The sequence below is a fragment of the Bacillus cereus group sp. N14 genome, from assembly GCF_016483555.1.
Taxonomy (GTDB): Bacteria; Bacillota; Bacilli; order Bacillales; family Bacillaceae_G; genus Bacillus_A; species Bacillus_A wiedmannii.
In genome coordinates this window covers 1-57,671 of sequence record NZ_JAEHBQ010000010.1, presented here as the reverse complement: position 1 = coordinate 57,671, position 57,671 = coordinate 1, and the positions used below count along the sequence as shown (strand labels likewise).

Below are 57,671 nucleotides of genomic sequence, written 5' to 3'. Positions count from 1 at the left end.
AAACATTTATATTAATGTTCATACAGTACAACATCCTAATGGTGAAATTCGTGGACAATTGAAGTATTGCTAATGAATTATAGTATTGTAAAAAATAAAGCATCCGTTGAGGGTGCTTTTATTTGGAAGAGGATGTATTAATAAGTCATATACCTTTAATAATCTTGAAAATTCATTTTCATAGTTTCAAAAGTAAATGAATTTAATTAGACGTAGTTAATTCACTATCTCTTTAGTTTGTGAATCGATTAACAGAAAATTCGAAATAAAACGCCCCTCTAAAATTAAATTAGTATTAGTAGATGAACCTTGTAAATGAAATATGAAAATGTAACAGATAATAAAAATCTTTAAACCTAATCAAAGCTAATAGATTAATTCTCCACACCCACTGAAATAAAAAATCATAACATAAATTGTAATTACTTTTACGGAAGTGAGATGAAAATAGTGTATTATTCATATTTTACTACCCAAGCAGGTATGCGACCAGCGTATGGTACATCAATAACGTTTAGCGGAGCACAAAGTACAGTTCAAGCTGTTCAACAAGCGTTACAAATGCAACAACAAATGCAAATGCAGCAACAAGGTATCCAGCCGTATTATTCATCTATGGAGTATTTTTACCCAGTGCATCAAATCACACCGTATGGAAGTTCTTTTCTTACTATCCCGTATGGAACTGTATTTAATCTATAAATTGAAAGTTTAATCAGTAGGGGGCAGGTATCCCAAACCGATTATTAGTCCTCACCAATTGGACATATACGGACGATCCGGCTCCTACCTATCTTTCTTGCATGTTCCGAAATTTTTTGGGAGTCTTATTACCCGCAAATGGAGAGGGGGATATGTAAGCGTCAAATAGTTCTCAACTACAATTTGTAAATAGTCGATGAGATAATCTCCGTACATATTACAAGTGTTTTTTGATGAGATGATACCGATTAAAGAAAAAATAGGGATTATTTTATCATGAAAAATGATGGTTAGTGGCTCTGTATGAAAGGATACATGAACATTTATTTACGTGGATTAGATCGAGATGTAGCAATGAAGTCCTATTTGTGGTTATATCGAATAGGACGATTGTCTTATAACTATTAACCTACAAAGAAGATTCGACCCGTTTTTTCTAATCTTGAAAGATATTTACAGCCATAACATCACGTATTTTATTTATAATTGTAAATAGTTATTAAAATGTATAAATGATATTTCTTTTATATAATAAAAAAGAAAAAAGGGAAAATAATGCAACTTTTTAATTTGTTTATTCGTGTTATATATGAAAGGAGGAGGGGGATGGAGATTGAAGAAATATATAAGGTTTATATAAACGATGTGTACCGGTATTTATTTTCCCTTTCTCGTAGCCATCACGTAGCGGAGGACTTGATGCAGGAGACTTTTTATCGGGCGTATCTTTATCTAGAAGACTATGAAAACCAAAAGGTAAAATCATGGCTATTTAAAGTGGCATATCATACGTTTATTGATTTTGTTAGGAAAGAGAAAAAAGTAACTTTTGTAGGAACGGAAGAATTAGAGACAATACAAGCAGGGGAATCTACAGAAGAGTATGTAGTCGCAAAAAATAGTTATGAAAAATTAATTCAGATTATTCATACTTTACCAGTGGTAGAGGCACAATCTATTTTATTATGTGACGTACATCAATTAACGTACGAAGAGGGTGCTACTGTATTAGATTTAAAGGTAAACACGTATAAAAGTCAAATATTTCGCGGGAGAAAGAGATTAAAAGAATTGTTAAAGGAGGAAAAGAGTCAAAATGACAAATGATAAACCTCATTCTGAACAAGATGATTATAAAGAATTGTTACAAGAAGCTCTTCATCAAAGACCGGCTTCACTTCCTGATGGAAAACAGGAGCAAGTGTTGAAAATAGGTAAAAAAAGAGCGCGTATTACGAATGTTTTGATTGTATTTACTTTTTTACTACTTATTCAACCTATTATATATATATCTACACTCTTATATTATACAGTGGCACCTACAAACGCAATGGAGATACGGAATGTAGTAAATCAAACGTTAAGTGTAACAGAACCAAATGTATTTTTGAAAGATAGGGACATGGAGCAAACATTGCTGCCGCTTAGTTTGCAATTGCATTTTGATTTGTATAAAAGGGTAGGAAAGAAAGATATTCGAATAGGAGAAGAGAAAACAGATTATGTATTAAGTAGAGCAACGAAAGTAAGCCGTGAATATACAACAGATGAAAAAATTCCAGAAGTCCCATATATAGATAACGAGGTGTTGTCTCATCCTAATAATTATAATGCGTCCTATAATAGTAGCGAAGAAGCGCAAGTATTAAAGGGTCTTCCGCAAGAATCTGTTGTAGAAGCATTTGTATCTTTTAGAGAATTATTAAGTGTACAAGAGGTAACGAATATGTTTCCTACTATTGATATTGTGTGGTATGCCGTTAATACAGGATTAGAGGAGAAGCAAACGAATGAAGAGGGTATGTATGTAGCCCCGATTGGCTTTCCAGCAGATATGATTTCAAGGCCAAGTGGTGCTTTTGAAAGTGATTCACCTCATGAGGAACAATTTATTGATGTGTTAAAGTCATTACAGAAGCATGAAGATTTAGCAGTGAAGCTATCTAGAGCGAAAGTATTAGAGTTGTCAAAGCGTATTTCTTTCCTTGAAAAAAATGGGGTGAAAACATACGGGGCAGTTGTAACTGGGCCTAAAGTAGAAGTTGAAAAATTGATGAGCCACGAAAAAGTTAGAAAATTGAAAGTAGGTGAAGCGAGGTTATGGAATTGGCATTCTTAAAAAAAAGAAAGAATCATATTTATAAACAGGAATCGTGGATGGGGACTATTTCATTCATTATTGCTTTACTAGCGTTATTGTATTTGAACATTATATTGCTTATTCAAGAAACATTTATAGGTAAAGGTTTTTTGCAAATAGTTGGTATTGGAGTGGTGTGCTCAGTCATAGGCATGATCACAAAAAGCAAAAGTCGAAAATATGCATTGTGGGCATGTAGTTTATTTGTTTTTATGCTGTTGTTTGCTTTATTTGGATTTATGTTAGGTTGGATGATAAGTTTTGGGCCGTAAATATGTGGGAAAGAGCGAATGTAGATTCGCTCTTTTTTGTATGGAACGTAAAATAGATGTATCGTGCAATCCATTAAATTTGAATGGATTGCACGATACATCTAGGTTGTGTTTTTATTAATATGTTTTCCTCTCAAGTGTATATAAATAGGCGACAAGTATAGTGCTAAAACAATAGCTCGTCCAAACATTACGAATCCCTCTTACATAATATGTAGTAATAAGCATGAAAGGGGAACTAGTATGTCTTGCTATTACTACTGTAAGTATTGTAAAGAGTATAAAAAGAAACAGCATGATTGTTGTAAGAGCACGAGTAAGTGTAATGACAACGAGGAGAAGCTTGTTAGGGCATCTGCATTTAGAGCTAGAAATACGGTGAATCAAACGGTTCCTGCCAATACTTTTGTAAAGGTATTGTTCCAAAATGAACAATTTGATTTAGCAAATGAGTATAATCCAGTAACGTCTATTTTTATTCCGAAGACTAGGGGAGTTTACTCTATTATTGGAACGATTGGTTTCTTTCCAAACGATCCTAGCTTAAATTATAGAGCTCGTGTAGAAATTCGTGTAAATGGAAACGCAGCAATAGCTATAGATAATGACTTTTTCGGTCCAATAGGTTTTGGAAATGTAGTAAGTGTTTCGACGATTATTCAATTGAATGAAGGAGATCAAGTTGAGGTTTATGCACAAAGTAGCATAGACGGAGTTTTAAGTCCTTCAGAAGACGGCTCACATTTTGAAGCTGCAAGATTCCCTTCTCCAATTAAATAAAGTCGAGTAAACAAAAGAGAAAGAATAATCCTCACCGAAATGGTGGGGATATTTTATTCTATTGAAAATAGTAACAGTTTGTCCAAACTATTCTAATCTATATTGCATAGTATGTAATAATAAATTTAAAGGGGGACTTACTACGTCTTATTATTACTGTAAGTATTGTAAAGATTACACAAAGAAAAGTCATGATTGCTTTAGAAAAAATAGTCAATGTGATAGAAAGTATGTAAAAGTGAATTGTTGTGATGATAAGAAAGAAAAGCTTGTAAGGGCGTCTGCATTTAGAGCTGTTAATACAATGAATCAATCTGTTCCGGAAAATACTTCAGTTAAAGTATTATTTCAAAATGAACAGTTTGATTTAGCGAATGAATATAATGCAGCAACATCTATTTTTATTCCGAAGACTAAAGGGGTATATAGTGTATTAGGGAATATAACATTCTCTCCAAATGATTTTAATGTAAATTACAGAGCTAGAGTTGAGATTCGTGTGAATGGAAACCCAGCAATAGCAATTGATAATGATTTCTTTGGGACCGGTGTATTTTTTAACAATGATGTTTCAGTAACGTCTATTCTTCAATTAGAAGCAGGGGATTCAGTTGAAGTTTTTGCTGAGAGTAGTGTTGCTGGAGTAATTGTACAAAATGTTAATGGTTTGAATACGGTTCACTTTGAAGCGGCAAGATTCCCTTCACCAACTGAATAACGAAGACAATACAACACTTTTCAGTAGGTTTAGTTAATCCCCTTCACCAAATGGTGGGGGATTATTATTGTTTTTCTAAAATATATAAGTAAATCGGTTAAATATAGTTTGTTTCATGAGAATTTCACATGCTAGGAAGTAAGGTTGAAAGTGCTAGCTTATTATGAGTATTAGATATTCTGCAGGTAATAAAAAGCGTACAACGAAACGAGTAACATGGTTGTAAAAGTTCTTTGGTATTACATTTGCTAGCTGTCTAACGTAATAGAAAAGATATCTTGATTTATGTCCGTATAATTACGTTTTTTCTTTACTATATAGAAATTACATATTTAACAAAGGTTTGTGTAGGTATTGCTATTGTATGGAAAGGAATAACATTAAGGCGATTACACTATATAAAAATAAAATAAATCCTAAGATGAGAAGTATTGGATGCAATTTGAACATATTTGACCTCCTTGAGTATATAAAGATTTTAATACATCTATGGTCAATTTAGAAGGGATATATATTAGATGAATATAATGTTTGAGTGAATACAATAATGTAACAGAGGAGTGAAAGTATAATAAATAAAGGAGTATTATTGAGTTCACATTGATTAAATTGTTTATAAGTAAGCAGGATGGGGGATAAATAAAAAAAGAGCATACATAAACAGTACGCTCTAAAGAAAGATAGGTTTTATGAGTGGATAATCTCCATACGATAATATATGCTCGGTTAACAAAAATGTGTGAAAAATCAATAGATTATCAATAGAATATCATGAAATGAGTAATTTTAGTCTTTTACTGAAGTCGTTTAGCTAATCAGAATATGATTAACAATTGGATAATGATCGTACTTCAGTTTCGTATTTCTTATAGTTTGGATATTGCGTAATAGTTTGACACTTAGGTGTGGAAAGTTGATTAATTATAGAAACATTTGTAATTACCTCGTTACAAGGACCGAAAAATGTGATTTTTAGTTTTGAGTTTGGTGGAACTTTGACCACGATAGGTTTTTTTTTCATAAAATCAGCTCCTAAGACGCAGTATTGTATACTGCGTTTTTTGTTTAGATTAATATATAATATGAAATTTTTAGTTGAGTTGATAATGATATGGAGTTTAATGGTGTGATTAGATTATGAAAAATTAGTAGAAACTTAATTAAAAGATCGTATATTTTGAAAAAAATATAGATTTTCTTTATTTATAGTATAGATAGCTAGTATTAGGCATAAGGGGCTTTTAATAAGACAAGCTTTGAATATGATATTAAAAAGGGGATGAATTGTATTGGGGTATATTATGGATATTTCAAAATGGAATGGCACTATTGATTGGGATATTGCAGCATCTCAGCTAGATTTAGTTATTGCTAGAGTTCAAGATGGTTCGAATACGGTAGATTTTATGTATCAAAATTATGTGAATGAAATGAAGAAACGCAGTATTCCATTTGGTAATTATGCATTTTGTCGTTTTATATCTATTGCTGATGCAAGGAAAGAGGCACAAGATTTTTGGAGTCGTGGCGATAAATCTGCTAAGTTTTGGGTGGTGGACGTAGAAATTCAAACGATGATGGATATGCAAGGGGGGACACAAGCGTTTATAGATGAATTACGCCGTTTAGGTGCGAAAAAAGTAGGGCTATACGTGGGGCATCACACGTATGTATCATTTGGAGCACGTAATATTGAAGTTGATTTTGTATGGATTCCTCGTTATGGAGGAAATAAGCCAGCATATCCGTGTGATATTTGGCAATATACTGATTCGGGAAATGTTCCTGGTATTGGGAAATGTGATTTAAATCAATTAATAGGAAAAAAGTCGCTTTCTTGGTTTATAGGATCGGATCAAGTAAATCAATCTGTTCAATCCGGCAAAGAGGATACACAACAATCAACTGGTATTGGTATTGCGGTTTCGAAATATTCTGATGGATATGGCATAAATCTATATGAAAATCCTGCGAATCCTCAGTTTACAGGTACAATCACTCAAAAAACTCCATATTTAGTCTTACATGGTTATTGGGGAGGCGCAAATAAAGATATGATTTGCTTAGGCAATGATAAACAGTGGGTATATGTAAAACATTTTGATGTGAAATGGTTTTATGCATCTTCAAAATATCCCGTTGGGTATGGAGTTAATTACTATGCAGAGCCTGAATGTATAAATTATAAAGGAAATATTGATGGATCAAAATCTTTTCGTGTGTGGGGCAGAGCCAAAAATGCGGTAGATATCGGGCAAAATAATTGGATACTGGAAGAACATGTAACTATTAAGAATCTATAGGAATACGTAAAGGGTCATTTTACTGATACATAGTAAGATGACCTTTAATATTTGAACAAAAAAGAACAAGATACATAGTTTATTCAAATGAAATGAATTACATGTGGAAAACACATTGTTAACACAAGTACATTGTATAGTTATTCTTATATAATAATAAAAGTGAGGTATTTTGAATTGAAAAAGAAAAAGCTATTTTTAGGAACAATTATTTCATGCGTAGTACTGGCATTATCGGCATGTGGTTCCTCAGACAACGTAGTAACATCAAAAGTAGGCAATGTTACAGAAAAAGAGTTAAGTAAAGAATTAAGACAAAAATATGGGGAAAGTACTTTATACCAAATGGTGTTAAGTAAGGCGTTGTTAGATAAATATAAAGTTTCAGATGAGGAAGCAAAAAAACAAGTAGAAGAAGCAAAAGAAAAGATGGGTGATAACTTCAAATCGACTTTAGAGCAAGTTGGCTTGAAGAATGAAGATGAATTAAAAGAAAAAATGAAGCCAGAAATTGCATTTGAGAAAGCGATTAAAGCGACTGTCACAGAAAAAGATGTAAAAGATAACTATAAACCAGAAATGAAGGTAAGTCATATTTTAGTGAAAGATGAAAAGACTGCTAAAGAAGTGAAAGAGAAAGTAAATAATGGTGAAGATTTTACAGCTTTAGCCAAGCAATACTCAGAGGATACTGGTTCAAAAGAACAAGGCGGAGAAATAACTGGTTTTGCTCCAGGACAAACGGTGAAAGAATTTGAGGAAGCTGCATATAAATTAAATGCAGGACAAGTAAGTGAGCCGGTAAAAACAACTTACGGGTACCACATTATTAAAGTGACAGATAAAAAAGAATTGAAGCCATTTGATGAAGTAAAAGATCAAATTCGTAAAGATTTAGAACAGCAAAGACTACAAGATACGACTGGAAAATGGAAACAACAAGTAGTCAATGATTTACTGAAAGATGCTGATATTAAAGTGAACGATAAAGACTTTAAAAATACATTTGAATTTCTAGAAAAGAAATAATGACTGTAATTAGAAAAGGGAACCTTTATAGGTTCCCTTTTCTAGTTAGTGTGTGAGTTATAAATAGATAGTAAGACAATATAATATTACATTTAAATATTAAGAATTACAATGGGAATTTATGTAATTGTTTTAAATTGGAATGATCAATGCTTCATAGAATATTGATATTATAATGTTTCGTTTGCTTAATTTCATTAAATATAAAGTGGATTTATTAATTTCATCCCACTATTTGCATGTAGTCTGATTGGCGTGGGCTAATTAAAACCTGAATTGATTTAAGTTTTTCTTTATTGAAGTGGATAAACATAATTTGCAGAATGAAACATACAATAGTATTGAAAAAATATTGATGTGAAATGAAGTGAAAAGCAGAGCATTCTACTAAAAAGGATGTTCTTTTTAGTATGAAACTTTTAGGATAAAGAAAGAATGCTTTTAAACAAATTATTTAATAGATAAATATATTACGTAGGAGGAGAAAATATGAAAGTAATTTTTCAAAGAGAAGATGGAGGGAAGGTTTTTGAATCGTATGATGAAGATATAAGTAACTTATTAGCTATTTTAAAGGAAACGAAAGGGATTAAGATTGGGATGGTTGAGTATGAAGTATTAAAATACGAATTAGAGTATTTTCGTAACCCAAAAAAAGCAGTAACGGAGAGGGAATTACATATAATAGTACAACCAAAATATATGTAGTAAGGGGAGAATATGTATTCTTAAACAGTATGTATGAAAAGAGAGTGTTTACATTGCTCTCTTTTCTATAGAAATTTTGTGAGTTCGTTCTTTATAATATATGCTTTCATTTATAGTTGGTTAATAAACTTGAAAAATTAAAACTTTTATATAAGAAGTGAAAAGCTCATTTGATGAAGAAAAAATAAATGATGGATAAAAATATAATTTAAATCATTCCAAAAGAACGTAGGTTCGTGTATAATTAGAACGAATGTTCTTGTGTGTGCAGATAGTATACGAATAAGAAATAAAGTGAAACTTTAATTAGCGGGGGTGTTCATCGTCCGTTATTTATTAGCTTTCACCAATTAAGCGTTTACGGGCAGTTGATTTTCGTCTTACCTCCCCGCATATAGCGGATTTTAAGGTAGGAGCTTCACTACCTGTTAATGCGGGATAAATATGAGCCTAGCAATTATTAACGAATAATCGAGGAACAATATGTGTGAAATAAAATGGATAAATGATCAAGGAGATAAATAAATGAATGATGTAAAGGTGCAGAAAATAGAAAGAGAATGGGTTCCATTTACAGTAATGTCGGAACAGTTATTAAGTATGCGAAAGATTGTTGGAGAGAAGTTTAAAGTACAAAAACCGTTCTTAACAAACGAAGCAAAAGAGAGAATTTCTGATAAATTATTAACGTCATTATTGTCTGAGAAAGAAATATTGGTGACATATTTTGAAGATGGTTACATCCTTACAAGTTATATGACAGTAGTGCATATAAACCCGCTAAAGTGCATTGTAATATGTACTGACGCATTTTATAAAACTTACGTATTTAATACTTCTGATATTATTGAAATAACGTAAAGGAAGCTGGAATTTCAATTTTAGCTTCCTTTACGTTATGTTAGATGAGGGATATAAATAATGAAAAGAAAAAGCAGCTAGCTTCATACTAGCTGCTAAGCCCCAGGGAAAGGGAGAAAAAGATAGGGTACTCCAAAAATCAATAATAGCTGTGTAACAGCCTGATTATAGTATAGACAAATTTATTATTCCTAAACAGTACGATGAAAAAATAGGACTAAGCTGTACCTACTTGGTTTTGATCTGCAAGGTCAGAATCAAAAGTATTAGTCGCGCTCACACCATTAAAAGTATTAACAACAAAACCAACATTTGAAGCACCAGATCCATTATAAGCCTTCGTATTTTCTTTCGGAGAAACATTGTAGAAATCGCCTAAATTAAATGAACCGTTACTATTTTGTACAACTAAATTCCCTACAACTGAGGGCATAGTTTTCACCCGCTTTACAATCATTTGTTAATACTACTATATGGTGTTATAGTCCAAATGGTTCATGTAACAAAAATTGTGGAATAGTAAAACGTTTGAAGTGTAGCTTAATCCTACAATAAAAGTATGTTAAAATTAATGTAAGGTCGATTAATTTTAAAAAACAATTGTATAATTGATATATATAAAATCAAAGGAGGCAAAATGTAATGAATAATGTTATAAAAAAAGTAGATTTAACAGATGCAAAATCAAGTAATCTTGTTGCACTTATTTATAGCAATGAAGTTATATTGGTTGAAGAAGCATTTTGTCCAAATGAAATAAAATTAAAGTTTAATGAAATTGCAATTTTATCGGCTATTAAAACAGCACATATAATGAAAGTATCCATCAGAAAAGAACTGGAAGCAATTTTTCATGACACTGGTGTTTTATTTGTAAAGCATAGTGTTGATTATGGAAATAGTCAATCTATCACTATGCATTTTGAACAATTCAAAAAGTTGCAAAATGAGATTGAGAATTTAAATAAAAATAGGTAATCAGACTAGATGAAGATTCTTTCATAGAGGTGAACTGTTCTATGATGAAAAATTAGTTTGAAATTTTTTCAGATGAATCTCACTGTAAGCATAAACATGGTTTTATTAAGATGCAGGATAATGAAGATTTGAAAAGAAGTAATCTTGGTGTAGCTTTTATGTATCGGTGTGAGAAATGCGGGAAAGAGAAGCTGAAATATAAAAGCAATAACGAAATAAATAATGACTTTTTTGATATATAAGCAAGAGTAACTGTTATGGTTACTCTTTTTGCTTACATAAAAACTCCTACTAAAGTATGAAATGAGTTGATACTTTAGTAAATGGCTGAATGAAAAGGGAGAGTGTAAAATTTTATAAAGGAGGAGAGGTATATGCAGCGAAACGAAACTGGAAAAATTGTAATGATTACAGGAGTGACGCAAGGATTAGGTCGTGCAATGGTTGATCGATTTCATGAATTGGGATGGAATATATATGGCTGTGGACGTTCAAAAGATAAAATTGAAGAATTGAAAAAATATTACGGTAATATACATGATTTTCAAATAATCGATGTTTCAGACTCCCAGCAAGTAAGTAATTGGGCGAATTATATACTTCATAGATATAGAGCACCTGATTTGTTAATAAATAATGCATCGATTGTTAATAAAAATGCGCCACTGTGGAAAGTAACAGCTCAAGAATTCGAAAATGTAATGAATGTAAACGTAAATGGTGTAGTAAATGTAATTAGGGCATTTGTCCCAGCGATGGTAGCTAGGAAAGAAGGAATGATTATTAATATGAGTTCTAGTTGGGGCCGAGAGGGAGAAGCTGAGCTGGCGCCATATTGTGCCTCAAAGTTTGCAATTGAAGGTATCACGAAATCTATGGCACTTGAATTACCCTATGGTATGGCTGTTGTTGCTTTAGATCCGGGCGGAAGTATCAGGACCCCAATGCTGTATTCATGTGCACCAGAGTATGTAAATGAATCACCCACACCTGAAATGTGGTCACATCACGCGATTCAATATATATTAAATATAACAATAGATAAAAATGGAGCTTCATTGACATGCCCAGAATGTATGTAAATATATTTTGAATTGTATACGTATCTTTTAATTAGCATATTTTCAGTGATATACGCTTTTTTGTATGATTAACACGTTTTAGAATGCACAAAATTACATATAGAAAATAAATATGAGATAAAGGATGCCGTTTGTGTATGGCGAAAAAAGCACTAGAAAATTTCTAAATAGGTGATAAAAATGAATCCAAGCGGTTTAAAAGTGACAGGAGCATGGTTTCAAGTAGGAGGAAATCTTACTGCGGCTATTGGGGCGACAAGAGAATTTCTTGGAGAAGAGAAAGTTGAATCGAAGATTGTAATTGTAGGAAGCTCATTACAAGCCCTCGGTTATATATTACAAATAATAGCGAGTAATGATACCGGAGATGAAGCTGAAAGAGAAAATCAAAATATGTGTTTGGAGAATAAAAGTGAAATGCTTGATAAAATGGGCATTGAATTATTAGCATTAGGGAATATATCAAATGTAATAGGAACATATTTTAATATAAATAAACAATTGAAAGAGAATGATTATCTCATAATTGTCGGGAACAGTTTACAATCGATTGGTGCTTTTTTAGGAGTAGAAGCAGCTTTGCTTCAGATGAAAGCAATACAGAGAATTATAATACTAGGTAATTCTTTGCAAAGTTTAGGTGCGGGACTTCAAGCGTATCAAGGTATTATTAATGTATCAAAGAATGAAATAGAAAATGAGGGCAGTATGGTTGATAAGAAAGATGAGAAGATAATAGCACTCATTGGTATTTGGATACAAGCAATAGGAACTATTATTTCTGCGATTGGATTAACTATAATAGAGAAAGAAGAAAGATTAGAAAAAATAAAAATATGAAAATACACATTTGATAAAGGAAGGGGGATTTCAATTTTACATACGTGGTAAGATTAAAGTAGTAGGTTTTTAGGCATTGGAATAGAATATATAAGAGTAGAAAAGTTTTTTATGCTTAATTGGAATGTATGAAATATAAAAATAATTGGTTTTGTGAGCGTATGATAAGAAGAGAGATAAAAAATACAAAACAAGGAGTTTTCAAGAGATGATGTATTTACTGGCAATTCTACTACCACCAGTAGCCGTATTATTTTGCGGAAAACCATTTCAAGCGATAATTAACTTCCTATTAACATTAATATTTTGGGTTCCAGGAGTTATACATGCGATATTAGTTGTACATGATAAAAAAGCAGACCGGAGATTAAAAAAACAAATTCAAGCATATGATGAAATGAATAAGAGGAATAGAAGATAGCTAAGTCGTGAAATGATTGTAAAAAGAAAGGGGGGACTACCTCCTTTCTTTTTTTCATTCTGTCTAAGTTTAAATTTTAGTATAGCGGTAAGAATTTTTAATATAAGTATTGTGATAATTCGTTTTAGACTGTGCGCTTAATAAACCGGTGTAAATGTTTTCAGGCACGTTAAAGAAATCATACATTCCATTCTTTAATTGAATGCGTAAAATCATAGAAAAAGGATTATAGCCAACAGCAACAATATTTTTGGAACTCACGGGAGATAGCTTCATCATTATGCAACTCCTCACTTTTCATTTTTAATAATTTCTTGTAGATGTTGTGGTTGTGGTGTTGAAATCCTTATAATTAAAGGGGTATTATACTTATATACAATATATTAAATGTTCGTTATACGTAATGATAAGGAAGTTCACACGAAGTACATATCATTGTGCTATTTTTATTTCACCTTTGATTTATAAATAAGAAAATATTGACCATTTGAAAAAAAGGTATATTATTTATACGAGGTATGAAAAATTCACTTTTTACATTCTATGCTTCAAGGGGCAGCATTATTAGGAAAATAGAAGTGAAAATAGTTTGTATAAGAAGAATTCTAAAATTTATAATCTGTGAATTAGGAAAATATTGAATGCTCCAGGTCAATATACTTTCTTAATTAAATTCATTTTAGAAAGTGACCTCAATATTTTTAAGTAAATCAACGGGAGAATTGAAAGGCAGGAGAAAGTAACATGTCAGAAAATTATCGTTCTCGAGAGGAGCGACGACAAGTTAAAAAGAAAAAACAGCCAGCGTCTAAAACACAAAAACCAAAAGGTAAAACATCATTCTTTCGTAAGTTTTTGATTACTTGTTTATTACTTGGTATTGTTGGTTTAGTGGCGGGGGTTGCTACCTTCTTCGTAATGATTAAGGATGCACCAAAACTTGAGAAAGCAAAACTTGTTAATCCGTTATCCTCAAAAATTTATGATAAAAATGGCGATTTGGTATATGAATACGGGAAAGAAAAACGGACGAATGTTACGTATGATCAAATTCCTAAATTAGTAGAAAATGCATTTTTAGCAACTGAAGATGCACGTTTTTATGAGCATAGTGGAGTAGACTTTAAAGGTACTGCCCGTGCTGTTTTGGTGAGTCTTAAAGGAGATTACGGTTCACAAGGTGGAAGTACAATAACGCAGCAGGTTATTAAAAACTACTTCTTATCGATGGAAAAAACATCAAAACGTAAAGTTCAGGAAATATATTTAGCGTATAAGCTAGAACAACAGTATTCAAAACATGAAATTTTAGAAATGTATTTAAATAAAATTAATTTAGGAAACCGTTCATATGGTATCGCAACAGCAGCACGAAACTATTATGATAAAGATTTAAAGGAGTTAACATTACCAGAAGTTGCGATGCTTGCAGGTTTACCAAAAGCGCCGAATAACTATGATCCAACGAAAACAGAAAATGTTCAAAGGGCAACAGAAAGAAGAAATGTTGTACTAGGATTAATGAATCGACATGGTTATATTACAAAAGCAGAAATGGAAGAAGCATCGAAAGTTTCAGTAACGGATGGTCTTAAACCTGCAACTGAACTTCAAGCAATGCCATATCCTGCATTTATGGATGCAGTTGTGAAAGAAGTAGAAAAAGAATTGCCCGATGCTAATATTGGCTCAGATGGTTTAGAAATTCATACAACTTTGGATCCAAAAGCACAGAAATTAGCTGATAATATTTTAAATACAAATATTATTAATTATCCAAATGATAAATTCCAAGGTGCTTTCACATTTATGGATACGAAAACAGGTGAGGTTCGTGCTATAGGTAGTGGACGCGGTGAAAATAAAGCAGTATTTAAAGGGCATAATATGGCAATTGAATTAGATCGTGCAGCTGGTTCGACGATGAAGCCAATCTTTGATTACGGTCCTGCAATTGAATACTTAAAATGGGCTACGTATCATCAAATTGATGATTCTCCATTTAAATATTCAACTGGACAAGAACTTCGAAATGCGGACAGAAGTCATTTAGGCCCAATTACTATGCGTGAAGCGTTAAAAATGTCACGTAACGTTCCAGCAGTTAAAACTGCGAAAGAAGTAGGACTTAATAAATCAAAGGAATTCTCTGAGAAATTAGGTATTACATTTAATAAAGCGCCGGCAGAATCTACAGCTATTGGTACAAACGAAGTATCGCCAACTGAAATAGCGGGTGCTTATGCGACATTTGGTAATAGTGGAAAGTATACGAAACCGCATTTTGTTAAGAAAGTAGTTTATCCAGACGGCAAGTCACAAAGTTTTGGACAAAAACCAAAACAAGTTATAGCTGACTCTACAGCATATATGATTACTGATATGCTTCGCTCAGTGGTGACATCAGGTACTGGTACAGCGGCAAATATTAGTTCTTTAGATGTAGCTGGTAAAACGGGTACAACAAACTATGATTCAAAACAATTAGCGAAATTTAATATTCCAGAAAGTGCAACTCGTGATAGTTGGTTTGCAGGTTATACGCCGCAATATACGATGGCAGTATGGACTGGGTATATGAAAGATGGTAAAGACGAGTATATTAGTAGTAAAAATACGAAAATTGCACAATTGATCTTTAAAGAAATGATGAGTGAAATGGCTACAGATAAATCACGCTTTAAAATGCCAAGTACTGTTATTCAAGAAGGTAGTGAGTTACGTATAAAAGGTGAAAAACGTGATTCTTCTCCAAATACGAGCGTACCGGATACAACGGAACAACCAAAACAAGATCAACAGCAAAAAACTGAAGAAGAGAAAAAGCAAGAAGAATTAAAGAAACAAGAAGAACTGAAAAAACAAGAAGAACAAAAGCAACAAGATGAACTTAAGAAGCAAGAAGAACAAAAGAAACTAGAAGAGCAAAAGAAACAAGAAGAAGAAAAGAAACAAAATGAACAAAATAATGGAAATGGCCAAGGAACGACACCTCCAGCGAATAACGGAGGAGGCCAAGGAACGACACCTCCAGCGAATAATGGAGGAGGCCAAGGAAATACGACACCTCCAGCGAATAACGGAGGAGGTCAAGGAAATACAACACCTCCAGCGAATAATGGAGGAGGCCAAGGAAATACGACACCTCCAGCAAATAATGGAGGGGGGCAAGGTAATACAACTCCACCAGCGACGACACAACCAGATACTGGCGGGAATGCAGGAGAGGTCCCTGCTAATAATGGGCAATAAGAAAACTTTATAAAAAGTACAAAAAAGCACTTAAGATTTGTAAACATTACAAATCTTAAGTGCTTTTTTCGTTTAAATGTTAAAAGTACCATAGAAATTTTGGAAATAAACGGAAGGGAAATGATAAAAAACTTGAGCCTGAGGTAATGGAGGATAACTTTGGCTTTGAAAGGTAGTACTACTTGGATGTGCGCCATGATGCCAAAATGAGGGGGTAACTTGACCGGGAATTTGATATTGTTGCCAAGTTGCGGGAAGTTCAATACCGACATCGGAACTAGCTGTATGAGTGGCGGGAACGTGTATCCCAGGAGTCGAAGGAACTACGGCAGTTACTCTTGAAGATACCCACATAACATAATCACTCCTAAGTTGTGATAATAAAGTAGTATATTCTTTTCACGCGTATAAAGGTACATATAGATAGGACTTTAGGCTAATGTATACTTATAAAGTTGTAAGACCAATTTATATTGATGGTGGACCATTTATTATAAAAAGTTACGTCTATTTACGGAGGGAAAAGGGACTAAGAAAATGTAAAATGGAGGTGTTAATTGCAAGAATATACGTGTTTATGGAGGAATTTTAATGGAACGATTATGGACGAAATCATTTATTCAAATGACTTTCGCAATGTTATTTTTATTTACAGGATTTTATTTACTTGTACCAACGCTCCCGCTCTTTATTAAAGAGATAGGCGGCAATGAATCACAAGTTGGACTTATGATGGGAATGTTTACAATAGCAGCAGTTGTAATACGACCGATTATCGGAGGAATGTTAGATCAATATGGGAGAAGATCTTTTATTATTTTCGGACTCGTCTTTTTTGGGATAACGATGTATTCTTATAATTTAGCATCGACTATTGTTCTTTTAGCTGTTTTACGTGTTATTCATGGGGTGACATGGGCTGTTTCTACAACAGCTGTTGGAACAGCGATAACTGATATTATTCCAGATTCACGCCGTGGTGAAGGTATGGGTTGGTACGGGATGGCTATGACAATTGCAATGGCAATCGGCCCAATGATTGGATTATCGGTTGTACAACATTATTCATTTCACGGCCTATTCTTGTTGGCAACTCTTTTATCCTTTATGGCAGTCCTATTATCGTTCATGACGAAAATGCCATTCACACCACAAAAAGAAAAAGGGAAAATGCAGTTGTTTGAAAAATCGGTTCTATCCATTACAATTGTAGTTTTCTTTTTATCATTTGCATATGGAGGAATTACGACGTTTTTACCGCTATTTGCATCTTCAATCGATGTGAATCCTGGGACATTCTTTCTTGTATATGCAGTTACTTTAACGATTGTAAGACCAATTTCAGGAAAACTATTAGATAAGTATGGAGAAGTATTTATTATACTCCCGGCACTATGTATTACGATTATCGCGATAGTTGTATTAACGATTTCAAATAGTTTAATAGGGGTAGTTATCGCAGCTGCATTATACGGTGTTGGATTCGGTTCAGCACAGCCCGCATTACAAGCAGCGATGCTTACAATTGTTGATCCGAGTAAAAGAGGAGTTGCTAACGCTTCATTCTTTACTGCATTTGATTTAGGGATTGGACTTGGTGCGATTTTACTTGGAGTTGTTTCGCAAATGTTTGGTTACCGTATTTTATTTGCAGGTAGTGCAATTTCAGGACTAATCGCTTTCATTATTTTTGTCATTTTTGTAAAACAGCGATTAGGTAAAAAAGAATTTGCGTAAACGGGAGTAACAAAGATGAAAATTTCAATTGAACTTAACGATTTACAATGGTTAAAGGATAACATAATAATAGTTCAATTCAGCCGGACTATTCTTTAGGGATAGTTTCTGAGAAATCAGATGGGGAAATCGTGTCAGTTGAGAAAGAAGTCATTCTATTTGGGGAGATGTTTATAATCTTTGGTACTTTAAAAACTATCATTTAGTTAAATGTTACTATGAGGAAACGGAAGAAATTCAATTTAATTATGTGAAATAATAACTTTTTTAAAAATAAATAAATTTTATATAAGAATTATATTGATGAGATAGTGAAATAAATATCATGTAGAAACGAGTTGTATATGTGTACAGCTCGTTTTTTTTATTTTCTTAAAAAATTGGTTGAATGATATATTCTGTGGGATTTTCTGAGTCATCCTTATATTTTGTTTTAATAAGACACATAAAGAAGTCAGTCCTTTCTTTATAAAATGTGAAAATTATTTTTGAAAAATTGTATTGTTACATCGGTAAAAGTATAGGAAACTTATCATTATAAAATAAATTGAAATCTTCTAAAAACTCTGATACATTGAAATAGAAATGTAGTTTCACGATTTTGTAAAGGCTTACAGTTATGTGCACGAAGATCTATTAGGATTGGAGGAAATAATGATGAAAGCTGAAGAAAAATTTTCCCCGGGATTAGATGGTATAGTGGCAGCGGAGACGAAAATTTCGTTTCTTGACACAGTGAAAGGTGAAATTGTAATTCAAGGGTATGATTTAATCGAACTCTCAAAAACAAAAGAGTATTTAGACATTGTGCACCTTTTATTGGAAGAACATCTACCGAATGAGGATGAAAAAGCACGACTTGAAAAGAAATTAAAAGAAGAATACGCGGTACCAGAAGGTGTATTCAACGTATTAAAGGCATTACCGAAAGAAACGCACCCGATGGATGGATTGCGTACAGGTGTGTCCGCATTAGCTGGTTACGATAATGATATCGAAAACCGCTCGTTAGAAGTAAACAAAAGCCGCGGGTACAAATTATTGAGCAAGGTACCAAACATTGTAGCGAATAGCTATCATATTTTAAATAATGAAGAGCCAATCCAGCCTCTTCAAGAATTATCATATAGCGCGAATTTCTTCTATATGTTAACAGGTAAAAAACCAACTGAACTTGAGGAGAAGATCTTTGATCGTTCCCTTGTTTTATATAGTGAACATGAAATGCCAAACTCTACATTTACAGCGCGCGTTATTGCATCAACGCAATCGGACTTATATGGCGCTTTAACAGGTGCAGTTGCATCTTTAAAAGGTAGCTTACACGGTGGTGCGAACGAAGCGGTTATGTACATGTTGTTAGAAGCTGGTAATGTTGAGAAGTTTGAAGAGTTGTTACAGAAGAAATTATATAACAAAGAAAAAATTATGGGCTTTGGACATCGTGTGTACATGAAGAAGATGGATCCAAGAGCACTGATGATGAAGGAAGCTTTAAAGCAGTTATGTGATGTAAAAGGTGATTATACACTATATGAAATGTGTGAAGCTGGAGAAAAGATTATGGAGAAGGAAAAAGGAATTTATCCGAACCTTGATTATTATGCAGCTCCAGTATATTGGATGCTTGGTATCCCAATTCAACTTTACACACCAATCTTCTTTAGCTCTAGAACAGTGGGACTATGTGCGCACGTAATTGAGCAACATGCGAACAATCGATTGTTCCGTCCACGTGTAAATTATATTGGCGAGCGACATGTGCTTAGTAAATAAGAACAACTGGGGAGTTGTTAGCGCCGCCCGCCAGATGGGTGTTTGACCGACACCCATCATTAATAATAACGAATTTTCGACAGAAAGGGAAGAATAGCATGATTAAAACAAATGAAATTAAACAAAAAGATGCATTATTAGAAGAAATTACGGATTATGTATTAAATAAAGAGGTAACAAGTGCAGAAGCATTCAGTACTGCTCGTTACGTATTACTTGATACTCTTGGATGCGGTATTTTAGCACTTCAATATCCAGAGTGTACGAAATTACTAGGACCAGTTGTACCAGGAACAATCGTGCCAAATGGTACACGTGTACCAGGTACGTCATATGTACTTGATCCAGTGAAAGGTGCATTTAATATCGGATGTATGATCCGTTGGTTAGACTATAACGATACTTGGCTTGCAGCAGAGTGGGGACATCCATCTGATAACTTAGGCGGAATTTTAGCTGTTGCAGATTATATTAGCCGTGTTCGTATTTCAGAAGGAAAAGAACCATTAAAAGTACGTGAAGTATTAGAAATGATGATTAAAGCACACGAAATTCAAGGTGTACTTGCTTTAGAAAATAGTTTGAACCGTGTTGGTCTTGATCACGTATTATACGTAAAAGTAGCAACAACTGCTGTAGTTGCAAAAATGCTTGGTGGAACACGTGAAGAAATCTTTAATGCATTATCACATGCGTGGATTGATAATTCTAGTCTTCGTACATATCGTCATGCTCCAAATACTGGGTCACGTAAATCATGGGCAGCAGGTGATGCAACAAGCCGCGGTGTTCATCTTGCAATGACTGCTCTAAAAGGTGAAATGGGTTATCCAACAGCATTATCTGCACCAGGCTGGGGATTCCAAGATGTATTATTCAATAAACAAGAATTAAAGTTAGCAAGACCGTTAGAGTCTTATGTAATGGAAAATGTATTATTTAAAGTTTCATATCCAGCAGAATTCCATGCGCAAACAGCTGCAGAATGTGCTGTGAAATTACATCCGGAAATTAAAGAAAGATTAGATGAAATTGATCGTATTACAATTACAACTCATGAATCAGCAATTCGTATTATTGATAAAGAAGGTCCATTAAATAACCCAGCTGATCGTGATCATTGCTTACAATATATTACGGCAATTGGTTTATTAAAAGGAGATATCGTTGCGGATGATTATGAGGATACAGTAGCAAATGATCCACGTGTAGATGAATTACGTAATAAGATGGTTGTTGTTGAAAACAAACAGTACAGTTTAGATTACCTTGACCCGAACAAGCGCTCAATCGCCAACGCTGTTCAAGTTCATTTCAAAGATGGCACTGTAACAGAAAACGTGGAATGTGAATATCCACTTGGTCACCGTTTCCGTAGAGACGAAGCAATTCCAAAAGTTGTTCAAAAGTTCACTGCAAATATGGCAGGTCATTATTCTAGTAAGCAACAAGAACAAATTCATGAAGTTTGTCTAAATGAAGAAAAACTAGAAAATATGAATGTAAACGAATTTGTAGATCTATTCTTAAATTAATAATAGGGGGAATTTAGAATGGCTTGGGTTGTGAATAAACAGTCAACACAAGAGGAGCTTGCGAATCGCTTCCGAGCTTTAGTAGAAGCAAATGGGATTTTGCAAATTCCAGGTGCTCATGATGCAATGGCTGCTCTTGTTGCGAAAAATACAGGTTTTTCAGCTTTATATTTATCGGGAGCTGCTTATACTGCAAGTAAAGGGCTACCAGATTTAGGAATCGTGACGTCTACTGAAGTAGCAGAAAGAGCAAGAGATCTAGTAAGAGCTACAGATTTACCAGTTCTTGTTGATATTGATACGGGATTTGGCGGTGTACTAAACGTAGCGAGAACTGCAGTAGAAATGATGGAAGCGAAAGTAGCAGCTGTTCAAATTGAAGATCAGCAATTACCAAAGAAATGTGGACATTTAAATGGTAAGAAACTTGTTACTACAGAAGAATTAGTTCAAAAGATTAAAGCGATTAAAGAAGTTGCACCAAGCTTATATATTGTGGCACGTACAGATGCTCGCGGTGTAGAAGGCTTAGATGAAGCGATCGAAAGAGCAAACGCCTATGTAAACGCAGGTGCAGATGCGATATTCCCTGAAGCGCTTCAATCAGAAGAAGAGTTCCGTCTATTTAATAGTAAAGTAAATGCGCCTTTACTTGCGAATATGACTGAGTTTGGGAAAACGCCGTATTATAGTGCAGAGGAATTTGCAAATATGGGCTTCCAAATGGTTATTTATCCTGTAACTTCACTTCGTGTTGCAGCGAAAGCATATGAGAATGTGTTTACTTTAATTAAGGAAACAGGTTCTCAAAAAGATGCACTTTCAAGTATGCAAACGAGAAGTGAGTTATATGAAACAATTTCATATCATGACTTTGAAGAACTAGATACTGGAATTGCAAAAACAGTATTATCAGAGGATCAATAGATAAAACAACTAAGGCGATGAGAATACATCTTTGGCAAAACGAACTGCTTGATGTGACAATTCATCGCCTTCTGTTTTCAAAAATAAGAAATTCCACTCATCGTAGACGAGCATACGTAGTAGCAAGTAAGGCTGAAATGATAGGGGGATTCAGATGGAGAAAACAAAGTTACCGTGGGATGAATTTTTTTCACTTAATAAAGATGTGAATTATACTTTCTTTACGCCCGAAGATTTTTCAGGAGATGAAGATTTAATCGCAAAAACGACAGAACAATTCGTTAAACAAGAAATTGTTCCACAAATGGAGAATATAGAACAACATAACTATAAAATTTCTCGTCAATTATTTGAGAAAGCTGGAGAACTTGGATTATTAAGTATCGAAGTCCCAGAAGAGTACGGCGGATTTGAGTTAGGAAAGGCAGTTTCAGGGCTTGTAGCAGAAAAAATGGGATACGCTGGTGCATTTAGTGTTTCCTTTAATATACACGCTGGTGTAGGTACATTGCCTTACATATATTACGGAACGAAAGAACAAAAAGAAAAATATTTGCCGAAAATTGCGTCTGGAGAATGGATTGGGGCCTATGCTTTAACTGAGCCAAATGCTGGTTCTGATGCTTTAAGTGCAAAAACAAGTGCAGTATTAAATGAAGATGGTACTGCTTGGAAGTTAAATGGTGAGAAGCAGTGGATTACAAATGCTCATATGGCAGATGTATACGTTGTTTTTGCGAAGACAAATAAAGGAATGACAGCGTTTATTGTCGAAAGAACATGTGAAGGTGTATCCATTGGATTAGAAGAAAAGAAAATGGGGATTAAAGGTTCTTCAACGGCTACCCTAATTTTAGAAGATGTTGTCATCCCTGCTCAAAATGTTTTAGGGGAAGTTGGAAAAGGGCATCACGTAGCTCTTAATATTCTTAACTTCGCTAGACTAAAGCTGGCTTTTGGAAATATTGGAACAGCAAAACAAGCAATTGGTTTGTCGGTTCAATATGGAAAAGAGCGAAAACAGTTCCAAACGGAATTAGTAGATTTTACGATGATTCAAGAGAAAATTGCAAATATGATCATTGCTACATATGGAGCAGAAAGTGCAGCCTACCGTACAGCAGGTGTCATTGATGAAGCAATTCATGAGAGTGATGAAGATCTTATGAAGAAAATGTCTCAATTTGCAATTGAATGTGCACTTAATAAAGTAAATGCTTCTGAAACACTTGGTCATATCGTAGATGAAGCTGTACAAATTCATGGTGGTTACGGTTATATGCAAGAGTACGAGGTAGAACGATTATATCGTGATGCTAGAATTAGTCGTATTTTTGAAGGAACGAACGAAATTAATAGATTAACAGTTGCTAAAATGTTAATGAAGCAAATGGAACAAATTGAAGATACTGTAGTAGAAGTTGATGTAGCAAATGTTGAAAGAAACCATCGTTACATTTTATTATCGAAAAAATTGTTGAAACAATCTTTGAAAACGCTCTCTAAAACTCCAGGGTTAAAAATTGACCAAGAACAAGAATATTCACGTGTATTATCAAATATGTTAACGGACGTGTACGTCATGGAATCAGCATTTTTACGTACGAGGAAAGCAATTAGTAAAAATGGTGAAGAGAAAGAGCGTACGAAACAAATGATAACTGATGTTATTTGTGAAGAAGGCTATCGTAAAATAGAAGAAGCAGCGATTTCTATACTTTCAGCGGCTGTCACAGAAGAACAAGATAGACACGTAATTTTAGCTGAAATTCGTCAATTATTAGTGCCTTTATACACGAACGTGTTTACGAAAAAGAGAGAAATTGCGAAAGCTATTATAAATCGCGGAAAGTATATTGTGTAAATAGGAGGAAAGCGATATGAAAAAGATTGGCTTTATCGGTTTAGGTAACATGGGTCTTCCAATGTCTAAAAATTTAGTTAAATTAAGTTACACAGTATACGGTGTGGATTTAAATAAAGAGGCCGAAGCTTCCTTTGAAAATGAAGGAGGAATTATTGGCTTATCAATCTCGAAACTAGCAGAAACATGCGATGTGATTTTTACAAGTTTACCTTCACCTCGCGCTGTTGAAGCGGTGTATTTTGGGGAAGAAGGATTATTTGAAAATAGCCACTCGAATGTAGTTTTAATTGATACCAGTACTGTATCTCCACAATTAAACAAACAGTTAGAGGAAGCTGCAAAGGAAAAGAAAGTAGACTTTTTAGCAGCGCCTGTTAGTGGTGGGGTAATTGGAGCTGAAAACCGTACATTAACGTTTATGGTTGGTGGATCGAAAGAAGTGTATGAGAAAACGGAATCTATCATGGGCGTACTAGGCGCGAATGTTTTCCATGTTAGTGAGCAGATTGATAGTGGCACAACAGTTAAATTAATTAATAACCTATTAATTGGTTTTTATACAGCTGGTGTGAGTGAAGCTTTAACATTAGCGAAAAAGAATAATATGGATTTAGATAAAATGTTTGATATTTTAAATGTAAGTTACGGTCAAAGTAGAATTTATGAGCGTAATTATAAAAGTTTCATTGCAACTGAAAACTACGATCCAGGCTTTACTGTGAATTTATTAAAGAAAGATTTAGGATTTGCAGTAGATTTAGCGAAAGAAAGCGAACTTCACTTACCAGTAAGCGAAATGCTATTAAACGTATATGAAGAAGCAAGTGAGGCAGGGTATGGTGAAAACGATATGGCTGCTTTATATAAGAAAGTTAGTGAACAGTTAATTTCTAATCAAAAATAATAGACTTATATACATCATAAAAAAGGAGAGAATATAATGATTACAACTGAAATTAAACGAGTAAAAAATCATATTAATGGTGAGTGGGTAGAATCTACTGGTACAGAAGTAGAAGCAGTTCCAAATCCGGCGACTGGAAAAATTATCGCTTACGTTCCGCTATCTCCGAAAGAAGATGTTGAAAAAGCTGTTGAAGCGGCAAAAGTAGCATACGAAACATGGTCTAAAGTACCAGTTCCGAATCGTTCAAGACAATTATATAAATATTTACAGCTTTTACAAGAAAACAAAGAAGAGCTTGCTAAAATCATTACGCTAGAAAATGGTAAAACATTAACGGATGCAACTGGTGAGGTGCAGCGCGGGATTGAAGCGGTAGAACTTGCAACATCAGCACCAAATTTAATGATGGGACAAGCTCTTCCGAATATTGCTAGCGGCATTGATGGATCGATTTGGCGCTATCCAATTGGAGTTGTTGCTGGTATTACACCGTTTAACTTCCCAATGATGATTCCATTATGGATGTTCCCACTTGCAATTGCTTGCGGTAATACGTTCGTATTAAAAACATCTGAAAGAACGCCACTTTTAGCAGAGCGACTTGTAGAGTTATTCTATGAAGCTGGTTTTCCAAAAGGGGTATTAAATTTAGTACAAGGCGGAAAAGATGTTGTAAATAGCATTTTAGAAAGTAAAGATATTCAAGCTGTTTCGTTCGTTGGCTCTGAGCCGGTAGCTCGTTACGTGTATGAAACAGGTACGAAACACGGAAAACGTGTACAAGCGTTAGCTGGTGCAAAAAATCATGCGATTGTAATGCCAGATTGCAACCTTGAGAAAACAGTGCAAGGTGTAATTGGATCTGCATTCGCAAGTAGTGGAGAGCGCTGCATGGCATGTTCAGTAGTAGCAGTAGTTGATGAAATCGCTGATGAATTCATCGACGTACTAGTAGCAGAGACGAAGAAGTTAAAAGTAGGTGACGGTTTCCACGAAGATAATTATGTTGGACCATTAATTCGTGAATCTCATAAAGAGCGCGTATTAGGCTATATTAATAGCGGTGTAGCAGATGGAGCAACTTTATTAGTAGATGGCCGTAAAGTTAAGGAAGAAGTTGGAGAAGGTTACTTTGTAGGTGCGACAATCTTTGATGGTGTAAATCAAGAAATGAAAATTTGGCAAGATGAAATTTTTGCTCCAGTATTAAGCATTGTACGAGTTAAAGATTTAGAAGAAGGTATTAAATTAACAAATCAATCTAAATTTGCAAATGGCGCGGTTATTTATACGTCAAATGGTAAACATGCACAAACGTTCCGTGATAATATCGATGCTGGTATGATCGGTGTAAACGTAAACGTTCCAGCACCAATGGCATTCTTCGCATTTGCAGGAAATAAAGCTTCCTTCTTTGGTGATTTAGGTACAAATGGTACAGATGGCGTTCAATTCTATACACGTAAAAAAGTTGTAACTGAGCGCTGGTTTTAATATAGAGTGAACAGCCAAATCAGTTGTTAAATGAAAACCACCACTATTAATAGTGGTGGTTTTCGTCTTGTTAATTATTTTTTTCAAAAGCTAGTTTAATACCAAAACCAATTAAGACGATTCCTGTTAAGCCTTGAATATAACGTTGCGTCCTCGGTTTTTTCATAAAAGCACTAATTTTATCAATTAAAAATATATAAAAAGCGAACCAAATAACTGTTAAAACGAGGTAAGTAAGACCCATTACGAGAAGTTGGATAAACGTATTATGATTTGGATTTAAAAATTGCGGTAAAAAGGTTAAAAAGAAGACTGCAACTTTAGGGTTTAATAAATTCGTAAGAAACCCTTGGCGAAAGCAAGAAGTGTGTTCATTTTCATTATTTAAAGATATATCGTTCGTATCAAAGCCTTCTTTGTTTCTTACCATTAAAAGGGCTTTAATGCCAATATAGATTAAATATAGAGCTCCAACGTACTTGAAAATAGAAAATAAAAGCGCTGACTTTACAATAATTGCGGAAAGTCCGATTACTGCTGCTAAAGTATGAATTAAAAGTGCAACACATGTACCGAACACTGTTTTCACTCCACCGACCTTACCGGCAACCAATGTATTTTTCGTCGCCATTGCAGTATCAGGACCGGGTAAAATAATAAGACAAATAGACATAATGATGAAAAGAAAATAATTTTCAATCATAGTCGCTCCTCCTTTTTTATTTTTAGAATATTTGATTAAAAATAGTGTAGCACACATTTTGATTTAATAAAATTAAATTTTATTAAAAATTATTAAATGAGAAAGAGGCTATATAGTAGTTGAATTCCACTACTATATAGCCTCAATTTTATCCCGCATGACCGGACGATCGGTGAGGGTTAATAATAAGCGGGTAATGAACCCCCACTTATTAATGTTTCACCTTATTATGCATTAAGTAAGTTAAAGAATCGATTTACATCTTCTTCTGAAACATCACTTAACTGCTTATATTTATAATTCGGATTTTGATCTTTATCAACGACAACAGAACGTACTCCTTCGAAGAAATCCACATGTCTCATGAAATTTTTAGCAAGTACAAGGTCGGTAGCAAAACATTCTTCAACGGACTTATCTTTTCCATCAATAAACTGTTTTAATGTTACTTTTAACGAAATAGGAGATTTTGATAATAGCGTTTCTTTCGTTTTTAAAGCAAAGGAACTTTGATCTTTCTCCAATGAATGGATGATCTCTTCAATTGTATCGAATGCAAAATGTGAATTCATTTCTTCTAATGAAGGAGCAAGTTCGCTTTCTAAGTTTGGAGCAGTTGCAAATGTACGAATGACTTCTTTTAAATTAGTATGTACATCATCTTCTTTATGCCAATTTACATTTTCAAGTTCAGTAAGGAAATTTGGTAATGAATCAGATGTCATAAAGTAATCAGCAGCGTTTATAAATAATACGTCAGCAGCTTTTAAAACAGATGCTGTTAACGCAACATAGCGGCCAGCAAATCCTGGAGCTTTATTTAAGAAATAAGCAGCACCGACATCTGGGAAGAAGCCAATATTCATCTCTGGCATTGCCCATTTCGTACGCTCAGTTACAATTCGATATTTCGCACCATTTGTAAGACCGACACCACCGCCCATTACAATTCCATCTAAACAAGCGATGATCGGTTTTTTATATTGATAAATATATGTATCAATTTCATACTCTTCTTCAAAAAAACGTTCTGCATGCTGCAATGCAGTTTCATTTGAACGCGCTTCATAAAGAGTTTTAATGTCGCCGCCTGCACAAAAACCTTTTGTGCCAGCTCCTTTTAATACGATAAGCGCAATTCGCTCATCATTTTCCCACTCTTTCAGTTTTTGCCCAATTGGTTGCAACATGTCATAAGATAAAGAATTAAGCGCTTTTGGGCGGTTTAAAGTAATTGATGCAACGCCGTTTTCACTAACAGAAAATAAAACGTGTTCAGTCATAATTCATCCTCCCTTACATATCTTCTTATTCTTAATTCTTGATACGTACTGAAATGTCCTTTATAAATTTTGTCTAAAGTTGACGGTACGTGTTAATTTGTATACCGCATATTTTGACGAGATATATTTGCAGGATTTCTGAGGTTGAAAATGAATATTACAACATTACTGTAATTGTAATTATTTGAAATTATCATGATAAACACGCTATTATATAGGTGTAAATTGTGCATAATCACTTCAAAAAGAGTATTTGAAGTGATTATGATGAAAGAAAAATTGCTTTTTATTAGAAATAGAGAAAGGAGAAATCGGAATGCCAGGACCTTTACTATTGTCGGTGATTATTTTGTCTTCTTTAATGATAGGGATAACGCAGTATTTTCATCATACAGATACGACAGAGGAAGTGAAGGATAAAGTACGACTTGTATTTCCGATTTTTATCATATCTATTTCTTTTTGCATTTTATTAAATAAGGATGGGTACATTATCGCAGTATTTTCATTTTTTGTAGCGATTGTTTTCATTACAGTTTTATATTATGTAATGAAAGACTTTATACAAAAATAAAGATGTCACAGTAGACATTTTTATTTTTACAATAAAAAATTTCACATACCGTATTATATATAAAAATAAAAAACATATAGCGGTAGAAAAGTGTGTACTTTGCCGTGTATTTACTTGTCAATCTTGCATAGCCAATATACTATTAATAATGTAGAAATTAGAAAAAGGGGTTGTATCTGTCATGAAATTTGAGATGCACACAAAAATTATTTCAAATGAAAAAGAAGTAAGATTACATATAGAAGAAAACATATTTCAATTAAAATTGGATGGTTATCACTTATTTACAGTTCAAGAAATATTGCCTTTATATAAATCAAATGAAGAAAGAATTGGTAGTGCAATGATACAAAAGTTAGAGTGGGAAAACGGAAAAACTACAATAAACTATCAACTCGTATCACTAAAATCAGTAAATTAAAAGGAGCAGGAAACTATGAAGTTATTTCATACAGCGGATTGGCATTTAGGAAAGCTCGTTCATGGCGTGTATATGACTGAAGATCAAAAGATTGTATTAGATCAGTTTGTACAAGCTGTTGAAGAAGAAAAACCAGATGCCGTAATTATTGCAGGGGATTTATATGACCGAGCAATTCCACCTACGGAGGCAGTAGACTTATTAAATGATGTTTTACAAAAAATAGTGATTGATTTACAAACACCAGTTATTGCGGTTGCAGGAAACCATGATAGTCCAGATCGTATTCACTTTGGAAGTAGTTTAATGAAGAAACAAGGATTATTTATTGTGGGGCAATTTCAATTTCCATATGAGCCAATTATATTAAATGATGAATATGGCGAGGTTCACTTCCATCTCGTTCCATATACGGATCCAAGCATAGTTAGACATGTTTTGAAAAACGAAGATGTACGTTCTCATGATGATGCGATGCGTATTTTTATGAATGAGCTTTCTGAAACGATGGATAAAGAAGCAAGACACGTATTTGTTGGTCATGCATTTGTAACTTCTGCGGGAGAAGCGGAAGAGAATACAAGTGATGCAGAACGACCACTTTCAATTGGTGGTGCTGAATACGTAAATAGTCATTATTTTGATAAGTTTCATTACACAGCGCTTGGACATTTACATCAAGCGCATTTCGTACGTAATGAGACAATTCGATATTCAGGTTCTCCACTTGCATATTCTATTTCTGAAGAAAAACATAAAAAAGGATATTATATTGTGGAACTGGACGAGCAAGGTGAAGCAACAATTGAAAAAAGGTTACTTGCACCACGTCGTAAAATGCGAACAGTAGAAGCGAAAATAGATGAATTATTACAACATCCAGTAAGTGAAGATTACGTGTTTGTAAAATTATTAGACGAAAATCCTGTCTTGCAGCCAATGGAAAAAATACGCTCTGTATATCCAAATGCAATGCATGTTGAAAGATCTATTCAAAGACGAGAGTTCACAGAGTCAAATAAAGTAACTGTTTCAAGACATAAAACGGATGATTTATCGTTATTAAAGGCTTTTTATAAAGAAATGAAAGGCTTAGATTTATCAGAAGAGAAAGAACGTCTATTTGTAGAAGTACTACAAACAGTGCAAGAACGGGAAGGTGAACGAGGATGAGACCGATTCAGCTAATTATGACAGCATTTGGGCCATATAAACAGAAAGAAGTAATCGATTTTAACGATCTTGGAGATCATCGTATTTTCGCCATTTCTGGGAATACAGGAGCTGGAAAGACAACGATTTTTGATGCGATTTGTTATGTGTTATATGGTGAGGCAAGCGGAGAAGAACGTAGTGATACGAGCATGCTTCGCAGTCAATTTGCTGATGATAATATGTATACAAGTGTAGAACTAACCTTTCAGTTAAAAGGGAAACGTTATGAAATAAAACGACAACTTGGACATAAAAAACAAGGGAACAAGACAATTACTGGACATGCAGTAGAACTATATGAAGTGATTGATGAAGAGAATGTTCCAGCTGTTGATCGTTTCCATGTAACGGATGTAAATAAAAAAGTGGAAGATTTAATCGGTTTAAGTAAACATCAATTTAGCCAAATTGTTATGTTACCGCAAGGGGAATTCCGAAAACTATTAACATCTGAGACAGAAAACAAAGAAGAAATTTTACGTCGTATTTTTAAAACGGATCGTTATAAGTTAATGCGTGAGTTACTTGATCAAAAACGAAAACAATGGAAAGACGTTTTACAAGAAAAACAAAAAGAGCGAGAGCTATACTTCCGTAATGTTTTCAAATTACCAATCCGCGATGGAGCATTATTAGAGACATTAGTGGAACAAGAACATGTAAACACGCATCAAGTATTAGAAGCGTTAGAACAAGAAACAGCGGCGTATAAGGTAGAGGTTGAGCAATTACAAGTAGAACAAGATGTTCAAACGAAGCAATTAAAGGATGCTGAAACACGTTTTCATGCAGCGAAATCCATAAATGAGAAATTTATAGATTTACAACAAAAGAATGAGAAATATAACACTTTACAAGAAAATCGTACCGTTATTGAAATGAAAGAAAAATCTTTTAAACATGCGGAAGAAGCGAAGCGCTTATTACCATTTGAACAATGGTATGAAGAAGCAATGCAAAATGAGCAGAAGGCTGAAAGTTTATTAAAACAAATAATCGCTAAAAAAGAAAATGTAACGAAAAGCTTTGAACTTGCTCAGGAGAAATATGAAGTAGTAAAGAATAAAGAACCTGAGAGAGAAAATGCAAAAAAACTTGTTCAAAGATTAGAAGAGTTACAACCAATTATTGCATCATTAGCTGAGAAACAGTTGAATTTACAAAATGCAGAAATTCAAATAGGGAAATTAAAAGAAAGTATGCAAAACTTAGATCGACAATTAGATGAGCATACAAATCAAAAACAGCTAATGTCTAGTGAATTAGAGCAATTAGAACGAGCACTTGAGCAATATGTAGCTAAAGTAGAAGAACTAACGAATATGCGAGAAGATGCCAAAGTTTTAAAACAAGCATATGATGTTTGGCAAGAAAAGCAAAAATTCGAGAAAGAAAAAGAAGCGGCATATAATAAGATGCAATTGGCAGTTAACGCATATGAAAATATGGAACGTCGCTGGTTAAGTGAACAAGCTGGTATATTAGCTCTTCATCTACATGATGGCGAATCTTGTCCAGTATGTGGTAGTACGAACCATCCGAAAAAAGCTACAGAGCAAAGTGATGTGATCGATGAAAAAGAGTTAAATGATTTAAGAGAAAAGAAAAATGTTGCTGAAAAATTACATGTTCAATTAGAGGAGAAATGGAATTTCTATCACCTACAATATGAACAGGTAATAGAAGAGGTTAAGAAGCGAGGCTATCGCTCAGAGGAATTAGTTGAAACATATAGTGCACTTGTTCAAAAAGGAAAACAATTAGCAACTGAAGTAAATACGCTAAAAGCAAGTGAAGAAACGCGTAAGCAAACAGCTGTGAATATAAAAAGTGTAGAAGAAAAAGTAGATGCACTTCAGAAACAAAAGCGTGAGGTAGAAACAGTACAGCACCGTACAGAAATAGAGTGTATGCAGCTTCGTACGTCATATGAACATGATAAGAAAAATATTCCTGAAAGCTTACAAACAGTACAAGCTTGGAAAGTTCAGTTTGACCAAGCAATGCATGACCTCAGATTAATGGAAGACGAATGGAAGAAAGTGCAGGAAGCGTATCAACATTGGCAAAATGAAAATATACGTATTCAAGCAGAACAGGAAAGTGCTTCTAATCAATTTGAAAGTACAAAATTGAAGAAAGAAGAGACGTTTACGCGCTTTATGAAAGAGCTTGAACAGAGCGGATTTACAGATCAATCCACGTATAAAGAAGCTAAATTAAGTGATATTGAGATGGAGATGTTACAAAAAGAAATTCAAAGTTATTATTCATCTCTTGAAGTGCTTGCAAAACAAATTGAAGAGTTACATGCTGAATTAAAAGATAAAGAATATATGGATATTACAGCGCTAGGTGAACACATAACAGAATTACAAATTAATCTCGATATAATTAAAGAAAAACGTCAACGTGCGCAAAATGTAGTAACATACATTTCTGATTTACATGAAAATATTAGACGTATCGATGAGCAAATTCATGAGGAAGAAAAAGCTTTCCAAGAACTTGTTGATTTATATGAAGTAATGAAAGGTGATAACGAAAGTCGTATATCATTTGAACGTTACATCTTAATTGAGTATTTAGAACAAATTGTTCAAATTGCAAACGAACGATTACGTAAATTATCAAATGGACAATTTTATTTAAAACGAAGTGAGCGAGTTGAGAAGAGAAATCGTCAAAGTGGATTAGGCTTAGATGTTTATGACGCATACACTGGCCAAACAAGGGATGTAAAAACATTATCTGGCGGCGAGAAATTTAATGCATCGCTTTGCTTAGCGCTTGGAATGGCAGACGTCATTCAAGCATATGAAGGCGGTATTTCAATCGAAACGATGTTTATCGACGAAGGATTCGGTTCATTAGATGAGGAGTCATTAACAAAAGCAGTTGACGCCTTAATTGACTTACAAAAATCAGGCCGATTTATCGGTGTCATTTCACACGTTCAAGAGCTGAAAAACGCAATGCCGGCTGTATTAGAAGTAACGAAGCAGAAGGATGGTTGTAGTCAGACGAAGTTTGTGGTGAAGTAAGTTCAATTGTAATTCATGCACAAAGTATTGTTTGCGATTTTCTAGTAAAGAACTTATGAACAAACAAATGCCGTCTCTTTTTAGAGACGGCATTTGTTTGTTATTCAGAATTAAATAATTCACCTAAGAGTTATCTGTAGAAGGCGGTGTATTTTCCAAGCGATTATATGTTTTAAAGGCCGAGATTGCCGAGATAACACCACCTACTAAAAATAAAGCTGATCCACCGACCAAAATGATACGGCTGACATACGTTTCGCGCGTTTCTTCAACTTCTTCTTGTAACATTGTTGGCATTTGAAATCCCCCTAAACAACATTTATTTTGTAGATAGTATATACAAACGCCTAAAATATGTTAAAATCACTGGATAGTGTTATGAGGAAGTATATAGTTAGATGTGAATTATTTGAAAAATCTTCATTATAAATATATGCTAACTTCACATAGAGCACATATTAACATTGTATTATGTATATGTACCAAATAAATAAAGTGAATTGTATTTCGTTCTGTTTTTAAAAATTTAAAATTCTATTATTTTTATATAAAGGTTTCACATCGGAGTTTTAAATATTTTGGAAATAGATCTAAATAAGAGGAATTCATATAAAAGGGGAATGTCTTATGACAACATATACGAGTGAAATGAGAAAAAGTTTAGTTTCAGAAGAAGATGTAGATATTTTGAAAATTATGGCGCACCCAATCCGATTACAAATTGTAAATGAATTAAGTACGAGAAAAACTTGTAATGTAACACAATTAACAGAATTACTAAATATTCCACAATCGACTGTTTCGCAACATTTATCAAAAATGAAAGGTAAAGTGTTACGAGCTGAGCGAAGAGGTTTAGAAATTTATTATCATATTAATAATTTAAAAGCGAGTAAGATTGTAAGTGTTTTAGGATATATAAACTAATGAAGTATTTTCATATAAAATAGCCCCTGCTGGTGAGCAGGGGCTATTTTTTGTTGTTTTATGTATTCGTATTTAAAATTTTATAGTTTTTATGATTTACAATCGTTCGATCAAATTCAAAAGTACCACCGCTTACATTTGTAATTTCAACTAAGACCGATTCAGTATAAAGTTTTAATACAGATCCTGTAATCTTTAAATTATTTCGTTGAAAAAGTATAGTATCCCCTACGTTTGCTTTCATAGTACCTCCTCATTAAAGACAGAAATATTTTTTTATTATATATATTAAACCACGTATAGATATATTAGTGAATATTTAGTTTTATTTATCAATAAAATATTTTTATTTTATAAAAAATAAAGTGCATCGTAGTGTCAAAATAGTTTTTTTCTGTTTGTATAGGTAAATCAAAATATCGCAATATAGGTATCGTATAACTTGAGACATAATTTTTATAAAGAGAGATGATAAAACAGCTGTAAGTCGTATTGATGCAAAACATTATAATAGCTACTTACGTATTTAATAATTCGTTTTTTGTATTTCGACCTTCGTTTTCTGTAACTGATTCCATATTTTTGACGCTCTATCTTGTAAGTGCTTACATAAGCGGGGACATCTTATACAATGAAGGTGTTAAATCAAATGAGGTGGCCAATATGAACATAAAAAAAGAACATTTAGCTAATAGCATTGAAATAGAAAGAGGAGGCGGAATGATATGAAAAAATCAAAAGTTAATCCATGGCTTGTTGTCCTTGGCACAGTCATAGTACAAATGGGACTTGGGACGATATATACATGGAGTTTATTCAATCAGCCTTTAGTTAGTAAATATGGTTGGAGCCTAAACGCTGTTGCTATAACTTTCTCAATTACTAGTCTTTCCTTAGCATTTTCAACTTTATTTGCGAGTAAATTGCAAGAAAAGTGGGGACTTCGAAAACTTATTATGATAGCTGGACTAGCATTAGGACTAGGATTAATACTTAGTTCACAAGCTTCCTCATTAATATTGCTTTATGTACTAGCAGGGGTTGTTGTAGGTTATGCAGATGGTACAGCGTATATCACTTCACTATCCAATTTAATAAAGTGGTTTCCAAAGCGTAAAGGTTTAATTGCTGGTATTTCTGTCTCTGCATATGGTTCGGGTAGCTTAATCTTTAAATATATTAACGCACAGTTAATTGAATCAGTTGGTGTATCACAAGCGTTTATATATTGGGGGTTAATTGTTACAGCTATGATTGTCCTTGGCGCTTGTTTAATCCATCAAGCTGCAGATCAAGGAGCAGTTCATGAAGCAAAAACTCAGGAATATACAACGAAAGAAATGTTAGGCACAAAACAAGTATATTTATTATTTATTATGTTATTTACATCATGTATGAGTGGCTTATACTTAATTGGTATGGTAAAAGACATTGGTGTTCAACTTGTAGGGCTTAGCGCAGCGACAGCAGCTAATGCGGTGGCTATGGTTGCAATCTTCAATACATTAGGTCGTATTATTTTAGGACCGTTATCAGATAAAATCGGCCGTTTAAAAATCGTTACTGGTACATTTGTTGTTATGGCGGCTTCAGTCTTGGTTTTAAGTTTCGTAGATTTAAATTATGGTATTTACTTCGTATGTGTAGCAAGTGTAGCGTTTTGCTTTGGTGGAAATATCACTATTTTCCCAGCTATCGTTGGTGATTTCTACGGTATGAAAAACCATAGTAAGAACTACGGAATTGTGTATCAAGGATTTGGATTTGGAGCACTTGCAGGTTCCTTTATCGGTGCACTTCTAGGTGGATTCAAACCAACCTTCATGGTGATCGGTGTATTATGTGTCGTATCATTTGTTATCGCAATTTTAATTCAAGCACCTAAGCAGAAAAAAGAAAAAGAAGAAGAGTATCGCAGCGTAGCATAAGTATATAAATCTTCTATCACACTATAAATACGAAAAAGCATCCTATTAAATAGGGTGCTTTTTTTATGAATGATTGTAACGAGGTTATATAACATTTGGGATTTTTTGAGACAAAAAAGTGAGTGAAATGCCTATTTGGATTATATTGGAATATCAATAGATGATACATCATATTCGAAATACGTATTAAATCTTAAATTATAAACAAGACATACATCAGTAATTGCAAGATATATTTTCTCGGTATTTTCAGAAAAATGTTGAGAAAATATATACTTGGTTTTTTGATAAGGCTTTGTAAATGAAGGTATCTACAGTTAGTCTTCTACAAGTTTAAAAAGAGGAGTATGAATTAAATGTGTAATGTAAGTACTTATTAATGCTTTTAGATGTAATTGTGTTGAGAATCATTAAAATATTTTATCTGAAAAATAAAAATAGGTTGACAAGTTTATTGAGAAAGATTATCATTTCGGTGTAAGAATATTAAATGAAAAACATTATCAATGAATAATATTTTGATGAAAAGTACACTTGACCAATTAGTTTAGTAAGTGTATTATTTTTTCATCAATAATGATAATCATTATCATTATTTGTTTAATTAGATTAATTTTCAAATGAAAGGATAGAGGAAATGAACATAGGGGAATTTGATGGGAAAACGGTTTTAGTAACTGGTGCAGCGCAAGGTATAGGTAGTGTTGTAGCAAACATGTTTTTAGAAAGAGGAGCTACAGTTATTGGGGCTGATCAAACTGAAGAGGGGTTAAACGTACTCTTAAATCAAAATGAATTAAATGAAACACGTGTGAAAACCTTTCGTTTAGATGTGAGTGATAGTGCCGCTGTTGAAGAAGTAGTAGAACGGATTGAAAATGATATAGCACCGATAGATATATTAGTAAATGTTGCAGGGGTTTTACGTATGGGAGCGATTCACTCTTTAAGTGATGAAGATTGGAATAAAACATTCTCTGTAAATTCTACAGGAGTTTTCTATATGTGCCGAGCAGTAAGTAAATATATGATGCAAAGAAAGTCAGGGGCAATTGTTACAGTTGGCTCAAATGCGGCAAATACTCCGAGAATGGAGATGGCTGCGTATGCTGCATCAAAAGCTGCAACGACGATGTTTATGAAGTGCTTAGGATTAGAACTTGCAGCATATAACATTCGCTGTAACTTAGTTTCTCCAGGTTCAACTGAAACTGAAATGCAACGGTTACTATGGGCTGATGAGAATGGAGAAAAAAATATCATTGCTGGTTCTCAAAGTACATATAGACTCGGTATACCATTACAAAAAATTGCACAGCCTTCAGAAGTTGCCGAAGCGGTATTGTTTTTAGCTTCTGATAAAGCAAGCCACATTACAATGCACAATTTATGTGTCGATGGAGGAGCTACATTAGGCGTTTAATAAAAAAAATAGGGGGCTACTATATTATGAATGAACTTACGGCTGTAAAGGAACTGTCAGAACAATTATTAGAAGATTATAAGACTGAATCTTCATTCTTTTTTGCTTCACCAACTCGAACAATATTGACAGAAGGAGAGTTTACTACAGTAAAACATCGTGGAATTGAAAGTTTTCCAGAACTAGTACAGGCAGTATTAAGCAATGCAAAACAAGCTGGAAATCCGAATCCTATCGTTGTTGGTGCCTTGCCATTTGATCGTAGAAAAGAAGTTCAACTTATCGTACCAGAATATAGCAGAATCTCTGATCGTTTACAATTGGATCCAACAAATCAGCTTGAAACAATTGAGAACTTAACATTTGAAATGACACCTGTACCAGATCCTGAAGTGTATATGAATGGTGTGAAGCAAGGAATTGAAAAAATACAAGACGGAGATTTAAAGAAAATCGTTCTATCCAGATCGTTAGATGTTAAAACTTCCGAAAAGATTAATAAGCAAAAACTTCTTCGAGAATTAGCAGAGCATAATAAGCATGGTTATACATTTGCTGTGAATTTACCAAAAGATGAAAACGAGAATAATAAGACATTAATTGGAGCAAGTCCTGAATTACTCGTTTCACGAAATGGTATGCAAGTTATTTCTAATCCATTAGCTGGTTCAAGACCGCGTAGTGATGATCCAGTAGAAGATAAAAGAAGAGCAGAGGAATTACTTTCTTCACCAAAAGATTTACATGAACATGCGGTAGTAGTGGAAGCGGTTGCTGCTGCGCTTCGTCCATACTGTCATACATTACATGTTCCGGAAAAACCATCCGTTATTCATAGTGAAGCGATGTGGCATTTGTCTACTGAAGTGAAAGGTGAACTAAAGGATCCGAATACTACTTCTTTGGAATTAGCAATTGCTCTTCATCCTACGCCAGCAGTTTGCGGAACGCCGATGGAAAAAGCGAGAGAGGCGATTCAAAAAATTGAGCCATTTGACCGTGAATTCTTTACAGGAATGCTAGGATGGAGCGATTTAAATGGAGATGGTGAATGGATTGTTACAATTCGCTGTGCTGAAGTGCAAGAAAATACACTTCGTTTATATGCAGGAGCAGGAGTTGTTGCTGAGTCAAAACCAGAAGATGAGTTAGCAGAAACATCAGCTAAGTTCCAAACAATGCTGAAGGCTTTAGGATTAAGAGATAATTCGCTGAATGAAAAATAGGGGGAAGAAATAATGTTATCAGGTTTCACGGAATGGCCAGAAGAATTTGCAAATCGTTATCGAGAAGAAGGATGTTGGCTTGGAGAAACATTTGGTTCGTTGTTAAGAGAACGTGCTGAAAAGTATGGAGATGAAATTGCAGTTGTAAGTGGTAATATGCATATGACGTATAGTGAGCTTGATAAAAAAGTAGATCGCTTAGCTTCAGGTTTACTGAATTTAGGAATAAAGCAAGAGGATCGAGTTGTAATACAGTTACCCAACATTATCGAGTTTTTCGAAATATGCTTTGCGCTATTTCGAATTGGAGCACTTCCTATTTTTGCACTACCTTCACATCGAAGCAGTGAAATTAGTTATTTTTGTGAGTTTGGTGAGGCGAGTGCTTACGTTATTTCAGATAAGGCTCTCGGCTTTGATTATCGAAAACTAGCAAGAGAAGTAAAAGTGAAAGTGCCAACTTTACAACATGTAATTGTAGTGGGAGAAGAAGAAGAATTTGTGAACATAAGTGATCTGTATATAGATCCCGTTCCATTACCAGAAGTTCAGCCAAGTGATGTTGCGTTTCTCCAATTGTCTGGAGGGACAACAGGGCTTTCTAAATTAATTCCTAGAACACATGATGACTATATTTATAGTTTACGTGTTAGCGCTGAAATTTGTAATTTGAATACGGATAGCGTCTATATGGCAGTTCTTCCAGTAGCGCACAATTACCCGATGAGTTCTCCAGGGACATTTGGAACTTTCTATGCGGGTGGAAAAGTAGTGTTAGCAACTGGTGGTAGCCCAGATGAGGCATTTGCTCTTATAGAAAAAGAAAAAGTTACGATTACTGCTCTAGTTCCACCATTAGCAATGATTTGGCTTGATGCAGCTTCTTCTCGTAATAACGATTTATCGAGCTTAGAAGTGATTCAAGTAGGTGGTGCTAAGTTTAGCGCTGAGGTTGCAAAGCGTATACACCCTACATTTGGATGTACGTTACAGCAAGTGTTCGGTATGGCAGAAGGGTTAGTAAATTACACAAGATTAAATGATCCTGAAGAAATCATCATTCATACGCAAGGGAGACCGATGTCTACATTCGATGAAGTAAGGGTCGTTGATGAAAATGATAACGATGTAAAACCTGGTGAAGTAGGTAGTTTGTTAACAAGAGGGCCATATACAATTCGTGGCTATTATAAAGTAGAAGAGCATAATGCACGATCATTTACAAAGGATGGATTTTATCGCACAGGTGATCTTGTAAAAGTAAATGAACAAGGTTACATCATTGTAGAAGGTAGGGATAAAGATCAAATTAACCGTGGTGGTGAGAAAGTTGCTGCGGAAGAAGTTGAAAATCATCTATTAGCACACGATGCAGTACATGATGTAGCCATTGTATCAATGCCTGATGATTATTTAGGAGAACGTACTTGCGCATTTGTAATAGCTCGTGGACAAGCTCCGACAGTAAGTGAATTAAAAATGTTTTTAAGAGAACGGGGTATAGCGGCTTATAAGATTCCAGATCGAATTGAATTTATTGATTCATTCCCGCAAACAGGTGTTGGAAAGGTAAGCAAAAAAGAGTTACGTAAAGTCATTGTGGAAAAACTTATTAAGGTAAAACGATAATAAATATAAAAATTGGAAGGAAGTGATTAGATGGCTATCCCATCTATTTCAGTATACAAAATGCCAGTTGAATCAGAACTACCAAAAAATAAAGTGAACTGGAAACCAGATCCGAAACGTGCGGTTCTTCTAATCCATGACATGCAAGAATATTTTCTTGATGCATATAGCGATAAAGAATCACCAAAAGTAGAACTTATTTCAAATATTAAGGTGATAAGAGAAAAATGTAAGGAACTTGGTATACCAGTTGTTTATACAGCACAACCAGGTGGACAAACGTTAGAACAACGAGGGTTATTACAAGATTTCTGGGGGGACGGTATTCCTGCTGGACCAGATAAAAAGAAAATTGTCGGTGAACTTACTCCTGATGAGGATGATATATTCTTAACAAAATGGAGATATAGTGCATTTAAAAAGACAAATCTATTAGAAATTTTAAATGAACAGGGAAGAGATCAACTTATTATTTGCGGTATTTATGCGCATATCGGCTGCCTTTTAACAGCTTGCGAAGCATTTATGGATGGTATAGAGCCATTTTTTGTAGCAGATGCAGTTGCTGATTTTTCATTAGACCATCATAAACAAGCATTGGAGTATGCATCTAATAGATGTGCAGTAACGACATCAACAAACTTACTGTTAAAAGATTTACAAAGTGTAAAAAGTGATGAGAGTGAAGGAATCACTTTACAGGAAGTGCATGAACTAGTTGCACAACTACTTCGTGAGCCAGTAGAGAGTATTGATATTGATGAGGACTTACTAAATAGAGGACTTGATTCGGTCAGAATTATGAGTTTAGTAGAGAAGTGGCGTCGCGAAGGGAAAGAAATAACTTTTGCAGATTTAGCAGAACGTCCAACTGTTTCCGATTGGTACAGTTTACTATCTTCACAGACAGCACAGGTGCTGTAACAAATAGACTACATAATAAAGGGGTAGTAAAGAATGCCTAATAGTCAAAAGGTTCGTCATTCGTTATCATCTGCGCAGACTGGTATGTGGTTTGCACAACAATTAGATCCGCTTAATCCGATTTATAATACTGGGGAATATGTTGAAATAAACGGAAATATTAATCAAGAAATTTTCGAATTAGCAGTACGTAAAGTTGTAATGGAAGCAGAAGCACTACATGTTCGTTTCGAAGAGGATGAAATTGGCCCGTGGCAAGTTATTGAGAAATCGTCAAATTTTCATATGCATTTTATTGACGTTCGTAAAGAAGAAGATTCTGAAGAAGCTGCTAAAATATGGATGAAAAATGATTTATCTATGCCAGTCGATTTGAAAACAGATACATTATTTACTGAAGCACTTATTCAAGTTGAAAATAATCGTTTCTTTTGGTATCAGCGCATCCATCACATTGTGATGGATGGCTATGGATTTTCACTTCTTAGCCAAAAGGTAGCGAAAGAGTATACATCACTTATAGAAGAAACAAGAAAGAATGAAAAGCCATTTGGTTCTCTTGCAAAAATTGTACAAGAAGATATGGAGTATCGTGAGTCTAAACAATTTCAGGAAGATCGTATTTTTTGGTTAGAAAAGTTTGCAGATGAACCGGATGCCATAAGTTTAGCAGAACGAGCGCCAAGAACATCAAATGGATTTTTACGAGAAACAGCTTATTTATCCAGTTCGAGTACGAAAACTTTACTAGAAGATATTAATATTTCGTTAACAAATTGGCCGGAATTTATTGTCGCTGTAACAAGTATTTATATGCATAAATTAACAGGTGCAAATGATATTGTTTTAGGTTTACCGATGATGGGGCGACTAGGTTCTGCATCTATTTATACACCGAGTATGGTAATGAATTTAGCACCACTTCGTCTCACTGTAACTCCAAATATAACTCTTGCGGAATTATTACAGCAAGTTTCTAAAGAGATTCGAGAAGTACGTCGTCATCATAAATACCGTCATGAGGAATTAAGAAGAGACTTAAAGTTACTAGGTGAAAATCAAAGGTTATTCGGGCCGTTAGTGAATGTGATGCCTTTTGATTATGGGCTTAATTTTGCTGGGAATCGTGGTATTACACATAATTTATCAGCAGGACCTGTCGATGATTTATCGATAAATGTTTATAAACGTTTCGATGAAAATGAGTTAATGATTCATTTTGATGCGAACCCGGAGGTATATAGTGATTCGGAACTAGCATTGCATAAAGAGAGGTTTATGAATGTATTAGAATTAGTGATAAATGATTATCAAAAAGACGTGTCGATTGGAAATATAAACATTACTCTTCCTGAAGAAAATCATAAAGTTTTATTCGAATGGAATGAAACTAAGGAAGCTGAGGATTTAATCACTCTACCTTTATTATTTGAAAAACAAGTACAAAAAAATCCAAATAAAATAGCGGTTACGTGTAACGGAGTAGACCTTACGTATAAAGAGCTAAATGAACGGGCGAATGAACTAGCGCACTATTTAGTAGAAGAAGGAATAGGGCCAAATCAGTTTGTAGCTTTAGTATTTCCAAGGTCAATAGAAATGGTAGTTAGTATGCTAGCAGTTTTAAAGGCTGGTGCAGCGTATTTACCGATAGATCCAGAATATCCAGCTGAGCGAATAAATTATATAGTAAATGATGCAAAACCAATTTATATCATCACACATTCATCTGTTTCATCTACTTTAGTTATAGAAAATGATATAAAAAAAATCGAATTAGATCGAGAAGAAACAGAACTAGCATTAAAAGCATATTCTCATAGGAATCTACCATTTAGAAATGAAGAATCACTTTTAAAGCCTGCGTATACAATTTATACTTCAGGCTCAACCGGAAATCCAAAAGGTGTAATTGTTCCTATGAAAGCTTTAAGTAACTTTTTATTGGCTATGGACGATATGTTTTCACTAAACGAAAACGATCATTTAGTAGCAGTTACAACGTTTGCTTTTGATATTTCTGCACTAGAAATTTATTTACCTCTTATTAGTGGTGCAAGTATAACAATCGCACAAAAAGAGGTAATCCAAGAACCTTCTGCGTTAACGGCATTGTTACAAGAAGAAAGAGTAACAATTATGCAAGCTACACCGACGTTATGGCAGGCGTTAGTAACTGAATATCCAGAAAGGCTACAAGGGCTAAAAGTGCTCGTTGGTGGTGAAGCGCTTCCGGCCCATTTAGCAAATATATTAAAAGAATTAGGTTGCTCTATTACAAACTTATATGGACCTACTGAAACGACTATTTGGTCTACTTTCAAGAACATCGACGAAAATGAAATTGGTATACCCCCTATTGGAAAACCGATTTGGAGTACAGATGTGTATGTATTAGATGCAGGATTACAACCAGTACCACCTGGAGTAATTGGCGAACTATATATTGCAGGAGAAGGACTTGCGAACGGCTATTTAGGAAAACCAGAGTTAACGGCTGAACGGTTTGTTGCAGATCCTTATGGAAAACCAGGGAAGCGCATGTACCGCACAGGTGATCTTGTGAAATGGCGTAACGATGGTGTGTTAGAGTACATGAGCCGCGCAGATCATCAAATTAAAATTCGTGGTTTCCGAATTGAATTAGCTGAAATTGAAATGGTATTACAACGACATGACTATATTCAACAAGCGGTAGTAATAGTACGAGAAGATCGCCCAAATGATAAACGAATCATTGCGTATATCGTTGCCGAAGGGGATGAAGGGATTAACCTTTCAGAAATTCGTTCTTATGTTTCAGAAAGTTTAGCGAATTATATGGTACCATCGGCATTTGTTGTGCTAGAAGAATTACCATTAACGCCAAATGGTAAGGTTGATAGAAAGAAATTACCTGCTCCTGATTTTAATGAAATGAACAAGGAGAGAGTTGCTAGAAATCCGAAAGAAGAAATATTATGTGATTTATTTGCAGAAGTACTTGGTGTTTCTCACATTAGCATTGATGATAATTTCTTTGAAATGGGTGGCCATTCGCTTCTTGCATCTCGTCTAATGGCAAGAATTCGTGAAACGTTAAGTGTTGAATTAGGAATAGGAAAACTATTTGAATCGCCAACTGTTGCTGAACTTGCGAAACAATTGGATCAAGCAAAAACTGCAAGACCAGCTATTAAGAAAGTAAGTAGACCAAATGAAGTTCCACTTTCATTTGCACAGCGCAGGTTATGGTTCTTAAATTGTTTAGAAGGTCCAAGTCCTACTTATAATATTCCATTAGTCGTTCGTATTTCTGGAAAGTTGAACGAGGAAGCATTGCAAGGTGCCTTTTATGATGTAGTTGAGAAGCATGAAACGCTTAGAACGATTTTCCCTAACGTATTAGGTAGTTCCTATCAGAAAATTTTAGATATGGAAAATTTAAATCTAGAAATGATAATAACAAAAACATGTAAAGATGAATTAGAAAGTGTGTTGGTAGAGGCGGTAAGATATAGTTTTAACCTTGATGTTGAACCAGCAGTTCGTCTGCAACTATTTACAGTGAATGAAAACGAACATGTATTACTAATTCTATTGCACCATATTGTAGGGGATGGCTGGTCATTACAACCGTTAACGAGAGATTTTACAGCGGCATATAAAGCACGATGTCAAGGTAACAGAGTTCAGCTAGAGACACTTCCAGTTCAATACGCAGATTATGCACTTTGGCAACAACAGTTGCTTGGTGATGAAACTACAGAAGAGAGTCTTATTTCAACACAATTAGAGTTTTGGAAGAAAGAGCTAGAAGGTTTACCAGATCAGCTGGAGTTACCTACAGATTACCAGCGTCCAATTGAAACGAGTTATCGCGGAGAAACAATTCATTTTCAAATAGATGCGGGTATGCATAGTAGGTTAGTAGAGCTTGCACGGAAAAACGGAGTTAGTTTGTTTATGGTGTTGCAAGCAGGACTTAGTGCGTTATTTACAAGATTAGGTGCAGGTACTGATATACCAATCGGTAGTCCGATTGCTGGAAGAAACGATGATGCACTCTCTGACATAGTTGGTTTATTTGTAAATACATTAGTGTTACGCACAAATACATCAGGAGATCCAAGTTTTAAAGAATTATTGAATAGAGTGAAGCAGTCAAATCTTGCAGCTTATGAAAATCAAGATGTTCCATTTGAACGACTCGTTGAAGTGTTAAACCCAGTACGTACTCGAAATAGTCATCCGCTGTTTCAAGTTATGTTAGCTTTCCAAAATACGCCAGAAGCAACATTTGATGCTCCAGATATTAAAGCAGACCTTGAAATCCAAAGTGTGGGCTCTGCGAAGTTTGATCTAACATTTGAAATTAGCGAGAGTAACGGAGTTCATGGTACGCCAGACGGCTTACAGGGGTTACTAGAGTTTAGTACCGATTTGTATAAACGTGAAACGGTTCAACAATTAGTAGAACGATTCATTCTGTTATTGGATGATGCAGCGAAACATCCGGATCAATCAATTGGCACATTAGAAATTTTAACATTAGCAGAGAGAAATACAGTGCTAGAAAAGTGGAATGGTGGTTTTCAAATTGTACCAGAAATGACATTGTCACAATTATTTGAAAAGCAGGTTTATATAAATCCGAATTCTATTGCTGTCGTCTTTGAAGATGAAAAGTTAACTTATGAAGAGTTGAATAAAAAAGCGAATAAAATAGCTCGATTGCTAATTGCAAAAGGAGTTGGTCCTGATCAACTCGTTGCTTTAGCAATGCCGAGATCTTTAAATATGGTTGTAAGCTTACTAGCTGTTCTGAAAGCGGGAGCAGGTTATCTTCCATTAGATCCGGATTATCCGTCAGATCGTATTTCATTTATGCTCCACGATGCGAAACCATCATGTGTGTTAACAAATTCAGATGTGGAAATTGAATGTGATGAGGAACTGAAAATTTTAGTTGATGATGTGAAGACAATAAAAGAAATTGAGAAGTATAGTGAAGATAATATTGATGAAATGGAGCGCATGAAGCCATTATCTCCTTCACATATTGCTTACGTTATTTATACGTCAGGCTCAACAGGTAGACCGAAAGGCGTTATGATACCTCATCAAAACGTAGTAAGACTTTTAGGAGCAACTGATCATTGGTTCCAATTTGACGCAGAAGATGTTTGGACGATGTTCCATTCATATGCTTTTGATTTCTCGGTTTGGGAAATTTGGGGCCCTTTATTATATGGAGGGCGTCTAGTCGTAGTACCACATACTGTAAGTCGCTCGCCGAAAGAATTTTTACAACTTCTTGTTAAGGAAAAGGTTACTGTTTTAAATCAAACTCCATCAGCGTTCTATCAATTGATACAAGTAGATCGTGAAAATGAAGAGATTGGTCAAAAATTATCATTACGATATGTCGTTTTTGGAGGAGAAGCACTTGAGCTAAGTCGATTAGAAGATTGGTATAGTCGACATCTTCATAACGCACCAAAGCTTATTAATATGTACGGTATAACGGAGACGACAGTACATGTTAGTTATATTGAGTTAGATGAGAATATCGTTTCGTTACGAGCGAATAGTTTAATTGGGTGCAGTATACCTGACCTTAAAGTATACGTATTAGACAACTATTTACAACCAGTGCCACCTGGAGTAGTTGGAGAAATGTATGTTGCAGGTGCAGGGCTTGCTCGTGGTTATTTAGGAAGAGCAGGTTTAACTGCTGAGCGTTTTATCGCAGATCCATTTGGTAAGCCAGGTACAAGAATGTATCGTACAGGAGACTTAGCTCGTTGGCGTAAAGATGGGACGCTAGATTATATAGGGCGTGCAGATCACCAAATAAAAATTCGTGGATTCCGAATTGAATTAGGGGAAATAGAAGCGGTCATAATGAAACACCCTAAAGTTGAGCAAGTAGCCGTTATTGTACGGGAAGATCAACCAGGGGATAAACGGTTAGTTTCTTATATCGTCCCATCAAATAATGAAATAATTGATACGAATGAAATGCGTAAGTATGCTGGAGGTAGTTTACCAGATTACATGGTTCCGTACGCTTTTGTAGTAGTAAATGAGTTGCCTTTAACCCCAAATGGTAAATTAGATAGAAAGGCATTGCCGGCTCCAGAATTTATCGTATCATCTTCTAGTCGTGGACCAAGAACACCGCAAGAAGAAATGTTATGTGACTTGTTTACAGAAGTTTTAAGTGTGCCGCAAATTGGAATTGATGACGGATTCTTTGATCTAGGTGGCCATTCACTTCTTGCAGTGCAGCTTATGAGTCGTATTAAAGAAGCACTTGGGGTTGAACTAAATATCGGAACTTTATTTGCAGCACCTACTGTTGCAGGTCTTGCTGAAAGACTTGAGGTGGGAAATGGACAAAGTGCACTTGATGTGTTACTTCCATTACGAGCAAGCGGAGACCAATTACCACTATTTTGTGTACACCCAGCAGGTGGATTAAGTTGGTGCTATGCAGGACTTATGAAATCTTTAGGAACAGATTATCCAATCTACGGTGTCCAAGCACGTGGTATCGCTAAAAATGAAGAACTTCCAAAAAGTTTAGAGGAGATGGCATCGGATTATTTAAAACACGTTCGTGAAGTACAGCCTCACGGACCATATCGGTTACTCGGTTGGTCGCTCGGAGGAAATGTTGTTCATGCAATGGCGGCGCAACTACAAAGTGAAGGGGAAGAAGTAGAATTACTCGTTATGCTGGATTCTTATCCAGGTCACTTCTTACCAAATACGGAAGCACCTACTGAAGAAGAAGCATTAATCGCATTACTTGCTTTAGGCGGATACGATCCAGATAACATGGATGGTAAACCACTTACGATGGAAAGTGCAGTAGAAATACTTCGTAAAGATGGAAGTGCATTAGCAAGTCTTGAAGAAGAGACTATTTTGAACTTGAAAGAAACATATGTAAATTCGGTAGGATTGTTAGGGAAATATGTACCGAAAGTTTATAACGGAGATATTTTATTCTTTAGATCTACTGTTATACCAGACTGGTTTGATCCTATCTCTCCAAATACGTGGCTAAATTATTTAGATGGGCAAATTGTGCAACACAATATTGATTGTAGACATAAAGATTTATGTCAACCAGGACCACTTACAGAAATTGGACAAGTGTTAGCGAAATATTTGCAGAATAAGAAAGGGGTAAGTACAGTATGACGAATCCATTTGAAAATGATAATTACACATATAAAGTACTAAAAAATGAGGAGGGCCAGTATTCGCTCTGGCCTGTCTTTCTTGATGTACCTATTGGTTGGAATGTCGTACATGAAGAGGCTAGTAGGAATGATTGTTTACAATATGTTGAAAATAATTGGAAAGATTTGAATCCAAAAAGTAATCAAGTTGGCGAAAAAATATTAGTAGGAAAACGATAATGAAGGCAAAAATAAATCCAAAAGTAGTTGTAAGTATCGTATATATAACAGCGATGTTTATGGCTGCGATGGATGCAACGATTGTGAATGTAGCACTGCAAACGATAAGTAAAGAATTACAAGTGCCACCATCTGCAATGGGGACGGTTAATGTTGGGTATTTAGTTAGCTTAGCTGTTTTCCTTCCGATTTCTGGTTGGTTAGGAGATCGCTTCGGTACGAAAAGAGTATTTCTAACCGCTCTTTTCGTATTTACAACTGCGTCTGCATTATGTGGAATAGCGAACGATATTACTTCATTGAATATTTTTCGTATCATTCAAGGTGCTGGCGGGGGGCTTTTAACGCCAGTTGGGATGGCGATGTTATTCCGAACATTTTCACCAGAGGAAAGGCCGAAAATTTCACGGTTTATTGTGTTACCAATTGCTGTCGCACCGGCAGTAGGACCAATTATTGGCGGTTTCTTTGTAGATCAAATGTCTTGGCGCTGGGCATTTTATATTAATTTACCGTTTGGAATCGTAGCGTTACTATTCGGTCTATTATTTTTAAAAGAGCATATTGAAAAATCAGCTGGTCGCTTTGATTCTCTCGGTTTTATTCTTTCAGCACCAGGATTCGCGATGCTTATCTATGCACTTAGTCAAGGGCCGTCAAAAGGCTGGGGTTCTTCAGAAATTATAAGTACTGGAATAGCTGGGATTGTATTCATTACATTGTTTATCATTGTAGAACTTAGAGTAAAGCAACCGATGTTAGATTTACGCTTATTAAAAGAACCAGTCTTTAGAAAAATGAGCCTTATTTCATTGTTTTCATCCGCTGGTTTACTAGGAATGTTATTTGTTTTTCCACTTATGTATCAAAATGTAATAGGAGTTTCCGCATTGGAATCAGGTCTTACGACATTCCCAGAGGCGATTGGGTTAATGATATCGTCACAGATTGTGCCATGGTCATATAAGAAATTAGGAGCTCGAAAGGTAATTTCTATTGGATTAATTTGTACGGCGATTATTTTTGTTTTATTAAGTTTTGTAAATCACGATACGAACCCATGGCAAATTCGGGCATTATTGTTTGGTATCGGTATTTTCTTAGGTCAGTCTGTTGGAGCAGTTCAATTTTCGGCATTTAATAATATCACGCCACCTTCTATGGGGAGAGCTACGACTATATTTAATGTGCAAAATCGATTAGGTTCAGCGATAGGAGTTGCAGTTTTAGCTAGTATACTAGCCGGTTTTGGAAATAATAGTGTACAAAATAATGCTCAGTCAGATTTCTTACCATATCAAGCTGCATTAATTGGATCAGCAATATTTTTACTCGTAGCATTACTATTTTCTTTACGTATTTCTGATAAAGAAGTAATGTCAAAGAAGAAAGAAAAAATGTTATCTGTATCAAAAAAAGAGAAAGTACTTGTCAATGAATAACAATTTACGTAAGCTTTTTTAATGAAAATTGATATTCATTGTATAAAGGAGAGTTTACATGATAGAAAGTAAAGTTGTAGATTCTATTCCAACTTTGACTGAGAATGATTGTCAAATATGGTGGGCAAGAATTTCAGATTTACAATCATGGCATTACAATTTACTAAACGATGTTGAACGAGAGAAAGCAAATTCATATCATTATTCGGCAGATCGTGCACGATTTATAATAGGTTGTGTAATTAGTAGGTTAGTTCTTGGTAAAATACTTTCTATGTTACCAGTTCAAGTGCCAATTGATAGGATGTGCCCAGTATGTAAGTTACAGCATGGCAGACCGCAATTACCAAAAGGAATGCCACAAATATCTGTTTCACATTCGGGTGAGTGGGTTGTTGTTGCATTTACAAAGTCTGCACCTGTAGGCGTTGATGTTGAACAAATGAATCCAAATGTAGATGTTATGAAAATGGCAGAGGGCGTATTAACAGACATTGAAATAGCACAAGTTATGAAGTTACCTAATGAACAGAAAATAGAAGGTTTTTTAACATATTGGACTCGAAAAGAAGCGGTACTAAAAGCGACAGGTGAAGGACTAATGATTTCACCAGTAGGTATTACTGTATCAGCTCCAAATGATCCTCCAAATTTGTTAGTTTTTAAGGATAGGCAAGAATTAGTAGAAAATACAATGATGGCAGATATAAGGCCTAGTGTAGATTATATGGCTTCAATTGCAATATTTAGTAAAGAAGTAACTGAAATCACACAGTTAGATGCAGTAGCGCTTTTAAATTATAAATAAGTTAAATAAAAAATCTTATAGAAGAGGTGTTCCTCATGTTAGTAGCGGAAAATAGAACAAATGAATTCACTTATAATGTACAAGCAATTAAAAATATTTTATTTTCTGGAGATACATCATCTATTCATGCCTTAGAAAAGCTTTTGAATGATACAGTTCAGTTTGATGTTCTCGAACAAGAGGTACTTGATAGACAGTACATCCCGAAAGAAGCAAAGAATTTCTTTGATATAAACGGGACATTTCTTTACCGTGTATCCAATGTTAGTTATAAAGGAAAAGTGTTATCTGAGAATCTAATTTTTGCGGACACTTCGTTTTTACCAAATACAATTAAGAGTGAATTAGAGAGTGGAAATATTCCAGTTGAAAAACTTATAGAAAAGATGGAAGTAAGAAGAAACGTATTATACGAAGGATATCAGCCATCTGGGAATATTATTGAATTGTTTGATGGATGCTCTGTTACGGCGAATGTGTATCCAACTAGAAAATATCAAATTGTAAGTAATTGCAAATGCATATTTTATATTTGTGAAGTATATCATGCAGAGAATATAAAAAATCTGCTTAAATAGAAAATAAGAAACCAGCCTATAAAATGGCTGGTTTCTTATTTATTTCACAGCTTCTTTTAACTCTTTACCCGCTTTAAATGCTGGAACTTTACCAGCAGCGATTTGAATTTCTTCGCCAGTTTGTGGATTACGTCCTGTACGAGCAGATCTTTCGCGCACTTCAAAAGTTCCAAAGCCGATTAATTGAACTTTATCGCCAGATTGTAATGCAGTAGCAATTGTGTCAAATACGGATTGTACCGCTGCAGAAGCTTCCTTTTGAGAAATATCAGCGGATTGTGCCACGTTTTTAACTAATTCTGTTTTGTTCATGTTTTCACCTCATAAAAAGTTTTTTAGAATGAATGTTTTAGTATAATGGATAGTATAGAGAAAGCTATTTATATGGTTAGAAAGAATACTATATAGTTATGTTAATTTCGTTGTAAGAGACTGAATCCCTGCTAATAATTAGGGATTAATTAAGAATTGATGTATAGAAAACGCTGTAATATGAGGATGAGGGGGAGTATATGAATGATTTTTCGTGAAAAGAATGAGAAAGAAAGTATATTAATTCGTCAACATGATCATGGTTTTTTAGCTGGAGAGATTGCAAAGCATATAAAAGAAGATTTTTTTGAAGATGAAACATACTTAAAAGAGACAATTGACGCAATATATGAGCATGATAGAGGATGGATAGAACTTGATAAAGTACCAATTTTGAATGATGCTAAAAATATTCCATATACATTTATGGATTGTCCAAGTTCATTGCGTTTTGTTTTTTATACGATTGGTTTGAATGAAATTGAAGATTCGAATCCATACGGAGCATTACTTTGTAGTAAACATTTTTTATCATTCCCATTAAATGACGAAGACGAAGAAATGATGTCTTTTTATAAACATGAATTAGAACGACAAAAAAGAATTTTGAAAACGTTAACAAAAGAACAGTTTGCGATGTTCGATAAACATTATAAATTATTAAAGTTTTGTGATGAACTTTCGTTATATGTATGTATGAATAAACCTGGTGTAGACAAGACAGATGAAATTGATTTATTTAAAGGTGGTTTTGAGGGAACAGAAATGTTTAATAGTAAGGAGGAGAAACCTATTCAAGCTGAATGGGTGGACGAGGAAACAATTCGGATTACACCGTTTCCATTTCAAACGGAATTTCATACGTATGTAAATTATAAAACTATAGATAAACGTGAAATTGAAGAAAAAGGAATTGTAAAGGCTGATAGAGAATCAGAAATGAAGAAACAGACCATTCGTTTCATACAATAAGGAGGCGATTTCGATTGAAAGAGTACATGTTAAAACAGGTGGATTACCATGCTTGGGCTAATATACGGTTATTCAATCGACTAAAAGAATTACCAAGCTATGAGACTATTTTTAATGAACAGATACAGAGTGTATTTCCATCAATTAAGGATACTTTTGCGCATATTTATATTACAGATCAAGTGTGGTTACACATATTGCATGGTAAAAGTATGAATGAAGCAATACAAGACCGAGAAAATCTACGAAAACAAATCGAAACTAAATCGTTACATGAATTAGAAAAAATGTTTGAAAACATGGCAAATCAATATAAAGACTTCTTAATTACAATACAAGACGTGAATGCTGTATTTGTTATCGAGAATCCATATGCAGGGAAATTAGAAACTTCAATTTTAGAGTTAGTACAACATGTTGTAAATCATGGGACATATCATAGAGGAAATATAACAGCGATGATCCGTCAACTTGGTCATCCGTCGACAATGATGGATTTTATACTGTATTTACATATGGTGCAGAAGGAGGGGGAGTAATATAGTTTGTAAGAAGGAGAGCCTTTAATTGTAAAAGTCTCTCCTTCTGTTTTATCCCGCACTAATGGCAGATCGACTGATTAAAGTTTTACATTATTTCTTAAGAGGCTTTATTTTCTTGTAATTGCTTAGCGTATTGTATAGCTTTATATGCATTGACTCTACCGTTTTTCCAATACGTACCTGTACCACTAATTTTATCAGACGTTGACTCAATAATTTGGCGGATTTGTGTATTGCTATATCCTTGATTTGCTAAAAGAGCAGCGACTCCTGCAACATGAGGTGTTGCCATAGATGTACCACTTAATGATTGATACGTGCTTCCTTTATATGTGGAATATATATTTGAACCTGGTGCTGCAACATCTACCCAGCTACCATAAGTAGAAAATGAAGATTTTCTATCTGATTGATCTGTAGAAGCAACTGCAATCACCTCGTTGTAATAAGCAGGGTAATTAGCTTTTGTATTTCCAGCATTTCCAGCAGCTGCAACAATAACAGAGCCTTTATTCCATGCATATTGAACGGCTTGTTGTAAAGCAGTCCCACCATTTGGGGCGCCTAAGCTTAAACTAATTACTTTTGCACCTGAATCAGCAGCTTCTCTAATCCCTTGCGCTACAGCATCAAGAGTACCACTCCCTTGATTATCTAATACGCGGACAGCATAAATTGAAGTTTGTGGGGCAACACCAGCAATTCCAACACTATTATTCGTAAGTGCTCCAGTAATTCCAGCGCAATGCGTACCATGACCATTACCATCATCAGATGTATTGTCGTTATCAACATAATCATGTCCGTAAATTACTTTCGAAGCTAAATCAGGGTGTGAACCTTGAACTCCTGTATCAATAATAGCTACTTTTACACCAGGATCACTTCGTTGACTATCCCAAGCTTGTGGAGCTTGAATTTTTTGCAATCCATATTGATTTTTAAAAAATGGGTCGTTCGGAGTCCAAAAGGCCTGAACGTAATAATTCGGTTCTGCATATTCCACATCTGGATTATTTTTATAACTTTTTATTTTTTCTTTGACAGTACCTTTTGAAAATTGAACGACTTCAAAACCTAACGTATCATCTTTAGATAAAACGTTAGCACCGACAGATTTGTGAAAAGATTGAACATTACTTAAAGAGGCATTTTGTTTGAACTTAACGATTAATTGGTTAGGGACGTAATCAGTAGATGATGTTTCAGCACTTGAAGTATTTGTGTTAAAAAAGAAACCACCGATAATGAATGATAAAACAGATAGGAAAACAATGATTTTGTTTTTCAAAAGATTTTTCCTCCCTTTTCTCGGATGAGTTTTTCGGCGACACTTTAATGTCGCATTCCTTTTCAACTATATAGTTAGACCATACGATTTATGTCATTTATGTGAAAAATTTTTAGTGGAATAAAAAAGGGAAAGATTGATATAAATATATTTTTAATGATACTTACTGAGTTAGAAAACGAAAAAAGGAATGCTCATTATGTATGAGTCATTCCTTTTTTTTAGATTAACTTGCCTGTTTTTTATGACTTTCTTTCAATTTCTCTGCTTGTAAAAAGCGATTCGTTTCAGCAACAACAATACCACTTAACCCAATAAGGCCAATTAAGTTTGGAATCGCCATAAGTCCATTTGCAATATCAGCAAATGTCCATACGATACCTAGTTTTAAGTTAGCACCTATAGCAATCATGACGATAAAGATCGCTTTATAATATTTAACAGCACCTTCTCCAAATAAATAAGCCACGCACTTCTCGCCGTAATACGACCATCCTAAAATAGTAGAGTAGGCAAATAATATAATTGCGATACCAAGAATCATACTACCAGCAGTGCCAAATACAGATTGGAACGCAAGTGTTGTCGCTTCAACGCCAGTTTTACCTGATTTCCATGCACCTGTAGTAATTAATACTAGCCCTGTAATTGTACATACAATAAACGTATCTAGAAAAGTACCAGTCATAGAAACTAAAGCTTGCTTTGCAGGTGAATCAGTTTTTGCGGCAGCTGCTGCAATAGGGGCACTCCCTAAACCAGCTTCGTTCGCAAATACACCGCGCGCCATTCCGATTTGAATTGCAGATGCAATTGTTGCACCAATAAAACCACCAGCAGCTGCAGTCCCATTGAATGCGCCAGAAAAAATAAGTGAGAATGCTTCTGGAATTTGATCGTAGTGATAGAAAATAATAATAAGCCCAGCAATGATATAAAAGAAAGCTTTAATAGGAACGATATATCCTGTCACTTTCCCGATTTTTTTCACACCACCTAAAATAACAATGGCGATTAAAAACGACATGAATATACCAGTTAAAGCAGGAGGGAAAGAGAAATTAATTCGCATTGCCTCTGCAACTGAGTTAGATTGCACCATATTACCGATACCGAAAGAAGCAGTTGTGCCGAATATAGCGAATAAAACAGCAAGCCATTTCTTACCTAAACCACGTTCTAAATAGTACATTGGTCCACCTGAGTATTCACCCTTTTCATTACTAACACGGTATTTCACCGCAAGAATTGCTTCGGCATACTTTGTTGCCATACCGAACAAAGCAGTAATCCACATCCAAAAGATTGCACCGGGTCCACCGATCGTTACAGCAGTTGCAACACCGGCTATATTCCCCATACCAATCGTTGCTGCCATAGCTGTCATAAGTGCTTGGAAGTGGCTAATATCTCCAGAAGAAGATGTATCTTCTGATTTTTTAAAAGCTAGTTTGTGAGCGTATAATAGTTTACTAAACTGTAACCCTTTTAAACGCACTGTGAGAATGATACCAGTACCAACGAGTAACAACAACGTTGGTAATCCCCACACATAGTGATTGATTTGTTCTAATACTGTACTTACTGTCTCCATCTGTATTCTCCTTTTTATGAAAAAATAAAAACCACTTCAAGTAAATGAAATGGTCTCTGGAGAAACAAGGGATAGAAAAATAAACCGATACAAATCGGCATTTTCTTTCGCTTGTCTCTGTCCTTTTACCTGAGAGATTATCCGCTATAGTAGCGGATTTGCTCCTTCGGTGCTCTTTTTCCTCCGCGCTATATAAAAGCGAGAGGGAGTCTCTCCAGAGATTCGTCCCCATGCAGTTCTACTTGTAAACAAGACCTGAGAGTTTCAAAGTTGATTCAGCAACTTTTTGCCCCGTCGGTAGATCAATAGACCTTCTCCTGAATGGTTCATCCGAATTATAAAATTTATAAAAACATTGATTGTAAATCAATAAAAACATTATAGACAGACAAAATATGAATTGCAATCTTTTTTTATTTTAAAATAGTAACCAGTTTTATTTTTTTGCAAGTCCTAATTTAATTTCAACTTCATTTAACGTAGATAAAGCGAGGATAATATGTTGGTCCGCAAGTCCTAAAGCGTGTTTAGTATTTTCAATTGTTTCATTGGATGGAGTAGAGTTATTTGCTCCATCTATAATTAAATTTGCTGCGTTTTTCATAAATTTAGAAGCAGTCTTAAATTCAGTTGTGAAATAAATTAGTTGTTCTTGTATTTGTACTTCCGATATATTTTCTTTAATTTTCACAGTGTCTATTTCGTTCATGATTTTTTCATATTGTTTGGAAATAGCAGTCATTGTGACTAATAGTTTATCTCTGTCTACTGAATCTCCGTTCGTGTTAATCTCTTCCCAGGTAGGCAACCAATCTTTTTCGATGATGTCATTATAATTTGTAGTTAATTCATCAATTTTTGGTTGTAATTTAGTTTTAAAACTTTTTGTATCAATTGTTTCTACGGTAGTTTTTTCGTTATTATTTTTATCTTTAGTTGTGTAGAAAATCGTACAGGTAATAATAAAAATAGAAATAACGATTGTCCATTTATTAAAAAATAATTTCTTCAATGGGTAATACCTCCAAAAATAAATATCTTCTAATTATAAAATATATAACCTGTCTCTTATACACATCTCCGAGCCCACG

53 protein-coding genes, 1 pseudogene and 1 riboswitch (1 of these 55 running past the window's edge) are annotated in these 57,671 nt (G+C 34.5%); of the genes and pseudogenes, 42 read left to right on the top strand and 12 right to left on the bottom strand.

Translation table 11 applies throughout. The features are described from left to right. The 7 genes from JDS82_RS15775 to JDS82_RS15745 all read left to right on the top strand — a co-directional run. Positions 1 to 73: the final stretch of a CHRD domain-containing protein gene (locus tag JDS82_RS15775; RefSeq protein ID WP_199713567.1), read on the top strand. The gene continues 326 nt to the left of window position 1, outside the view; only the last 73 of its 399 coding nucleotides appear in the window; its start codon lies off the left edge, out of view; it ends in the stop codon at positions 71 to 73. A gap of 377 nt (positions 74 to 450) precedes the next feature. Next, complete coding sequence (locus tag JDS82_RS15770) at positions 451 to 702, top strand: DUF3947 family protein (protein WP_048563133.1); 252 nt, start codon at positions 451 to 453, stop codon at positions 700 to 702. A gap of 606 nt (positions 703 to 1,308) precedes the next feature. Beyond that, on the top strand, positions 1,309 to 1,809 hold the full coding sequence (locus JDS82_RS15765; protein ID WP_199713566.1) for a sigma-70 family RNA polymerase sigma factor: 501 nt from the start codon (positions 1,309 to 1,311) through the stop codon (positions 1,807 to 1,809). After that, positions 1,799 to 2,821, top strand: a complete 1,023-nt coding sequence (locus tag JDS82_RS15760; RefSeq protein ID WP_048566468.1) for an anti-sigma factor — start codon at positions 1,799 to 1,801, stop codon at positions 2,819 to 2,821. The genes JDS82_RS15765 and JDS82_RS15760 overlap by 11 nt, the downstream gene beginning before the upstream one ends. Continuing rightward, the gene (locus JDS82_RS15755; RefSeq protein ID WP_000417667.1) at positions 2,803 to 3,114 is read left to right on the top strand and encodes a hypothetical protein; all 312 of its coding nucleotides are present in this window, start codon (positions 2,803 to 2,805) and stop codon (positions 3,112 to 3,114) included. Before JDS82_RS15760 ends, JDS82_RS15755 begins: the two co-directional genes overlap by 19 nt. A 243-nt stretch (positions 3,115 to 3,357) precedes the next feature. Beyond that, the gene (locus JDS82_RS15750) at positions 3,358 to 3,894 is read left to right on the top strand and encodes a C1q-like domain-containing protein (protein ID WP_001278094.1); all 537 of its coding nucleotides are present in this window, start codon (positions 3,358 to 3,360) and stop codon (positions 3,892 to 3,894) included. Positions 3,895 to 4,000: 106 nt separating this feature from the next. After that, a complete protein-coding gene (locus JDS82_RS15745; RefSeq protein ID WP_061672177.1) occupies positions 4,001 to 4,612 on the top strand; it encodes a hypothetical protein in 612 nt (203 codons plus the stop codon). An 826-nt stretch (positions 4,613 to 5,438) separates the two neighbouring features. Here the strand turns inward: JDS82_RS15745 and JDS82_RS15740 are convergent. Further along, on the bottom strand, positions 5,439 to 5,633 hold the full coding sequence (locus JDS82_RS15740) for a hypothetical protein (protein WP_016717419.1): 195 nt from the start codon (positions 5,631 to 5,633) through the stop codon (positions 5,439 to 5,441). A 268-nt stretch (positions 5,634 to 5,901) separates the two neighbouring features. Between JDS82_RS15740 and JDS82_RS15735 the strand changes: the two genes are divergently transcribed. The 4 genes from JDS82_RS15735 to JDS82_RS15720 all read left to right on the top strand — a co-directional run bounded on the left by JDS82_RS15735 (position 5,902) and on the right by JDS82_RS15720 (position 9,513). After that, positions 5,902 to 6,915, top strand: coding sequence for a glycoside hydrolase family 25 protein (locus tag JDS82_RS15735; protein WP_199713565.1), 1,014 nt, complete (start codon positions 5,902 to 5,904; stop codon positions 6,913 to 6,915). A 177-nt stretch (positions 6,916 to 7,092) separates the two neighbouring features. After that, positions 7,093 to 7,944: a peptidylprolyl isomerase PrsA gene (locus JDS82_RS15730; protein ID WP_000727489.1), complete on the top strand. Its 852-nt coding sequence runs from the start codon at positions 7,093 to 7,095 to the stop codon at positions 7,942 to 7,944. A gap of 489 nt (positions 7,945 to 8,433) precedes the next feature. After that, positions 8,434 to 8,652: a hypothetical protein gene (locus JDS82_RS15725; RefSeq protein ID WP_000864290.1), complete on the top strand. Its 219-nt coding sequence runs from the start codon at positions 8,434 to 8,436 to the stop codon at positions 8,650 to 8,652. 525 nt (positions 8,653 to 9,177) lie between these two features. Beyond that, positions 9,178 to 9,513 carry a YolD-like family protein gene (locus tag JDS82_RS15720; RefSeq protein ID WP_048566466.1) on the top strand — a complete coding sequence of 112 codons (336 nt, stop codon included), beginning with the start codon at positions 9,178 to 9,180 and terminating at the stop codon, positions 9,511 to 9,513. Between the two features lie 217 nt (positions 9,514 to 9,730). Here JDS82_RS15720 and gerPF read toward each other — a convergent pair whose 3' ends face one another. Beyond that, positions 9,731 to 9,946 (bottom strand): spore germination protein GerPF, encoded by a 216-nt coding sequence (gene gerPF, locus JDS82_RS15715; protein ID WP_001141565.1) that lies wholly within the window; start codon positions 9,944 to 9,946, stop codon positions 9,731 to 9,733. 209 nt (positions 9,947 to 10,155) lie between these two features. On the opposite strand from gerPF, the gene JDS82_RS15710 reads away from it, so the two are divergent. The 5 genes from JDS82_RS15710 (at position 10,156) to JDS82_RS15695 (ending at position 12,834) form a co-directional block, all read left to right on the top strand. After that, positions 10,156 to 10,491: a hypothetical protein gene (locus tag JDS82_RS15710; protein WP_001066867.1), complete on the top strand. Its 336-nt coding sequence runs from the start codon at positions 10,156 to 10,158 to the stop codon at positions 10,489 to 10,491. A gap of 62 nt (positions 10,492 to 10,553) precedes the next feature. Further along, entirely contained in the window at positions 10,554 to 10,733 is a 180-nt protein-coding gene (locus JDS82_RS29740) for a hypothetical protein (protein WP_346011111.1), read from the top strand. 132 nt (positions 10,734 to 10,865) lie between these two features. Then, a complete protein-coding gene (locus tag JDS82_RS15705; protein ID WP_001189474.1) occupies positions 10,866 to 11,573 on the top strand; it encodes an SDR family oxidoreductase in 708 nt (235 codons plus the stop codon). 180 nt (positions 11,574 to 11,753) lie between these two features. Continuing rightward, positions 11,754 to 12,413 (top strand): DUF6944 family repetitive protein, encoded by a 660-nt coding sequence (locus JDS82_RS15700; RefSeq protein ID WP_199713564.1) that lies wholly within the window; start codon positions 11,754 to 11,756, stop codon positions 12,411 to 12,413. 208 nt (positions 12,414 to 12,621) lie between these two features. Continuing rightward, complete coding sequence (locus tag JDS82_RS15695) at positions 12,622 to 12,834, top strand: YqaE/Pmp3 family membrane protein (protein WP_000990230.1); 213 nt, start codon at positions 12,622 to 12,624, stop codon at positions 12,832 to 12,834. A 69-nt stretch (positions 12,835 to 12,903) separates the two neighbouring features. Here JDS82_RS15695 and JDS82_RS15690 read toward each other — a convergent pair whose 3' ends face one another. Continuing rightward, entirely contained in the window at positions 12,904 to 13,113 is a 210-nt protein-coding gene (locus JDS82_RS15690) for a KTSC domain-containing protein (protein ID WP_000977083.1), read from the bottom strand. A gap of 465 nt (positions 13,114 to 13,578) precedes the next feature. Here JDS82_RS15690 and JDS82_RS15685 point away from each other — a divergent pair, with 465 nt between their 5' ends. Further along, positions 13,579 to 16,086, top strand: a complete 2,508-nt coding sequence (locus JDS82_RS15685) for a PBP1A family penicillin-binding protein (protein WP_199713563.1) — start codon at positions 13,579 to 13,581, stop codon at positions 16,084 to 16,086. Positions 16,087 to 16,158: 72 nt separating this feature from the next. On the opposite strand, the gene JDS82_RS15680 is transcribed toward JDS82_RS15685, so the two are convergent. Beyond that, positions 16,159 to 16,440, bottom strand: a complete 282-nt coding sequence (locus JDS82_RS15680; RefSeq protein WP_199713562.1) for a hypothetical protein — start codon at positions 16,438 to 16,440, stop codon at positions 16,159 to 16,161. A gap of 237 nt (positions 16,441 to 16,677) precedes the next feature. On the opposite strand from JDS82_RS15680, the gene JDS82_RS15675 reads away from it, so the two are divergent. From JDS82_RS15675 to JDS82_RS15640, 8 genes and pseudogenes are all read left to right on the top strand, one after another. Then, positions 16,678 to 17,823: an MFS transporter gene (locus tag JDS82_RS15675; protein WP_199713561.1), complete on the top strand. Its 1,146-nt coding sequence runs from the start codon at positions 16,678 to 16,680 to the stop codon at positions 17,821 to 17,823. Between the two features lie 68 nt (positions 17,824 to 17,891). After that, positions 17,892 to 18,082 (top strand): annotated as a pseudogene (locus tag JDS82_RS15670) (hypothetical protein); the annotation flags it as partial. Positions 18,083 to 18,477: 395 nt separating this feature from the next. Beyond that, positions 18,478 to 19,599: a citrate synthase gene (gene mmgD / locus JDS82_RS15665; protein WP_199713560.1), complete on the top strand. Its 1,122-nt coding sequence runs from the start codon at positions 18,478 to 18,480 to the stop codon at positions 19,597 to 19,599. A 98-nt stretch (positions 19,600 to 19,697) separates the two neighbouring features. Continuing rightward, positions 19,698 to 21,134 carry a 2-methylcitrate dehydratase gene (gene prpD, locus JDS82_RS15660; RefSeq protein ID WP_199713559.1) on the top strand — a complete coding sequence of 479 codons (1,437 nt, stop codon included), beginning with the start codon at positions 19,698 to 19,700 and terminating at the stop codon, positions 21,132 to 21,134. 18 nt (positions 21,135 to 21,152) lie between these two features. Then, positions 21,153 to 22,061, top strand: coding sequence for a methylisocitrate lyase (gene prpB / locus JDS82_RS15655; protein WP_199713558.1), 909 nt, complete (start codon positions 21,153 to 21,155; stop codon positions 22,059 to 22,061). Between the two features lie 154 nt (positions 22,062 to 22,215). Continuing rightward, positions 22,216 to 23,925 carry an acyl-CoA dehydrogenase family protein gene (locus JDS82_RS15650; RefSeq protein ID WP_199713557.1) on the top strand — a complete coding sequence of 570 codons (1,710 nt, stop codon included), beginning with the start codon at positions 22,216 to 22,218 and terminating at the stop codon, positions 23,923 to 23,925. A gap of 16 nt (positions 23,926 to 23,941) precedes the next feature. Then, positions 23,942 to 24,832, top strand: a complete 891-nt coding sequence (locus tag JDS82_RS15645; protein WP_048566462.1) for an NAD(P)-dependent oxidoreductase — start codon at positions 23,942 to 23,944, stop codon at positions 24,830 to 24,832. A 36-nt stretch (positions 24,833 to 24,868) separates the two neighbouring features. After that, positions 24,869 to 26,329 carry a CoA-acylating methylmalonate-semialdehyde dehydrogenase gene (locus JDS82_RS15640; RefSeq protein WP_000633366.1) on the top strand — a complete coding sequence of 487 codons (1,461 nt, stop codon included), beginning with the start codon at positions 24,869 to 24,871 and terminating at the stop codon, positions 26,327 to 26,329. Positions 26,330 to 26,399: 70 nt separating this feature from the next. On the opposite strand, the gene JDS82_RS15635 is transcribed toward JDS82_RS15640, so the two are convergent. Continuing rightward, positions 26,400 to 27,032: a LysE family translocator gene (locus JDS82_RS15635; RefSeq protein WP_199713556.1), complete on the bottom strand. Its 633-nt coding sequence runs from the start codon at positions 27,030 to 27,032 to the stop codon at positions 26,400 to 26,402. A 227-nt stretch (positions 27,033 to 27,259) separates the two neighbouring features. Then, positions 27,260 to 28,315 (bottom strand): enoyl-CoA hydratase/isomerase family protein, encoded by a 1,056-nt coding sequence (locus JDS82_RS15630; RefSeq protein ID WP_199713555.1) that lies wholly within the window; start codon positions 28,313 to 28,315, stop codon positions 27,260 to 27,262. Positions 28,316 to 28,631: 316 nt separating this feature from the next. On the opposite strand from JDS82_RS15630, the gene JDS82_RS15625 reads away from it, so the two are divergent. The 4 genes from JDS82_RS15625 to JDS82_RS15610 all read left to right on the top strand — a co-directional run bounded on the left by JDS82_RS15625 (position 28,632) and on the right by JDS82_RS15610 (position 33,569). After that, the gene (locus JDS82_RS15625) at positions 28,632 to 28,889 is read left to right on the top strand and encodes a hypothetical protein (protein ID WP_046955733.1); all 258 of its coding nucleotides are present in this window, start codon (positions 28,632 to 28,634) and stop codon (positions 28,887 to 28,889) included. Between the two features lie 181 nt (positions 28,890 to 29,070). After that, a complete protein-coding gene (locus JDS82_RS15620) occupies positions 29,071 to 29,310 on the top strand; it encodes a DUF2584 family protein (protein ID WP_000667347.1) in 240 nt (79 codons plus the stop codon). A gap of 15 nt (positions 29,311 to 29,325) precedes the next feature. Beyond that, complete coding sequence (locus JDS82_RS15615) at positions 29,326 to 30,483, top strand: exonuclease SbcCD subunit D (RefSeq protein ID WP_199713554.1); 1,158 nt, start codon at positions 29,326 to 29,328, stop codon at positions 30,481 to 30,483. Next, positions 30,480 to 33,569, top strand: coding sequence for an AAA family ATPase (locus JDS82_RS15610; protein WP_088112935.1), 3,090 nt, complete (start codon positions 30,480 to 30,482; stop codon positions 33,567 to 33,569). The genes JDS82_RS15615 and JDS82_RS15610 overlap by 4 nt, the downstream gene beginning before the upstream one ends. Before the next feature lie 123 nt (positions 33,570 to 33,692). Here JDS82_RS15610 and JDS82_RS15605 read toward each other — a convergent pair whose 3' ends face one another. Continuing rightward, positions 33,693 to 33,866, bottom strand: a complete 174-nt coding sequence (locus JDS82_RS15605; protein WP_199713553.1) for a hypothetical protein — start codon at positions 33,864 to 33,866, stop codon at positions 33,693 to 33,695. A 330-nt stretch (positions 33,867 to 34,196) separates the two neighbouring features. Here JDS82_RS15605 and JDS82_RS15600 point away from each other — a divergent pair, with 330 nt between their 5' ends. After that, positions 34,197 to 34,496, top strand: coding sequence for an ArsR/SmtB family transcription factor (locus JDS82_RS15600; RefSeq protein ID WP_000214798.1), 300 nt, complete (start codon positions 34,197 to 34,199; stop codon positions 34,494 to 34,496). A 58-nt stretch (positions 34,497 to 34,554) separates the two neighbouring features. Here JDS82_RS15600 and JDS82_RS15595 read toward each other — a convergent pair whose 3' ends face one another. Continuing rightward, positions 34,555 to 34,740: a YkvS family protein gene (locus tag JDS82_RS15595; RefSeq protein WP_000646791.1), complete on the bottom strand. Its 186-nt coding sequence runs from the start codon at positions 34,738 to 34,740 to the stop codon at positions 34,555 to 34,557. Positions 34,741 to 35,221: 481 nt separating this feature from the next. Here JDS82_RS15595 and JDS82_RS15590 point away from each other — a divergent pair, with 481 nt between their 5' ends. The 10 genes from JDS82_RS15590 (at position 35,222) to JDS82_RS15545 (ending at position 51,869) form a co-directional block, all read left to right on the top strand. Further along, complete coding sequence (locus JDS82_RS15590; RefSeq protein WP_199713552.1) at positions 35,222 to 36,424, top strand: L-lactate MFS transporter; 1,203 nt, start codon at positions 35,222 to 35,224, stop codon at positions 36,422 to 36,424. A gap of 637 nt (positions 36,425 to 37,061) precedes the next feature. Beyond that, positions 37,062 to 37,847, top strand: a complete 786-nt coding sequence (gene dhbA / locus JDS82_RS15585) for a 2,3-dihydro-2,3-dihydroxybenzoate dehydrogenase (protein ID WP_048566458.1) — start codon at positions 37,062 to 37,064, stop codon at positions 37,845 to 37,847. A 26-nt stretch (positions 37,848 to 37,873) separates the two neighbouring features. Then, complete coding sequence (gene dhbC / locus JDS82_RS15580; RefSeq protein WP_098058103.1) at positions 37,874 to 39,073, top strand: isochorismate synthase DhbC; 1,200 nt, start codon at positions 37,874 to 37,876, stop codon at positions 39,071 to 39,073. A gap of 12 nt (positions 39,074 to 39,085) precedes the next feature. Next, positions 39,086 to 40,702 carry a (2,3-dihydroxybenzoyl)adenylate synthase gene (locus JDS82_RS15575; RefSeq protein ID WP_199713551.1) on the top strand — a complete coding sequence of 539 codons (1,617 nt, stop codon included), beginning with the start codon at positions 39,086 to 39,088 and terminating at the stop codon, positions 40,700 to 40,702. A 30-nt stretch (positions 40,703 to 40,732) separates the two neighbouring features. Continuing rightward, positions 40,733 to 41,626 carry an isochorismatase family protein gene (locus tag JDS82_RS15570; protein WP_001007289.1) on the top strand — a complete coding sequence of 298 codons (894 nt, stop codon included), beginning with the start codon at positions 40,733 to 40,735 and terminating at the stop codon, positions 41,624 to 41,626. A gap of 33 nt (positions 41,627 to 41,659) precedes the next feature. Beyond that, positions 41,660 to 48,820, top strand: coding sequence for an amino acid adenylation domain-containing protein (locus JDS82_RS15565; protein WP_199713550.1), 7,161 nt, complete (start codon positions 41,660 to 41,662; stop codon positions 48,818 to 48,820). Continuing rightward, positions 48,817 to 49,041 (top strand): MbtH family protein, encoded by a 225-nt coding sequence (locus JDS82_RS15560; protein WP_000184070.1) that lies wholly within the window; start codon positions 48,817 to 48,819, stop codon positions 49,039 to 49,041. The genes JDS82_RS15565 and JDS82_RS15560 overlap by 4 nt, the downstream gene beginning before the upstream one ends. Next, a complete protein-coding gene (locus tag JDS82_RS15555; RefSeq protein WP_199713549.1) occupies positions 49,041 to 50,483 on the top strand; it encodes an MDR family MFS transporter in 1,443 nt (480 codons plus the stop codon). The genes JDS82_RS15560 and JDS82_RS15555 overlap by 1 nt, the downstream gene beginning before the upstream one ends. A gap of 58 nt (positions 50,484 to 50,541) precedes the next feature. Further along, positions 50,542 to 51,291, top strand: a complete 750-nt coding sequence (sfp, locus tag JDS82_RS15550; RefSeq protein ID WP_061672457.1) for a 4'-phosphopantetheinyl transferase Sfp — start codon at positions 50,542 to 50,544, stop codon at positions 51,289 to 51,291. A 35-nt stretch (positions 51,292 to 51,326) separates the two neighbouring features. Next, complete coding sequence (locus JDS82_RS15545; RefSeq protein WP_061672458.1) at positions 51,327 to 51,869, top strand: hypothetical protein; 543 nt, start codon at positions 51,327 to 51,329, stop codon at positions 51,867 to 51,869. Positions 51,870 to 51,908: 39 nt separating this feature from the next. Here JDS82_RS15545 and JDS82_RS15540 read toward each other — a convergent pair whose 3' ends face one another. Next, a complete protein-coding gene (locus JDS82_RS15540) occupies positions 51,909 to 52,181 on the bottom strand; it encodes an HU family DNA-binding protein (RefSeq protein WP_001043960.1) in 273 nt (90 codons plus the stop codon). Between the two features lie 204 nt (positions 52,182 to 52,385). Between JDS82_RS15540 and JDS82_RS15535 the strand changes: the two genes are divergently transcribed. Then, complete coding sequence (locus tag JDS82_RS15535; protein ID WP_048563069.1) at positions 52,386 to 53,153, top strand: DUF3891 family protein; 768 nt, start codon at positions 52,386 to 52,388, stop codon at positions 53,151 to 53,153. A 14-nt stretch (positions 53,154 to 53,167) separates the two neighbouring features. Continuing rightward, positions 53,168 to 53,692, top strand: coding sequence for a DinB family protein (locus JDS82_RS15530; protein WP_088112940.1), 525 nt, complete (start codon positions 53,168 to 53,170; stop codon positions 53,690 to 53,692). A gap of 100 nt (positions 53,693 to 53,792) precedes the next feature. On the opposite strand, the gene JDS82_RS15525 is transcribed toward JDS82_RS15530, so the two are convergent. The 3 genes from JDS82_RS15525 to JDS82_RS15515 form a co-directional block, all read right to left on the bottom strand. Further along, positions 53,793 to 54,986 (bottom strand): S8 family peptidase, encoded by a 1,194-nt coding sequence (locus tag JDS82_RS15525; protein ID WP_048563067.1) that lies wholly within the window; start codon positions 54,984 to 54,986, stop codon positions 53,793 to 53,795. 226 nt (positions 54,987 to 55,212) lie between these two features. Continuing rightward, the gene (locus JDS82_RS15520; protein WP_048563066.1) at positions 55,213 to 56,580 is read right to left on the bottom strand and encodes an alanine/glycine:cation symporter family protein; all 1,368 of its coding nucleotides are present in this window, start codon (positions 56,578 to 56,580) and stop codon (positions 55,213 to 55,215) included. 107 nt (positions 56,581 to 56,687) lie between these two features. Then, positions 56,688 to 56,808: riboswitch (glycine riboswitch) on the bottom strand. 208 nt (positions 56,809 to 57,016) lie between these two features. Next, positions 57,017 to 57,592, bottom strand: coding sequence for a hypothetical protein (locus tag JDS82_RS15515; RefSeq protein WP_199713548.1), 576 nt, complete (start codon positions 57,590 to 57,592; stop codon positions 57,017 to 57,019). Between the last annotated feature and the right edge of the window lie 79 nt (positions 57,593 to 57,671).

Coding starts and splice junctions, on each gene's coding strand:
- mmgD (WP_199713560.1), top strand. CDS start 18,478: ATGATGAAAGCTGAAGAAAAATTTTCCCCGGGATTAGATGGTATAGTG.
- JDS82_RS15575 (WP_199713551.1), top strand. CDS start 39,086: ATGTTATCAGGTTTCACGGAATGGCCAGAAGAATTTGCAAATCGTTAT.
- JDS82_RS15615 (WP_199713554.1), top strand. CDS start 29,326: ATGAAGTTATTTCATACAGCGGATTGGCATTTAGGAAAGCTCGTTCAT.
- JDS82_RS15760 (WP_048566468.1), top strand. CDS start 1,799: ATGACAAATGATAAACCTCATTCTGAACAAGATGATTATAAAGAATTG.
- JDS82_RS15535 (WP_048563069.1), top strand. CDS start 52,386: ATGATTTTTCGTGAAAAGAATGAGAAAGAAAGTATATTAATTCGTCAA.
- JDS82_RS15630 (WP_199713555.1), bottom strand. CDS start 28,315: ATGACTGAACACGTTTTATTTTCTGTTAGTGAAAACGGCGTTGCATCA.
- JDS82_RS15705 (WP_001189474.1), top strand. CDS start 10,866: ATGCAGCGAAACGAAACTGGAAAAATTGTAATGATTACAGGAGTGACG.
- gerPF (WP_001141565.1), bottom strand. CDS start 9,946: ATGCCCTCAGTTGTAGGGAATTTAGTTGTACAAAATAGTAACGGTTCA.
- dhbA (WP_048566458.1), top strand. CDS start 37,062: ATGAACATAGGGGAATTTGATGGGAAAACGGTTTTAGTAACTGGTGCA.
- JDS82_RS15625 (WP_046955733.1), top strand. CDS start 28,632: ATGCCAGGACCTTTACTATTGTCGGTGATTATTTTGTCTTCTTTAATG.
- JDS82_RS15685 (WP_199713563.1), top strand. CDS start 13,579: ATGTCAGAAAATTATCGTTCTCGAGAGGAGCGACGACAAGTTAAAAAG.
- JDS82_RS15675 (WP_199713561.1), top strand. CDS start 16,678: ATGGAACGATTATGGACGAAATCATTTATTCAAATGACTTTCGCAATG.
- dhbC (WP_098058103.1), top strand. CDS start 37,874: ATGAATGAACTTACGGCTGTAAAGGAACTGTCAGAACAATTATTAGAA.
- JDS82_RS15700 (WP_199713564.1), top strand. CDS start 11,754: ATGAATCCAAGCGGTTTAAAAGTGACAGGAGCATGGTTTCAAGTAGGA.
- JDS82_RS15520 (WP_048563066.1), bottom strand. CDS start 56,580: ATGGAGACAGTAAGTACAGTATTAGAACAAATCAATCACTATGTGTGG.
- JDS82_RS15590 (WP_199713552.1), top strand. CDS start 35,222: ATGAAAAAATCAAAAGTTAATCCATGGCTTGTTGTCCTTGGCACAGTC.
- JDS82_RS15545 (WP_061672458.1), top strand. CDS start 51,327: ATGTTAGTAGCGGAAAATAGAACAAATGAATTCACTTATAATGTACAA.
- JDS82_RS15570 (WP_001007289.1), top strand. CDS start 40,733: ATGGCTATCCCATCTATTTCAGTATACAAAATGCCAGTTGAATCAGAA.
- JDS82_RS15600 (WP_000214798.1), top strand. CDS start 34,197: ATGACAACATATACGAGTGAAATGAGAAAAAGTTTAGTTTCAGAAGAA.
- JDS82_RS15765 (WP_199713566.1), top strand. CDS start 1,309: ATGGAGATTGAAGAAATATATAAGGTTTATATAAACGATGTGTACCGG.
- JDS82_RS15640 (WP_000633366.1), top strand. CDS start 24,869: ATGATTACAACTGAAATTAAACGAGTAAAAAATCATATTAATGGTGAG.
- prpB (WP_199713558.1), top strand. CDS start 21,153: ATGGCTTGGGTTGTGAATAAACAGTCAACACAAGAGGAGCTTGCGAAT.
- JDS82_RS15740 (WP_016717419.1), bottom strand. CDS start 5,633: ATGAAAAAAAAACCTATCGTGGTCAAAGTTCCACCAAACTCAAAACTA.
- JDS82_RS15755 (WP_000417667.1), top strand. CDS start 2,803: ATGGAATTGGCATTCTTAAAAAAAAGAAAGAATCATATTTATAAACAG.
- JDS82_RS15710 (WP_001066867.1), top strand. CDS start 10,156: ATGAATAATGTTATAAAAAAAGTAGATTTAACAGATGCAAAATCAAGT.
- JDS82_RS15555 (WP_199713549.1), top strand. CDS start 49,041: ATGAAGGCAAAAATAAATCCAAAAGTAGTTGTAAGTATCGTATATATA.
- prpD (WP_199713559.1), top strand. CDS start 19,698: ATGATTAAAACAAATGAAATTAAACAAAAAGATGCATTATTAGAAGAA.
- JDS82_RS15725 (WP_000864290.1), top strand. CDS start 8,434: ATGAAAGTAATTTTTCAAAGAGAAGATGGAGGGAAGGTTTTTGAATCG.
- JDS82_RS15595 (WP_000646791.1), bottom strand. CDS start 34,740: ATGAAAGCAAACGTAGGGGATACTATACTTTTTCAACGAAATAATTTA.
- JDS82_RS15720 (WP_048566466.1), top strand. CDS start 9,178: ATGAATGATGTAAAGGTGCAGAAAATAGAAAGAGAATGGGTTCCATTT.
- JDS82_RS15565 (WP_199713550.1), top strand. CDS start 41,660: ATGCCTAATAGTCAAAAGGTTCGTCATTCGTTATCATCTGCGCAGACT.
- JDS82_RS15620 (WP_000667347.1), top strand. CDS start 29,071: ATGAAATTTGAGATGCACACAAAAATTATTTCAAATGAAAAAGAAGTA.
- JDS82_RS15695 (WP_000990230.1), top strand. CDS start 12,622: ATGATGTATTTACTGGCAATTCTACTACCACCAGTAGCCGTATTATTT.
- JDS82_RS15680 (WP_199713562.1), bottom strand. CDS start 16,440: ATGTGGGTATCTTCAAGAGTAACTGCCGTAGTTCCTTCGACTCCTGGG.
- sfp (WP_061672457.1), top strand. CDS start 50,542: ATGATAGAAAGTAAAGTTGTAGATTCTATTCCAACTTTGACTGAGAAT.
- JDS82_RS15645 (WP_048566462.1), top strand. CDS start 23,942: ATGAAAAAGATTGGCTTTATCGGTTTAGGTAACATGGGTCTTCCAATG.
- JDS82_RS15605 (WP_199713553.1), bottom strand. CDS start 33,866: ATGCCAACAATGTTACAAGAAGAAGTTGAAGAAACGCGCGAAACGTAT.
- JDS82_RS15560 (WP_000184070.1), top strand. CDS start 48,817: ATGACGAATCCATTTGAAAATGATAATTACACATATAAAGTACTAAAA.
- JDS82_RS15635 (WP_199713556.1), bottom strand. CDS start 27,032: ATGATTGAAAATTATTTTCTTTTCATCATTATGTCTATTTGTCTTATT.
- JDS82_RS15690 (WP_000977083.1), bottom strand. CDS start 13,113: ATGATGAAGCTATCTCCCGTGAGTTCCAAAAATATTGTTGCTGTTGGC.
- JDS82_RS15650 (WP_199713557.1), top strand. CDS start 22,216: ATGGAGAAAACAAAGTTACCGTGGGATGAATTTTTTTCACTTAATAAA.
- JDS82_RS15610 (WP_088112935.1), top strand. CDS start 30,480: ATGAGACCGATTCAGCTAATTATGACAGCATTTGGGCCATATAAACAG.
- JDS82_RS15540 (WP_001043960.1), bottom strand. CDS start 52,181: ATGAACAAAACAGAATTAGTTAAAAACGTGGCACAATCCGCTGATATT.
- JDS82_RS15750 (WP_001278094.1), top strand. CDS start 3,358: ATGTCTTGCTATTACTACTGTAAGTATTGTAAAGAGTATAAAAAGAAA.